We start from the raw sequence: 57,671 nt of genomic DNA on the forward strand, positions 1-57,671 counted from the left end.
TGAGATTTTGGCGGCGGGAACACGTGGTTTGCAAGTGCGACGCGCAGCCAATCAACGCTTTGCCGATTTGCTGCGGGCAACCGGCGTTGATTCACAGTATGATTCGCCGCAGAAACGCCAAATCACGCCAGCCTTGGCCATGGCGATTGTTGGCGGCATCAACGAATTAATTTTGCAAGCGATGGAGAGCGATCAGATTGATCAATTGTTGCTGATTGAGGAGCCAGCGACTGCCTTGTTGGAAGCAGTGCTGGCTCGCCCGATTGCTGAAGATTAAAACGTCAAGCTTGCGCTGTTGAGTTCGGGGTTGCTTGCACTGAGGCTAATTGGCTCGTCGCCGCCAGTGTGTTGCACCAGCACTTGGGCGAGTCCGTTGAAAGCGCGGCGTTGCCATGGTGCTGCTGGCTCGATAATTTGGACTACGCCAGGCTCGCGATTGGGGAAATCCCAAGGATTGGCTTTTTTGATCCAGCGCCCAGTTACCAGATAGCTATTTTGGCCTGGTCGCACCAGATCGTGGCTTAATTCGAGCACTTGGTCGCCTTGATCCAGCGTAATGTCGCTGGCAATCAGTTGGCCGTTGATATAAACGCTATAGTCGTGGGCCATACTTTTGCTGAACAAACGAATGCTGCTGGCCTCGCTGTAGCTTGGCAATTCAAAACTGCCATTGAAAACGATATAGGGTTGTGGATTGGCTTGTTGATCGTCGTTGTGGTGCAAAAATGCTGGTTGCCATGTTTGCGCTGCGGCTCCCCGCGCCAATTCCAAGCCAGCGCTGCGATCAGCGGCGGTTTGCTCGCCACTAATTTGAATTGAGCTGATTTGATAGTGTTGGTGATATTGCTCTGGCTCGTGGCTGCCTGGATCGCCATTGCCTACGCCCAACAATTTGGCCGAACCAGTTAATTGGAGATCAAGCAATTGGTTGGCGGTTGGTACAATTTGGCCGTGATCGTCGCAAACTTGCAGCGTAACGACCGCTAGATCGCCTGCTTGCTTAAGTTGCCCATAATCAAGGTTGAGCTGGATTTGGCTGGCTGCTTGGCTGGTGCGCAAGCTAGCGCTGATCACTTCAACGCCATCGCTATAGCCACGAGCCAGCAATTCGCCTGGCTGATAGGCAACTTCCCATTGTTGATGGCCGTTTGCGGGCATTGCACGGCGGCCAAGGCTTACGCCATTCAGCCATAGTTCAACTTCGCTGCAATTACTATAAATTGGAAAACTTTTGACTTGACCGAGATCGTTTGGCCAATCCCAGTGATAGCCAATGTGCAAGACTGGCTGCTGGCCCCACCACGCTTTGGTGTAGTAGGCAATATCTTTGGGAAAACCGCAGAGATCGAAAAAGCCAAATTGGCTGGCAACCGCTGGCCATTCAAACGGCGTTGGTTCGCCGCGATAATCGAAGCCCGTCCAGTAGAACAAGCCTGCCAAGAATGGGCGTTGGGCATAAAATTGCCAACTAAATTCGGTGTCGGCGTAGCCATCGCCGCTAGCACATGCTGCCAAATGGCCGCGACTAGCATCAGTTTGGTAGATGCCGCGTGTGCCGTAGGTGTTGCTTTCCTCGGTGCCAACGCCAGATTGCCACGGAAATTGGGCGTGATGTGCATCAATATCGCCATGCCAAATGTAGTTATAGCCCACCACATCAGTCACCGTGCCAATGCCCGTATCCCAGCCGCCGCTACAGGCAATCGTGAATAGGCGGGTATGATCGAATTGGCGGGCGAATGTTTGCATGGTGCTGGCGATGCGTGCGCCGATAATATTGCCTTCAATTGCCCATTCTTCGTTGCCCAATGACCACAAAATGACCGAGGGATGGTTGCGGTCGCGCTTGATGAGCTGCTCAACATGGCGCAAATGCTCAGGATTCGATCCCATCAAGCGGTTTTCATTCAAGACCAACATGCCCAAGCGATCGCAGGCTGCCAGAAATTCTGGGGTTGGCGGGTTGTGCGAGGTGCGAATGGCGTTGTGCTTGAATTCTTGCAAGCGTTTGATGCGATACTCTTGCAAACTATCGGGCAATGCCGTGCCAACGCCAGCGTGATCTTGGTGCTGATTGCTGCCAACCAATTTGACTGAGCGCCCATTCAAGAAAAAGCCCTGATCAGGATCGAAGCGAATGCTACGCACCCCAAAGCTGGTCTGATAGCTATCGACCGTTTGATCGGCGAGCTGCACGCTGGTATTGAGTCGATACAGATTTGGGTTGTTGAGATCCCACAGTTGCGGATTGCTCAGCTCGTGCTGGTGGGTGAATTCGGCGCTTTGGCCTGCTGCCAGTTGATAATTTGGGCTTTGGGTTTGCAGCACATTGCTTTCATCTGGCGCGATGATTGTTTCCAGCAAGCTGAATTCAACTGGTTGTTGGCTTTCGTTGATAATTGTGGTTTGAATGCTGATTGTTGCGCTTGCTTCGTGGACTTCGCTTGTGACGAAGGTGCCATAGCGAGCAACATGGAGTGGGGCGGTTTTGCTCAGCCACACGTGGCGATAGATACCAGCGCCTTCGTAAAACCAACCTTCCTCGGTTGTGGCATCGGCGCGCACGACGACCACATTTTGGCCGCCATAATTCAGATAATCGCTAATATCGTAACTAAAACTGGTGTAGCCGCTTGGCTCGTTACCAAGATAAAAGCCATTGACCCAAACCTTAGAATCGCGATGCACGCCATCGAATTCGAGGCTGATGCGTCGTCCAAGCTCTCCGGCGGCGATGCTGAAGCTTTTGCGATACCAGCCAACGCTGTTTTGGGGAAACGTGCGGCCAATCGCTTTGTAGCCATGGCTGTGGCTGGCATGTTGATCAAATGGCAGTTCGACGCACCAATCGTGGGGCAAATCGACTACACGCCAAGCACGATCGTCGAATTTGGGTGAGGCCGCGCCATCGCCATAGCCAGCTTTGGCCAAAAACGAAAAATGGCTGCTATCAAGTTGAAAATCTTGGGCGGGATCGAAGGCATGGCCGAGGGCAAAACGCCAGCCTTGATCGAACAGAATTCGTTCGCGGGGTGGATTGCTAATCATCGTTGATGCTCCATGCTGCTCTACATCGTTGTTTGCCAAGCAGCGCTTAGTTGCTCAAGGTTCGCGCCCCGCGTTTGGGCAAACGCAGACTAACACGACACTTTAACGAGCTAGTCTACAAGCATTTTTACTAAAGTTCTTCTAAAAAATTGCTTGGATTTCAAAATGGGCGAGGGATCGGTTGTCGGGGGCTGGGGATCGGTATCCTGTGCAGTACCAACCAGCTGTCGCCAACTCCAATGATGTTCCGCTAGCCACAAGCCAAAAGCCTTCGTGCCCTTCGCGCTCTTCGCGGTTCCCGAATCCCTCGCCTGATCCCCAACCCCCGACCCCCAACAACCGATCCCTAATCTCTCACTGCCAGCCAGCAAACAGGGCGACGCTGCCGATGCGTTTAATTTCGTAGCGCTGAAAGGCTTGTTGCAGCATTGTTTCGAGGTTTGCCAGCGTGTCGGTTTGGTTGGCAAAAATTTGGCGCTGGTTGTAAATGCCCATCAAACGGCGCGCAGTATTGCTATGAAACGGCTCGCTAGCACTCAAAATGGTTGCGCCAAACAACACACCATCAGCAGTTAAACGCTCGGCCAAGCGTTGCAATACCGCGCCTTTGATTTCAGGCGTGCCAGCGATACAATGCAAAATATAGCCCAAGCCAATCGATTCAAACTGCTCGCTGAGCGGTAATGGTTGCATAATCGAGGCACGCACACACTGTGGCTGCCATTGGCTGAGATTCGCGCTGGCTTGGATTAAGCACTCTGGATTCACATCAAGCAGCACCAGTTTCGCTAAACTGCGTTGGGCGAGGGTTTCGCGCAGCAATAATCCGCTGCCTGGCCCAATATCCAAATGTTGAGAGCGTAGATGCTGACGATACCACTGAATTAAATTGGGCTTAGGGCAGCGCCAAATAAAACTATCGGAAATGCCGTGCACCAGAAAATCGTAAAATTTCAAAATGTTATTGTTGTACACGCGGGCACTGGCTGGCAAATCGCTCATTGGTTGCTCCAAAACGCTAAACTTTCAATTGCATCTTAACTGATTTCTGCTAAAAAAGAACTAATATAACCCTTCCATGTGTGAGGAACACTATGCAACGCCGCTTTCAAAATCCAATTATGTCGGGCTTTTATCCTGATCCTGCAATCTGTCGAGTCGGTGAAGATTATTATCTGATTCATTCGACCTTTGAATATTTCCCCGGCGTGCCGATTCACCATAGCCGCGATTTGGTGCATTGGCAGCAAATTGGCCATATTTTAGATCGCCCTTCGCAACTCAACCTCGACGAAATTCATCCATCGGCTGGCATTTTTGCCCCAACAATTAGCCATCACGACGGCACGTTTTATATGATTACGACCTTGATTGCTGGAAAAGAGCGCCATGGCAACTTCATTGTGACCGCTCAATCGCCAGCTGGCCCATGGTCAGACCCCTATTGGCTTGATGCTGATGGAATCGATCCCTCGCTGTTTTTTGAAGATGGGCGGGTGTGGTATGTGGGCAATCGTGGCAAAGCCGAGCCAGATTATGTGGGCCAATGTGAGCTTTGGTTGCAAGAGCTTGATCTCAGCACCATGCAATTGATTGGCGAGCAGTATGTCTTGTGGCGTGGCGCGCTTAACGGTGTGGTTTGGACGGAAGGCCCGCATCTTTACAAAATTGATGGTTGGTATTATTTGCTGATTGCCGAAGCTGGCACGGAATATAATCATGCGGTGACCATCGCCCGCAGCCGCGAACTGACGATTGGCTATGAAGGCTATCGCGCCAATCCAATTTTGACCCATCGCCAACTTGGCCGCGATTATCCGATTATGGGCACTGGCCATGCCGATTTGGTGCAAACCCAAAACGGCGAATGGTGGATGGTGCTGTTGGCGATGCGCCCATATGGCGGCGAATTTTATAATCTTGGCCGCGAAACCTTCCTAACGCCAGTGCGCTGGGAAGAAGGCTGGCCATTGATCAGCCCGGGCACTGGTAAAGTTGAGTCGAGCTATCCTGCTCCCGATTTGCCGTTGCAACGTTGGCCAGTGCAAGCCGCATGCGATCATTTCGATGGCGCTGTGCTTGACATGCACTGGATGTTCTTGCGCACGCCGCGCTCAGAATGGTGGAGCCTGAGCGAGCGGCCAGGTTGGTTGCGCATGCAGTTGCGGCCTGAGCAAATTAACCAAATGGCCAACCCCAGTTTTGTTGGTCGCCGCCAGCAGCATATGAACTTTTTGGCCCAAACTGTGCTGGAATTTCAGCCGCAGCAAGCCCATGAAGTTGCAGGCATGGTCTTGATTCAAAATCATAAATATCAAGTGCAATTTGTGATCAACGGCGAGCAGCAAGCCAGCGTGATTGTTTGCCGCAATGGCGAAGAAGAAACCTTGGCCCAAGTACCAGTCAGCGGCCAGCGCCAGTATTTGCGGATTGTGGCCTATGGTCAAGAATATAGCTTCTTTGTGGCCGAGCAGCCCGATGCATGGCAACCAGTGCTGGAAAACCTCGATGGACGCTTCTTGAGCACGCCGATTGCTGGCGGTTTTGTGGGCACGGTGATTGGTCTTTACGCCAGCAGCCAAGGCCAAGCGAGCCAAACAGTGGCCGATTTCGATTGGTTTGAATATCGCGAAATAGCCGAATAACGGTTTTGGCTAATTTGTGCGTTTGGCAGGTGACGGTTTTTTAGTTAAAATACTCTCCCCAGTGGATGCTTGTACTGCTGCTGTGGGAGAAAGTAGCGTATCATGCCACGCAAACCAACTAAGCCCAATCGGCAGCCAGCCAGCCAGCAACGCCCTGCCAAACGCACCGATCGAAACGATCGCTCAAATAACTATGGTCGCAAACTTCCGGCTCAAGCCCAAAAGCCTGCACCAGTTGTTGAGCAAACAGTTTTGCCCGACATCGTTAAAGAAATTCGCCAATTGCGCTCGCGCGATGCCCGCGATCGGACTGGAACCTACTATATTGAAGGCGCACGGATTGTTGCCCAAGCGATTAATGCTGGCTTGCCAATTGAAATTGGGGCCATTTCGCTGGAGCTTCTTTCGCGTACCGAGCACTCCAACGAAACCGTCAGTGCCTTGCGCAAAGCTGCCAAACAAATGGTTGAGCTTTCGATTAGCGCTTTTTCGGGCATCTCATTCAAAGAAAATCTCCAAGGCATCGGGGCGGTTGTTAAGTTGGAGCAAGAACCATTAAGCAACGTACAATTGACTGATCGGCCTTGGGTTGCGTTGAACGGGGTTGGTAATCCTGGTAACTTGGGCGCAATTATGCGTACCTGTGATGCTGTTGGCTGCGAAGGGCTGATTTTGATTGGCGACACGACCGATCCCTATCATCCAGCGGCGATTCGCGCCAGCATGGGTTCGTTGTTCGCCTTGCGCATGGTGCGTACCAACTTCGAAGAATTTGGCCAATGGAAAAAGGCCAATGGCTATCATGTGATTGGCACTACGCCAGATGTTGAGCAAGAATATCACACCATCAGCTACCCAAGCCCGGCGATTTTGTTGATGGGCAGCGAGCGGCTTGGGTTATCGGTGCTTGAGCAAAGCATCTGCGATACCTTAGTGCGAATTCCGATGGCTGGCACCTGCGATTCGCTCAATTTGGGCGTTGCCACCAGCATTGTGCTGTATGAAATGTTTCGTCAAGAGCGCTTAGCCCAATAATTAATGACCTGCGTCATCAACCGACTGACTGAGCAAGCTTAGTTGGTCGGTTTTTTATGGGGCTAAAACTACAAACGGCCCAGTTGGGCCGCTTGTAGGAGAGAAGAGTGTGTGTGAGGAGGAAGGATTTGACTATAGTATGCCAGCGCGAGCTTACGGCCATCCTAACGAGAATCATTCGTAGGAGTCCTATTATGCAGCTACCTGCATGGCCTACATTGTAGCTGACTCATGGGCTAAACATGAAAGATTACTCTTTACAAATGCTCCTTTATAACTGTAAGATTGTGCCAACCAAAAAAGCTGATTAATTGTTGCACTGTGTTTCTTTTCATTATCCCATTTATCGTTGAAGATTGCCTGCCGATAGTAGAAAGGGTATTGGTATGACCCAACCAGAAGCAGTCGTTGTGTATATCAAGATTGGTGGAATTCAGGATTATATTTTTAGTAGCAACCGTCTGCGTGAGAATATTGGGGCTTCCTATTTGGTGAAACGTGCTACGAGTTGCCCCGACAATGGTCTCGAAGGCTGGATTGATCCGTCTGAAACTGAGGCTGAGGTAATTTTTGCTGGTGGTGGTAATGCCTGCATCCTATTCTATTCCATGAAGCAGGCCAAACTATGGGTACGCCAATATAGTTTGCGGGTGCTCCGAGAGGCCGCAGGTTTACGCTTTGCGATTGGGATGTCTGCTCAATTTGCCTATGACCCTGATCAGCATGATATTAAAATCTATATCAATCAGGCTCATTCTGATGTTAATCAAGCCCAGAATAGCTATACCACGATACCCGCGACTCTTGGCTTGGGTGTAACAGCTGCCTGCCGATCAACGGGGCTTGTGGCAACCCTGCAACGCAATCAGGTTGTTGGTGTTCCGCGTGATCCAGGTGATTATCCGATCTCGCGTGAGATTGTGGCTAAAACCAAGGTTGCCTCGAAAACGAGCGCTCAAATCGATCTGGCGATGAACGATCTATTACAACAAATAAACGCGTTTGAGGAAATTAATCAAAAGTACAGTATCCCGCGCGATTTTGATGATTTTGGCCGAACAACTGGTAAATATAGTTATTTAGCGGTGGTTCATGCTGATGGTAATGGTATTGGCAATCTGATACGAATATTAGCATACATTAGTACCTCAAATAAACACTATATTCAATTTTATCGTCAAGTTTCAGAACTAATTAATACGTTGGGTGCTGCGGCAATGAATGCAACCGTAGATTTTCTTGGTCAAAACATCGTAAATCCAGCATTCAAAGAATTAACCCATCATTTAGAGCGTGATCCAGATACGGGCAACCCCTTTTTTCCGCTACGCCCATTAGTCTATGGTGGCGATGATATTACCTTTGTCTGTGATGCACGAGTTGCTTTTCATGTTACTCCTGTGTTGCTCGAACAATTTACTCGGCAAAGCAAAGCATTGATTACGGAATTGAAACAGAATTTTCCTGAAGAAACAACATCGTTTCCTAATGAACTAAGTGCTTGTGCCGGAATTACGATTTTTCGCACCCATTATCCATTTGCCCGCGCTTATGATCTGGCTGAAGAATTGTGTAAATCGGCCAAAGATTTGAGCAGCAGCTTGACTGGTAAAAAACAAAGTGCTTTGGATTGGCAAATTGCTCCGAGTGGGCGTATTCACACCTTAGCGGAATTACGTCAGGTTGAATATGCTTTGAATGCGAGCGAAACATTAACCATCCGCCCAGTGATGCTTGATGGCGATCGCAGCTGGCGTTTATGGACGAATGTTAAGCGAGCAATTCAGAACTTTAACCGTCCTTGGCTGGAACGGCGCAATAAATTAATTGCCTTTCAAGATGTTAATCGTCAGGGCAAACAAGCGACTGAGCATTGGCAAGCCAATTTGCGTGAACCGCTCACGTTAACCCAATTTGCTGGTTTGCAACATCAGGATGCTTGGGCAACTGATGATGTGATTGAAGCAGGAACATTGCCCAAACAGCTTGCCCTCTATTTTGATGTCATTGAACTGATGGAGCATTATCCGCCATTGGCTGAAGTACAGGGGGTATAGCATGACCCTCTATTATCTTAAAATTGAATTGAAAAGTGATGCCACCTTTGGGCGTGGCGATGGAATTGCTGGATTGGTTGATGTTGAAGTTGAACAAGACAGCCTTGGTTTGCCCTATTTACGGGGGCGCAGCTTAAAGGGTTTATGGCGCGAAGAATGCGAAAACTTAATTGCTGTACATCCTTATGGCACTGCTTTAAAAGCTGAATGCGATACACTGTTTGGTGTTGGCGGGAGTACGACCGCAGCCTCAGGTTTATTGCAGGTAGGCGATGCTTTATTGCCCGATGCCGTTCGCGTCGTAGCCCAACAGGCGCAATTTAAACCCCATGAAATTCTAGCGAGCCTAACCGGCGTTCGCCGCCAAACAGCGATTGATGGTGTTGGCATTGCCGATGCACATAGTTTACGGGCGATGCGCGTGATTCTGCGGACTACTCCTTTTATTAGCATGATTACCTGCCCAACCTTAACCTCAGCCCAAGAAGCAGTGCTGGTAGCTGGCTGTTATGCGTTGCGTCATCTTGGCACAAGTCGTAACCGTGGTCGTGGCGAAGTTCAGTGCCGTTTGTTTGATCAGCAGGGCAGCCCATTGAATCCGCTAAGGTTGCGTCAATTTACGGAGAAACCTGCATGAATCCTTTGATAATTGATATAGTGACCAAGCAGCCAGTTTTAGTCAGTGCGCTTGATGGCGATCCTAACAGCGCTAATAGTTTTGGCTATATTCCTGGCGGCGTGTTACGTGGTGCGATCATCAGCCGCTATCTGCAACGCCAAGGCTCTGAACGGCAACTTGACCCACGAGAACAGCCAGCTCAACATTTATTCTTTAGTAATCAGGTGCGTTTTCTCCATGCCTACCCGGTTGATCCCGTAGACGAAACGCGCATGCTACCAACGATTCAGAAGCTCAAACCACCAACCAAGCAGGTTTCCAGCTCAGATGAGGAAAAGGCCAAAGAACCTAAATATGAATGGCTTGGGTCACAACATATTTTCGATACAGTTCGCCATTTGAATATTCATACCACCCGCAATCGAGCCAAAGGGCGGAGTTTGCGGGGCAGTGGGGCGGTGTATCGTTATGTCGCAATTGCGCCAAATCAGCGCTTTCGGGCAATTATTCTTGGTGATGAAGCTAGCCTCCATTGCTTCCAACAATTATTACTAGAAAACTCACAGCTGTGGTTGGGCAAAGCACGGAGCGCTGGTTATGGTGCGGTGCTGATTGAGCGAGTTGAACTTTTTGGTCGTGAAAATCATGCCACAGATTGGCAAGAATGGCCATATGAGCCAGCAAGCCAACTGCCGACTAGCGAAACTGTAACAATGACCCTTTTGAGCGATGCAATTATTCGCGATCAGTATGGGCAATATGCGCGAATTGGGGTTGAGCCAACTGCCCCTGAATTTGCGCCAGCTGCTTTGGCGGCTAGCTTTGGCCTGCACCAAGGGCGACTTAACCTTGCAAAATCAAAACTACGCTATACCGTGCTGGGAGGTTTTAACCGCACTTGGGGGTTGCCATTGCCCCAAACCTCGGCTTTGGCGGCTGGCAGTGTCTTGGTGTGGGAGCAGGCGCGGGCTGATTGGTCTGCCTTAATCGAGCACGGTATTGGCGAACGCCGCAATGAAGGCTTTGGCCGGATTAGCTTTGCTGATAATTTACAGAACCATGTGATTAAGCTGACTGCCACCGATTCTTTACGCGAGCCAAAGCCAGCATTATTGCTCCAACCAGCAATTAAGCAACCAACTACGCTTTTTGCTGCTGAGGCGGCCAAGCTGTTGCAACAGATGGGCGATCGCTTGTTGCGCCAGCGGCTTGATCAAGCCTTGATTGACATGATTGGCACGTATCAAATCAAGCAGCAATTAAACTCACGTAATAGCTTATTTGGGCGCGTCGAATTGTGGTGTCGTGAATTACTGGCGGAAATTCAAGCTTTGGCAATTAACCAAACAACTGAGGGCTCTGTCGAAGTTCTGCTTGATGCCCTGCATGCCAAGGTAAACCAAACAGCCCAAATTGCGCGTCAGCATCTGCGGGCAACCAGTTTGTCGAATAATCAATCGTTGGAGACCTTGCTCAAAACCAAGCAAGCAGAGCTGTTAACGCTGTGGCAGATTCCACCCTTACAGTTTGGCGATCAGCTTTTGCAGCTAACCCCACAACTGGCCGTGGAATACCATGCTCGCTTGATTATTGCGATTGTAACGATGGCTCGCAAACAGCCATTATTGAAAAAGCGAGGTTGAGATGGCTTTTGATTTTGCTGTGCCTGCCAATGCGCAATTACTCTATCAAGAGCGTGAAACACGCTATATCATTGCTCGAACGCTTATCCATGGGTGGCTTGAGTTGCAAGCACCAACCCTGATTAGCAATGGCGCTAGTGATCTTCCAACCGATATGGCCTTGTTGCGCGATTTAGTTGAGGCACGAGCGTTAATTCCAGGGAGTTCAATTGCAGGAGCACTTCGCGCCTATTTAAAGAACTTTGCCGATGAACGGGCCTTATTTGGCGATCGCTTAGATAGTGACGATAGCACGGGCGATCAAAGTGCGTTGTTGGTGAGCGATGCAATTAGTACCACGATTGTCTTATCGATGGTGCGTGATGGGGTGCAGATTGATGGCGCTACGCGTACTGCTAGTGATGGAGCCAAATACGATCTTGAGTTACTGCCTGCTGGCACATGTTTCGATTTGTATTTTGAGTTGCTGCATGAAGTGCCCTTCGATCAGCAGGCCAAATTTCCTAAGTGGCAAGAATCAACCGAGTATAATCAAAAGCGACTTGAATTGCTTGCACAAGCATTGTATGGCTTAGAGGCTGGCCAAATTGCCTTGGGCATGCGCAAACAACGTGGTTTAGGCCTCTGCAAAGTAACCAATTGGCAGATTTGGCATTATCGCTTAACTGAGCCTGATCAAATGTTGCAATGGTTGTTGTTTGATCGTGAGCAGCCGCCAGTTCCCTCCTATGCTGGGCCAAATATTGGCGAAGGCTTGGGCCTTAAGCTCGATCGCTTGCCCCCCAGCCAATGCCAAATCCAAGTTGAATTTGGGCTTGAACAATCGTTGCTGATTCGCTCGGCAAGGAGCAACCCCTATGCTCCTGATGACACCTACCTTGAAACGCGCTTAGCCGATGGCTCGCGCTACCCAGTTATTCCAGGCACTAGCTGGGCTGGAATTATGCGCCAGCGAGCGGCAAAGATTTTAGCAACCCTCAAAAATCAGGCCCAACAACCAACAGCGCCCGATGATCTGATTAAAGAATTATTTGGTTATGTAGCAACCGACGACCAAGCGCGTAATAGCAAGGCGCAAATGAGTCGGGTGCGGATTCACGATAGTTTAATCAAACAAGCGAGCACCGACTATATTCAAACCCGAATCGCCGTCGATCGCTTTACTGGTGGCCCATACCCTAGTGCCTTGTTGGCTGAACAACCAGTCTGGGGCTTGCAAGAAACCCAAATTACGCTCGATCTCACAATCAATAAGGCTACTGATCACGATATTGGCTTGCTTTTGTTGGTCATTAAAGATCTTTGGCTGGGCGATTTGACGGTTGGTGGCGAGCAAAGCATTGGCCGTGGCGTATTGGCGGGTCGCTCATTTAAGCTTTGGATTGGCAATGAGGCTTATCATTTTCACCAAGTTGATGGCCAATTAACCATTGATTCGCCGAGTGCTGACAGATTACAAATGTATGTTGATGTATTGAGGGGGGCTTAAATGTTGCAAACAATCGCAATTGAGCCAACTATTAATCTAATACCATGGTTGCAAACCCAAGCTCAAGCCTATCAATGTCAATGGATGCTAGCCCATAGCCTTGATTGTGTGATTTGGGGCAAATTTGACGATGGAGTGCTACATTTGGGCTGTGAGCCTCAAAAACTGAGCTTAGAAACCTTGCAACAATGTCGAATTTTTGGCCCTAAAGCTGAAGTATTACTTTGGAATAATGGCGGTAGCTGGCACGCCGCCCTGATAACCGACCCAGCTGATCCGCAAGAATATATTGATGAGCCGCAAATCCTGTGGGGAACTAAGGGCGATCCATCAACAACATTTAAGGGCTTTACTACATTAACTGATGGGATTCAAGCCATGCCCCATACGCTGCCCTTGGTATTTGAGCCTCAACAACGCTTTTTTGGAAAAGTTGCGCCTCAAGACCCCGACCACCGCCCTGCTCGTTTAGTGGTGCGGCATATTTTAGATTTTGATTCGCGAACCGGAGCCGCCTATGTTCGGGCCAGTCGTTTAGTCGAATTATTTGCCGAGGAGGTCTACCATGGCGAGCGTGCCTGAACATTTGAATGATTTCGCAGCACAACGTGAGGCGTTTGCGCCCTATAATTTTATCCCGCTGCCTGAAAAAGCTGTGCCTGCTGAAGTGGTTTCAGATGAACAGCGGGTTGTGACGATTGATCGACAAAATCGATCGAAGCTTGACCCTCAACCTGCTGAAGCTCAATATTTAGTTCGCCATGATCAATATTTTGCGGATCGGCATACGGGCACAATTAGTTGTACCCTCAAAACGGAGACTCCGCTCTATGTGCGCTGTGGCTTAACAGAGGCTGAATTTGAAGCCTCAATCAAAGAAGTTGAGTTGCAACAGCAATCAAATGAAGCTCGGACGACCCCAACCAAAAATAAACCCGATTTTTTTGCTTCACCAGGCCAACGGGCGGTCATTCCTGGCAGCAGTTTACGCGGCTTATTGCGCAGCCTAGTCGAAATTGTGAGCCATAGCAAAATCGATTTAGTGACGCGCAAGAACTTATTTTTCCGCAGCGTCGATAAGACCAATCTTGGCGAACACTACCGTAAGCGCATGACCAATCAGATTCGAGCTGGTTTTTTGCGTTTGCAGCGTGATGGTGGCGTGATCGAAGAAACCAAATTTTATAAAATTCCAATTAGCATTTTAGAGCAGCATATTCGGCAACGCTATACCAACTATCGCCGTACCAAACTTCCCAACGAGCGCCATCAATACCAAAAAATTTGGGTCAAGCCGCGGAATAACCATAAAATTGCTGAAATGAGTCTTAGTGAACGGCAGGGCGATGGTTGGCTACCTGCAACCTTGGTGATTACTGGTGATGTGCCTGGTAAAAAGCATGAATATGTCTTGATTCAGCAAATACCACAACAGACATTTCGGATAGAGAATGAACAATTACAACGGTTTCATGATGAAGATCAATTGAGCCAATGGCAAACTCAGGCATTTCCCCAACGCAATGGCCAACTTGCTAACGGTGACCCGATTTTCTTTATTGTTGATCCCTATAAACCGCAGCAAGTGAGCTTTTTTGGGCGGGCTGGAATGTTTCGTTTGCCCTATACCAATAGCCCGTATGATTTGATTCCACTGCACTTACGAACTGGTGGTGCTGATGCGCCACTAGTTGATTTGACAGAAGCTATGTTTGGTTTTGTGCATCGTGAACCCACCGACGATACTCCCCATATTACGAGTTATGCTAGCCGTCTGCGTTTTAGTGATGCCAAACTGGTTGATCAAGAAATCGCTGAGAGTCCATTATGGGATACTGAGACTACTCCGCGGATTTTAGCATCGCCAAAGCCGACAACCTTCCAGCATTATTTGACCCAAGAGGCAACCGAGCTTAAATCGTTGCGCCATTATGGCGATAATCGCACCGACACAACGATTCGCGGGCATAAACAATACTGGCATCATGGCCGATTTAACGCTGCTGATCGCCATGATCCTGAGGCAAGCGCTGATTCAACCCAGAGCACCCAGCTACGGCCAGTTAAAGCTGGGGTCGAATTCCAATTTCAAGTTACTTTTGAAAATCTCAGCGATGTGGAATTAGGAGCCTTGATTTATGTGCTGGAGTTGGCAGCAAGCCCTCACTATCGCCTAAAACTGGGTATGGGCAAACCCTATGGTTTTGGCTCGATAGCGATTAACTATCAAATTGCTATAACCGACCGCCAAGTACGATATAGCCGATTGTTTAACCAACCTAATAGCAATTGGCTTCGCGCTGAACTAGACCTTGTTGATGAGGAATTGCTAGCTAAACGTCAATCATTTTGTGCCTATATTCTGCAACAGAGTGGCGAGCAAGCGCGTGGGGTTAGCGAATTTAACCTGATCCCACGGATTCAGCAATTACTAGCGATGCTCGAATGGGATACAGCGCGATTTGAACAAACAGAGCCACGACCATGGCCTGAGGTTGTGCGCTATTTAGAGATTGAACGGAAGGTTAGTGCAACCTGGGTTGTTGGTGATCCTGTTCGCGCCTATGACGAAACGGTTAACGAATATCGTTTGCGGCCAGTCTTGCCAACTCCGCTACGGGTGATCAATCGCCGCTTAGTTGTACCGAGAAAGCCCGAAAAGCCACTTCAAGTTAATCAGACTGTCTCTGGAACGATTGTTGGTCGCGTTAATAAACAAATTTGGGATGTGCGACTAGACAATAAAAAAATAGTCTTTGCAAAAGTTATCGGCAATTCAATTAATCCCCAGCATCTCAATAATGGTAAACGAGTTGCTATCCGAATTATCTCGCTTGAAGATGATGCGGTGCAGGAAATTCGCAAAATTCAATAGTTGGGAGGCGGTGAATTTAGCGATTAAATTCACCGCTTATTTTACACGCCGCCAAAATATTGCAAGGCCAAGCGTAGGCGTTCTTCGGTGTCGGCGGGCGCATCTGCTGGCAGGGCATTGAGCGCTGCTTGGGCCTCGGTGCTGCTATAGCCAAGGCTGGTCAAAATATCGATCAATTCGGTATTGATCGCGAGTAAGCCGGGGTTAGTGCTGAGTTGATGGCTAATCGTGCTTACGCCAAATTTGCCCTTGAGTTCAAGCACTAAGCGGGCAGCGGTTTTTTTGCCAATGCCTGGCACCTTGGAGAGCATGATTGTATCTTCGCGGGCAATCGCCTGTTGCAATTCTTCGGGGCTGGCGGCAGAAAGCAGCGCCAAGGCTACCTTCGGGCCGATGCCACTCACACCGAGCAATAACTCGAATAAGGCCCGTTGGGCTGGCGAATTAAAGCCAAATAAGGCCAGCATATCTTCGCGCACATGCAAATGCGTATAGAGCTGTGCGCTATCACCGACAGCGCCAATCGTCGCTAAAACCGTGCGTGGGACAGCAATCGCCAAACCCACGCCATGCACGTCAATGATCACCTGATCCAGACCAATAAATTGCACAACACCCCGTACCGATGCGATCATCGCGATCTCCCTGCTAAGCTAGGCTTGGGCCTATTATACAGGTTTGGGCTTGCTTACGCGAAAAAGCGGCTGCTTTCTATTCCAACGCAGCCGCCTTGAAATTTAGCGAGTTACCGCTGGCAGATAGATTAGGTTTGTTAGCGGAATAACTGGCGTGCCAGTGGTTGCCGTTGGGCTTGGCGTTTCGCTTGTCATAACCGTTGCCGTCGGTGTTTGGGTTGGTGTCGCTGTCGCCGTGGTGGTTGGGCTTGGCGTAATACTTGGCGTTGGCGTGATTGTTGGCTCGTTGCCTTGATATTCGTATGGCCCCATATCAACCAGACCCTCGTTAATCCGTGGCAAATAATCGATGCTAAATGGGATTGGTTCAGCAATATTGCCATCGCCGTCAAGGTCTGTTTGGTCGGTTGGTAGCAAGCTTGTATTGCCAGCATTGCGGGCAGCTGAATTGGCTTGCAATTGCATATTATCGTCAAGCGTGCCAATCACATTATCAGCGCCATCAGCATCAACAAACTGCGGATCGGCACTGCTATTGCCAGTACCAACAAAGCCACCTTGTACAATCGAATAACTCACGGTGAGGTTGCGATTATTATTTGAGCCGTTGATTGGCGCGATGCCATTATTGCCCCAAACAATGCTGTTATGCAGATTCAGCGTGCCGCCCGCATTGGCAATCGCGCTCACGGTATTCTGCTGGGAAATATTACCAACAAATACGGTTGATCGTAGATTAACAATCCCAGCTTGTTGATTTTCAATCCCGCCGCCAGTGCTCAATACCCAATTGCCAGCAATGATGCTTTGATCAAGCGTTAGCGTGCTATCGAGATTGAGAATTCCGCCGCCAAACAGGGCAGCATTACTGATTAAAGCGCTATTTAAAATCGTTAAGTTACAGCGATCAGCTAATAGCCCACCACCCATATTCAGTGGGAATATTTGGCTAGTCGCTTGACCACCCCGAATTACAAAGCCATCGATTAAAATGGAATCTGGCTTGTTGATGCAATAAACTACGTGGTGGCTATTATCGCCGCGAGTTGCGTTATTTTGATTGGCTGCTCCAGCATCATTGCCAAGTAAATCGCCGCTTAAAATGCTTGGATGTTGCTGCGGGTTACGCTCTTGGCGGCTAGTTTCAGCGCCAGCAAAACCACCAAAGAGCTTAATTCCATTGGGAAGCGTGAAAGAAGCTGTGCGATTTGTCCCAGTTGTTGGGCGATAAATGCCGTGTTTAACCCAGATTTCCGTGCCCGATGCTGCGCTTTGCAGAGCTGCTTGGAGATCCTTGGCATTGGCCCAATCGTTGCCTGTTTGGTTGCCAGCACCGCCCGACACAACATATACAATGCCATCGGCCCGCGAGGCTTGCGGAGCCAAGCCAATTGCCAAACCTAAACCCACTATGCAGCCAAGGCCACGTAATTTCCATGTGTTCATCGAATTCCCTTTCTCAGACCTAAAATAGTACTGCCTACAACCAGCTTGATTGCAATTCAACAGAATTAGTTTGTGTGAGAGTAAGCGTAAGCATTATGAGGCTATGTTGAGGGGTTAGGCTGCTCTCATCAGCCCAATCAACGCCACGATTATAGCTGCTCTCAGGCAATTGAACAATCATTCGTTTGATGGATATGCTGCCCAACATAAAAAGCGGCATGCTTAACCAGCAATCGGTTAAGCATGCCGCTGATGAGCGGTTTTATTGGGCTAGGCGTTTGGCGTTGATTCGATCGCGGGCGGCGGCGACGATTTCAAATGAACGCTTGCGCGCTGCTTGGTCGTAAATATTGGCGCTGACCATAATTTCGTCGGCGGCAGTTTCTTTGATAATCTGGCTGAGTCGTTGCTCCAAGGTATCAACCGTGCCAATCGCGGTGTAGGCCAACATTGGGCTTTGGGCAAAGGCAAAATCAAGCGCTTGGCGTTTGGCTGGATCATTGGTTGGCGCTGGAATTGGCCGCGGTGTGCCCCGCTGAATATCTAAAAAGGCCTGTTGGATGCTGGTAAACAAATATTGGGCTTCAGCATCGGTTTCCGCGCCAATCACGTTGATTGCAACCATGCTATAGGGCTTGGCGAGTTGGGCCGATGGCTGAAAGTGTTGATGATACAACTGCAAGGCATCAAACAAATGGGTTGGCGCAAAATGAGCTGCGAAGGCAAATGGCAAGCCTAATTTGGCCGCCAACTGTGCGCTAAACGTGCTTGAGCCAAGCAACCACAACGGCACATGCAAGCCCGCCCCGGGAATTGCCCGCAAATATTGGCCGGGGCTAGGCTCGGCGAAATACGCTTGCAGTTCGCGCACATCATCGGGGAAGCGCTCGGCGCTGGCCATCATATCGCGGCGCAAGGCCATAGCCGTGCGGCCATCGGTGCCAGGTGCTCGGCCTAAACCTAAATCGATGCGCCCTGGGTAGATCGATTCAAGCGTGCCAAATTGTTCAGCAATCACTAATGGTGAGTGATTGGGCAACATCACCCCACCAGAACCAACCCGAATGCGCTTGGTGCCTGCGGCAACATGGCCAATAACCACCGCAGTAGCAGCGCTCGCAACATTGGCCATATTATGATGCTCGGCCAGCCAAAAGCGTTTAAAATCGAGCTGCTCTGCATGTTGCGCCAGCGCTAAACTATTTTTAAACGCATCAGCAGGCGTGCTGCCTTCGAAAACAGTGGCTAAATCGAGCACCGAAAATGCTATTTCTCTGGTTGTTTGTGCAGGGCTGGTTTGACCAACTGTGGCTTCCATGAGTACTCCATCACATGCTAAAAACGCTGAAATGCTGTTGGTCAGCGTTATGCTAGCAGTATTGTACCCCCAGTTTGCGTGATTAATCTAGTAATTGCTAGCTTAATCTAACAGGATTCATGCACGTGAGCCGTTTTCGGTTGGTGGAAATTGCTGGGCATGATTGGCTAATTGGAGATAGATCAAGGCGGCCCGCACCCAATTATCAACCCCTAATTTGGTATAAATACGGTGTAAGCTGGTTTCCACGCTGCCGGTGGTTAAATTTAAGGCAAGCGCAATCGCTTTATTGGGCTGGCCTTGAATGAGAAGCTGCATAATGCGATGTTCGCTTGCTGAAAGTGGTCGTTTTTGCTTGCTCATAGCCTAAAATCTCCTTGAATTAATTACTGTGTAGTCTAGCGATGGCAAGGTATTTTGTGCAAGCCCCAGAAACTGGCTAGCAACGCCTTGAAACGCGCGTCTCTAGCGTACATATGTAGCTGAAACTCCCACGAATTCATGGCGCTCTATCCTTTTAAAAAGGAGCGTTAACCGCGCTCTTTAAGCACCAAAACCCCCTCGTTCAACTAGAACGAAGGGGTTGAAGAGGGTTAGCATTAATTCTTAGTTGTAGGCGGCGATCTCCCATAGCGAGTAGCCCCATTCGGTGGCACGTTGGGTCGCGTACACCCGCAAATAGCGTCCGCTGCCGCTGACATTCAGCGTATCAGTGCCGCCATCACCATTGCTGACCGTGCTCAGCGTGCGCCATGTGCTGGCATCATCGGAAACTTGCACTTGATAGGCGCGGGCATAGGCTGCTTCCCAATTCAGCACAACTCTGCTCAGGCTTTTGCTGCTACCCAAATCAACTTGAATCCATTGCGGATCGCTGTAGCTGCTGGCCCAGCGCGTGTTGCTATTGCCGTCGATGGCGTTCGCTCCGCCCAGCGCGCTGGTTTCTGCTGAAGAAACTTGGACTGGTCGCCCAAGTGCCAGATTTTGGCTGGTCGTGCTGCCGCTACAACTTTGGCCATTGACAATACAGTTGCTTGGATTGACCCATGCGCCGCTGTAGCTGCCACTAAAGCCAAATTCGCGGGTTTGGCCGACCTCAATTCGTTGGTTCCAGCCTACGTTGCCAGCGGTGTAGCGGTTGCCATTCTTCGCTTGGGTCGCATCCCACCAGCTGGCAATTGTGGCGTTGCTTGGCAAATCGAAGCCGAGCGTCCAACCATCGACGGCACTGCTGCCATTGTTGGTAATGCGATACACGCCAACGTAGCCATTGCCCCAATCCGAGGTTTTGACAAATGTTGCTTGCAAGCCGTTGCCGGTTGTCGGTTGGTTGTTGGTCGTGACGCTAAGGCTGTTGCTGTTGGCCGAGCGATTGCCCGCCGCATCACGCGCTTTGACCGCAAAGCTATAGGCGGTGCTGGGATTCAACCCATTGATTGTGATATTGGTGCTGCTGGTGCTGGCAACAGGATTGCTGCCGCCATTTTGATAAATATCATAGCCAACTACGCCAACATTATCGGTTGCAGCATTCCAATTCAAATTCACGCTGTTATGGGTTTTGCTTGCTGATTGCAAATTGCTTGGCGCGCTTGGCGCAACCGTATCACTTGGAATGTCGCCTTGGGGCGTGAAGCGCAACCAATCGACATCAAGCGAACGGGTGGCGCGTGGTGGGTTGGTGGCGTTGGCGCAGCATTCTGGAGTCCAGTTGGGGTGATGCCACAAGTTGACCATAAATGCTGCTGGATTTTGTGGAATTCGCGCACTTGGCCCGCGATAATCCCAGAGCACAATTTTTTGGCCATTGCTGGGATTAACAACCCACAAGGTCACATTGCTTGCTGTCCAATTGAAGCCATATTCGTAGAAAGCGGTGGCCGAATTGTAGCCTGGAATCGCCTGCACCGTGGCTGGCTGATTTTCGCCTTGGCTGTTCGATAAATCGGTATAACTCCCGCCGAAGGTTGTGGCATAGCGGGTATATTCAACTGTGCCAGTGGCCAAATTGATCTTGCGATAGACTCGACGGCTAATTGCGGTTGGGTCGTTATAATCAGTCCAAATCGTGATCAAAATTGATTGCGGCTCGGCACATAGCCATTCAATATCGATTTCGCTGTTATCAGGCAAGCCATTGCCATTGCTATCGCTGCCATCATTGAAATAGGTAAAAAAGCCATTGATTACGCCTTCGTCGCTGGCGCAATTGGCGGTTTTCATGCGGCCTTCGTAGGTGCCATAATGGTACATTTGGCGTGAAACCAAGTTCGAGCCTTGGCCCGGATACGCACCTTGGTTCGCGCCAATCGAGAGCCGCAAAATTTTGCCATCTTGGGCTTGGCTATCGCTCACGTTGGCCGTGCCAGTCGCCGTGCTCGAGTTGGTATACCAGCTAAACATACTCGAATTGCTGATTGGTTGGCTGAAGTGCTCGGTGCTGCTGGCTGCACTGGTGACGAGCGGTAAAAAGACCAAAAACGCGACAATGAGTTTGAGCATTGGTTTATAAACTTTCATCGTGTACCCCGTACTAGATTGTGCCACTTTCTATGGGCCTCGGTTTGCGCTGCGCATGGCCTCCTTCGTTGACTAGCAGCTGTATTAGACCAAACGCCACGAGCCAACAGAAGGATAAAAAGCGGGGCAAAAGCGGGGTATTTTTAAAGAAATTTAAGAATTAAGCCTGAGCTAAAAGCGTTTCAATCAGGGTTGCCAAACCTAAACTTTGGCTATCGAACCAGATTTGTTGCCATTGAGCTGAGCTTATTTGTTGCTGACAATGGATGATTTGCGGCTGTAAGCGTTGTTGTTCAGCTTCGAATAACGGCAAAGCCAATTCAGCACGCAATTGCTGGGCTTTGCTCCACGCTTGAATTGCCAATTCGGCCTGACCTTGCATGCTTAATAATTCACCAAAGCGTTCCAAATTCCATGCCAAGCCATCATAATCGTGCAGGCTCCAACGAATGTTTAGGCTGGCTTGGATTGCGGTCAGTGCGCTAGCAATTTGGCCTTGCTGGAGCAAAACCGGCGTGAGCGCATTCAAGGCCGAAGCGATGCCACGTTGATCATCAAGGCTGCGCCAAATTGCCAAGGCTTGTTCGTGGGCTTGTTGGGCCTTGGCAAAGTTGCTTTGATAGAGCGCAATCACGCCGAGATAATTCAGGCTAAATGCGAGGCTCGGCAAAATGTGCTGCTGCTGCCAATAATCCAAACTTTGCTGCAAAAGCTGTTGCGCAAGGCTGAATTGACCTTGGCGCACTAAAACCATCGCTTGGCAATCGTGCATTGCAAACACCGCTTCTTGGTCGCCAAGCTGCTCGTAGAGGCTACAGGCGCTGCGATAATGCTCAAGCGCTTGGGCATAATGGCCTTGCTCCATGGCAATTTCGCCCAATTTTGCCAGATTTTCGGCAATCGCCGCTGGTTGTTGTAATGCTTGGCGTTGGGCCAACGCTTCTTGATACCAGGCTTGGCCAGCGCGATATTGGCTTTGCAAAAAGGCCGCAATATAGCCCTGCATTTCGTTGCAACGGGCGTGAATCGTTGGCGTGAGCGGCTGAGTGCTTAGCCAATCAAGCCAGCGTTGCAGCTCCTCGCTCGTTCCATAACGATACCAAAATTCAGCCAATGGCACGATACAGGTGCTGGCTGCTGGCCAGTTTTGCGTGCGCATTGCCCAATTAATTGTTGCCCGAATATTCTCGCGCTCGGCCAAAAGGGCCTGGCGCATCTCCAACACCTGCTCGCTCAGCGATTCACAATACATAACATAATATTCAAGATGGCGTTGGGCAAGCGTGTTTAATTCGCCATGGTCGCTCAATTCTTGCGCCGCAAATTCCTGAATCAAGCTGAGCATGCGAAAGCGCTGTGGCTGCTCTGGTTCAGCCTGCATCGCTAACAAACTATGATCAATCAACCCCGCCAATTGATCGAGCAGATCAAGCTGTTGTAGATTGGGTACGATTGCCTGAATCGCATCAAGCGTACAGCCAGCCTGAAAAATTGCCAATTGGCGCAGCAGTTGCTGTTGTTGCGGCGAAATTTGTTGGTAGCTCCAATTAATCGCGTTGTGCATGCTTTGGTGGCGAGCTGGCGCAGTTGGATCATTGGTCGTCAACAGGGCCAAGGGCGGTTGCAAATAGGCCAACAAGGCTTCTGGCGTGAGCAAGCGCGTGCGTGCTGCCGCCAATTCCAAGGCCAAGGGCAAGCCATCGACCTGCCAACAAATGTGCTTAATGGCCTCGGCGTTGGCACTGGTTAGGGTAAATTGCGGGTTCAAGCTTTGGGCGCGTTGCACGAATAATTGCACCGCTGGATTGGTTTTGAGTTCGTTGAGTGTGGCGCTGACGGTTGGCAAACGTAACGGCGCAAGCGGCACTGCATATTCGCCAGCGCAGTGTAATAAGGCGCGACTAGTCAACAGTAATTTGAGGCCAGTCGTGTGATCGAGCAACCAGCGCAAGGCTTCGGTAGCGCTCAGCAATTGCTCAAGATTATCGAGAATCAATAAGATTCGCGCGTGCTGAAAATGCAGCTGCATTTGACGTTGCCAGCTATATTTGCTGCTTGGCAAATTGAGGGCTTGGCTCAGGGCTAAACCAAGCTCGGCGACGCTAGTAGCTTGAGCCAAATCGACAAAATAGACTCCATCAGGAAACTGCTTTGGGCTTTGTTGGGCAATTTGCAAGGCTAGTCGGGTTTTGCCCACGCCGCCCGGCCCTGTCAACGTAATCATGCGAATATGCTCAGCGTTGAGATAGCTTTGCAGCGTTGCAACTTCGCTTTGGCGATTGATTAATTTGCTGGCAGTTAAGGGCAAGCCGCTTGGCGGTTGCTTGGCTTCAGCAGTGCCAACCATGCGCGCTTGAGCACAAAAAAGCTGGCTTTGCGCACTTGATAGCTGCAACATTGTGGCTAAACGGGCAGCCAAACTGCGTGATGGACGCTGGCGATTGGCCTCCATTTTGCGAATACTCTCGACCGCGCAGCCAACTTCCTCGGCCAAAGCAGCTTGGGTGAGTTGGCGTTGGTGACGATATTCGCGCAATTGTTGGCCAAATGATCGTGGTTCTGGCATAAACGCGAGCGACTCCTTGTGAGCGATGGCAGGTTGCTTGGCGCTGAAATCGGGTTAACAGTCGATGCGCCAGTTGCTAGCCCTACGGTACACTAGCCAAGCAAATCAGGCAATGGCCTTGCGTGCTATTCATTTCAATCAGCTTGCAGCCGCATAGCACGCAAGGGCCAGCACAAACCGCCGTTGGGTTTGCTACAAACGCTCGTAGCTTTGGATGAAAATTGGCTAAATTTAGGCCCAATTTTCTTAACCCAAATTTGATATTTAAGCGTCAAAATTCAGGTACACTACAACAGTGCCTTGGGTACTAGCTCGATGACCCAAAAGGACTACTCTCTAGGATGACTTTTATCGAGCACTTATGATGAATACTAACCAGCAATGCATCGACGGCTGCTGCGGAGAAACGGTTATTGTATTCGTTTTGGAGCAAGCCCATGTATCCGGTTGTTCGACCGAGCGCTTCGCCTATCGTCGTAGCCAGCCGTGCGAAAGTGATGGTAATCGAAGATAACGTTGACAGCATGAATTTAACCTTACGGATTCTGCGCGAGCAGATTGGGGTTGCTTACTGCAATGCGCGACCTTCTGGCGATGCCTTCTTTAGCTGGCTTAACTCGCCGCAGGTGCGCCAAAACCCAATTTTGAGTTTTCTCGATTTGATTTTGCTTGATATTCGAATTCCCCGCGAAAACGGCCATATTGTGTTTCAGAAACTGCGGGCCTTGCCTGAACTCAAGCGCACCAAAGTTGTGGCCATGACGGCCAATGGCTCACGCGAAGAGGCTGAGCGGGCACGAGTTTCTGGCTTTCATGGCTTTATCGCCAAGCCAATTTCGGTCAAAACCTTTCCCGATCAAATTGCCCGCGTGCTTAGCGGCGAGTTGGTGTGGGATATTGGCTAAAACTGAATGCAAAACCTTGGTTAAGGGCTGGCAGTGTGGCGCTGTCGGCCTTTTTTTGTGCTATTCGGTCACGCAGAGTTCATGCTATACTGACGCTGTTAATCAGCGTTTTGCCGGCTCAAGGAGGTGCTGCACGTATGCCCGAACAATTAAAGCATGAACTCTCGTTATGCCATCGAGAGCTACGGGCGATTTACGATCTCGATGCTCTCCGCGACACAACTGATTCGACCGAAACGTTTTTAAATGGCTGCGCTACGATTATTCGCGGCGTGCTCCAGCCCGATTTATTGCAATTAGTTACCCTCGATTTGGAAGATTGCCCAGCCCAAAATATTACGATTGAACGCTGGCGACCGAATAACGCAGCTGGCTTGATGTTGGCCTTGACCAATGCCTTGGCTGGCGGCGAAACCACTAGTTTGCAAGAGGGCGAGGCCGAAATTATTGTGCGTTCGCTCTCGGTCAAAGGCGATCGGCTCGGCGTGTTGGTACTTGGCTCTTCAGACCACCATTGGTCAGTTGATGATCGGCGCTTGATCGATGCTATGTGTTCGCAAATCGATTCGGCCATGGCTGGCCTGCGCTTGTTCCAACAGGTGCAATCGCGCAACCGCGAACTAGAAACGATCTATCGCTTGGATCGTTTGATCGATGCCACGCCTGATTTTGACCAAGGCTTAGGTGCTGCTTTGGGCTTGCTCTCCGAGACGATTGGCGCAACATGGAGCTTTATTATGCTCTATACCGCTGAGGAACATGAGCTAGAGTTTCGCGCCGCCTCGCACGATGATTTGGCCGACCCCAGTTCGCAAGTTTCGCAGGTACTGCGCGATTTGGCGCGCAACACGGTTGATCAAGGCAAAATGGTGCGCCGCGAACAGATCGATCAAATAATTGGCTCGTATATTGGCGTGCCCTTGATTTTGAAAAATCAAATTATTGGCGTGTTTGGCGGAGCTAATCCTCCAGGGATGCGGGGGTTTAGCATTCACGAAGTTAAAATGTTGAACGCAATTGCCTCGCAAATGGATACGGCGCTGTTTGAAGACCGCCAACAACGCCATATTCGCGAAACGTTTGCGCGCTATGTTAGCCCCGATGTGGTCGATTTGATGTTGCGCACGCCTGGCAACGATTATATGAATGTGCATCGCCAACAATTATCGATGCTTTTTTCGGATATGCGTGGCTTTACCACGGTTTCCGAGCAATTGCCTGCCGATGTGGTGGCGCGCATGCTCAACGAACATCTTTCAGCGATGACCACGATTATTCGCAACGCTGGCGGCACGGTCGATAAATTCGTCGGCGATGAAATTGTGGCCTTTTTTGGCGCACCCTTGCCCTACGAGCAACACCCCTTGTTGGCCGTCCAAACCGCCTTGTTGATGCAAACGCGGCATAATCAATTGATGGACGAATGGCAGAGCCAAGGCTTGCCAGCGGTGGCAATTGGCATTGGGATTGCCACGGGCGAGGTGGTCGTGGGCAACATTGGTTCAGCCCAAATGATGAACTACACCGCGATTGGCCCAGATATGAATTTGGCTGCCCGCCTGTGTAGTGCTGCCTTAGCAAATCAGATTTTGGTTAGCCAAGCAACCTATGATGCAGTGCAACAGCATGTGCAGGCCGTGCCAGTTGCGCCATTGAGCTTGCGCCATATCTCGCAGTTGGTGCAGGCCTATAGTATTGAAGCAGTGTTGAGCAATAACGTTTAGTTTAGTAGAGGACAACGATGTCTGAGCTTTTTGAAGTCAGCGAAGTTCAAAATTATGGTGGTTTTTTCGGCGGCGATACCGTAACGCTTGATGTGATGGCGATTGCTGACCATAACGATTGGCGGCCACTGGTGATTGATGCCAAAGCCTTGCAAAATATTCCAGAGCGGCATAATTTGTTGGCCGGAATGGTATTGACTCTCGAATTTAGCGGCGAACGGGTTGATCGGGCGGTGTTGATTGCGGCGCGAGACTACGATGAATTACGGGCGGCACTTGGCGTTGCCCAATTGCCAGCCACGAGCGATGAGCCAATTAAATTGAGTGGGTGTTGCAGCCAATGCCAGCGCTGGCTACCAGCCCAACATCTGCATGCTCAAGGCTGTGTGGTGTGTACGCCAGCCTAAATTTGCCTGCTGATCTGCTACAATAGAGCTACTGAATTTGTTTATTTGTACGTGAGGAATGGTATGAAACAGCTTTCGCATGCGGCAACGGCAGTGGCTTGTGCCAACATTGCGTTTATCAAGTATTGGGGCCAGCGCGACGCGCATCTGACTCTTCCAACCAATGGCTCGATCTCCATGAATCTTGATGGCTGTCTAACCGAGACAACCGTACAATGTTTGCCCGAAGCCGTGGAAGATAGTGTTTGGCTAGCCCTAAGCGGCGGCGAAGAAATTCAGGCCAAAGGTCGCCAGTTTGAGCGCGTTATCCAACAGATTGAGCGTTTGCGCCAATTAGCGGGGGTTAGTGAGCGGGTCGAAGTGCGCTCGCGCAATAATTTTCCTTCTGATGCTGGCATTGCCTCATCTGCTGCTGCCTTTGCTGCCTTGACTCGGGCTGCGGCCTCGGCTTTTCGCTTAGAGCTTGACGAAGCAGAATTATCGCGTCTAACGCGGCTTTCTGGCTCTGGCTCGGCCTGCCGTTCGATTCCTGCTGGCTTTGTTGAATGGTTTGATGATGGCACGCATGCTGGCTCGTATGCAGCCCAAATTGCGCCACCAGAGCACTGGAATTTAGTTGATATTGTGGCTGTGATTAGCACTGAAGCCAAGCATGTGGCCTCGACCAGCGGCCATAGTGTTGCCACCACCAGCCCCTATTTTCCGGTGCGTTTGAAAGGCATTGAGCAACGCTTGGCCGATGTGCGTCAAGGCATTCTCGAGCGCGATATTCAGCGCTTGGGCCAAGCCTCGGAAGCAGATGCCATGTCGATGCACGTAATTGCGATGACCGCTCAACCAGCAACAATGTATTGGTTGCCTGGCACGTTGGCGGTGATGCAGGCAGTGCAGCGTTGGCGGGTGCAAGATAATTTGCAAAGCTACTGGACGATTGATGCAGGCCCGAATGTGCATGTGATTTGCGAAGCCAAGGATGCGCCTGAAGTCGAAGCGCGGCTCTGCGAGTTGGATGCTGTCCAGTGGACAATCGTTAATGGTGCTGGCCCCGAAGCGCGATTAGTTGGATAGGAATAAGCCTATGTTGCGCCGATTACGAATCTATCTCTTGATCGTTGGCTTGTTGGCGATGACAGTCAGTGCTGGCTCAGCAGAAACTGCTGCAGGCCAGCCGCGCTATTTCGCGGAAACTGGCCATACGTTAGCCTACAATTTTCGGCTGTTTTGGGAACGTAACGGCGGCTTGGCGATCTTTGGCTATCCGATTACCGAAGTGTTTGTTGAGGCTGGCCGTCCGGTGCAATACTTTGAGCGGGCACGCCTAGAGTGGCATGCAACCATTGGCTGGACTTTAGCCGGCCATCTTGGGCGCTGGGCTGCCGAAGGTTCTGCCGACCAGCCAGCCTTCAAACCGCGCAGCGAGGCCGCTTACCCTGGCCAAATGTTCTTCCCCGAATCAAAGCATACCTTGGGTGGGCTATTTCGCCAGTATTGGGAGCGCAACGGTGGCTTGCAAGCCTTTGGCTATCCGCTATCGGAAGAATTTTTAGAGCGCAACCAACAAGATGGCCAGGTTTATACGGTGCAATATTTTGAGCGCACGCGCTTTGAATATCATCCAGAGCTACCAGCAGCCTATCAAGTATCGTTGGGCCATTTAGGCCGCCAATATTTGGATACGACTAATACTGCACCTGAATGGGCCAAACGCAAGGTTAATAATGCAGATGCTGCTTGGCAAGCTTTACGCCCAACGCGTATTACGCTGCCACGAATTGGCCTTGATAGCCCAATTATCGAAGCTGGCTTTTCGCTTGGGACATGGGATGTGCCAACTGACGCAGCGGCGCATTATTGGCCAGTGGCAGGCTTTCCAACAACGGCTGGGAATATAGTCCTAGCAGGGCACGTCGGCTATCGTGGTATTATCTTCAGTCAGCTACCCAACGCAGTTGTCGGCGATAGCTTGCTATTAACTGTCGATGGCACAGAGCGGCGCTACCAAGTGACTGAGATTCGTACTGTGACCCCCGATCAGACGTGGGTGATGGACCCAACTACTGAAGAAACGGTTACGTTGATCACCTGTGTGCCAATTGGTGTCTATTCGCATCGCTTGATTGTGCGTGCGAAGCCCCAACCGTAGGAGTTGTATGTCAGCAACTGTTCAACAATTAATTCAACAAGGCATTCAAGCTGCACGAACTGGCAACCATGCAGAGGCCCGACTGATTCTGCGCCAAGCGCTGAGCGCTGATGCAAGTAACGAGCAAGCGTGGCTTTGGCTGAGCGCAGTTGAAGCAACGAATAGTGAGAAAATCGCTGCCCTGCACCAGGTTTTGGCGATTAATCCAGCCAATGCTGCGGCCAAACGTGGCCTTGAGATGCTTAAGCCAGCCCAAATTGATTTTGCCAATTTAGGCCAGATGAGCACCGCTGCTCCAGCGAAAGCCAGTTTTTCGCCGCCACCAGCCCGCGCCGCAGGCAACAGCAGTTTATTGCAACCACGGCCTAGTTTCGAGCCCAGCCCAGCTGCGCCTGCAACCAACCAAAGCCTGAATGCAGCGACTCCTCCTATGCCAACGCCTACTGCGCAATCACAAACAGTAGCGGTAGCAGAGCCAGTTTCAGCCGAAGTCAAGCCAATGTCAGAGCCAGAAAATGCAGTCAATTATGCTAATGATTTGGTTGGGTCGTTGCGCCCTGCAATTGCCAAAGGTTCCAAAAAACGCTCAGTGTTGCCGACCAGAAGTGAATTGATCATTTCCGCTATTCTTCTTGTATTGCTGGTTGGTGGCTTTAATCTGGTGCGTTCGGCCTTGGCTGGTCGGCTTTCTAGCTCGCGCGATAGCAATAATGTTACTGCGAGCGAGCGGGCAACTAGTGAAGCCTTGCTTGGCTGGAATACTGGTCGACCAACGCCTGTCGTCGAGGTTGTGATTGATCCTGCTCAGCCTAGCCCAGTTCAACCGGTTCAGCCAGTGGCCAGCGGCAGCGTTCACCAGTCGCGCAGTTATTTCTTAACAATTGGCGAGACAAGTGTTGCTGCTGATGGCAAGCAGGTACTGGTTAATGTGACGCTCCAAAATCCGACAAACCGACCAGTGAGCTTTCGGGCTGCCGATTTTACCATCCAAACCAATGTTGGTGCGTTGCCAATTACGGCCCAATCTACCATCCTGAGCACGCTTACAATTCCTGGCAACAATACAATTGCCGGAACCTTAGTAGCCCAAGCCAATAATGGCGGGATTAAATCGGTCCAGTTGGTTTGGCGACCAACCAGCGGCGGCATTTCTAAAACTATTACATTACGCTAACTCAATCGCAAGAATGCCATGGTTGCTTGCTCTCGCCGAGCGCAGCCATGGCGTTGCTATGTAAGGAACTTGGATGTTTGATCAGTTTGTACCCTATTATGATGCAGATTATGGTGATTTTCAGGATGATATAGTGTTCTACCGCGAGCATGCGCGCATGGCTGGCGGCAGCATTTTAGAGCTGATGTGCGGCACTGGGCGGGTGGCAATTCCGCTAGCCCAAGCCAAGCTGCATGTGGTCGGCATTGATATTGCTCCTGCGATGATTGAACGGGCGAATGCTGCAGCTGAAACTGCTGGTGTTGGCACGCACTTGCATTTTGCAGTGGCCGATGTGACCGATTTTCAGCTTGATCAGCAATTTGGCATGGCCTTTGTGGCGATTAATTCGTTTATGCATTTGGAAACAACCCAGGCTCAGCTGGCTGCATTGCATGCAATTAAGCGCCATTTAAAGCCGAATGGCCTATTGCTGCTCGATTTGTTTAATCCTGAGCCAAGCCAACTAAGTGCTGTTGATGGCCTGATGGTGCTTGATAAAAGTTTTCGCGCTAGTAATGGCAATTTGGTCCAGAAATTTGTCTATCGCAGCGTTGATTTAGCGGCACAGCACCAGCACGTTCAATTCTGTTACGATGAAATTCAGCCTGATGGCCAAGTGCGGCGCTGCGTCTTACCATTCGGCATGCGTTGGCTCTATCGCTACGAAGCTGAGCATTTGCTGGCCCGCTGTGGCTTTGAATTGCAGGCAGTGTATGGCTCGTACGAGCTTGATCCCTATACAAGTGAATCAGAACGAATGTTGATTGTGGCACGAGGAATTTCCCAATGAGCATGCTTGATCCCTATGAGGTTGAACGGCTCGAACGTTCGCGTAAACGGGCAACCCGCTTGTTGACGTTAGTAATGGGTTTTGCAACCCTGTTTTGCGGCGCGTTATTTGTCTATATCATTAGCCCACCAGCCCGCACCTATACGCTTGGCCCAGTGAGCCAATTTCCGCTTGGCCAGACAGTTCAGGTTTCGGTTAAACAATTAGTTGCCTCGGAAACAATCGCTAGTCGACCTGAAGTCAGCGATGATCCGGTGTTGGTGACGCGGCTGAGTGCCGACCAATGGCGCGCGTTTCTGGCGTGGGATAGCCTGAGCGGTTGTATTGTGATTTACGAACAATCCAACCAAACCTATCGTGACCAATGCTCAGATCGGGTGTATGATGAACAGGGCTTCTTGATTAGCGATAATCGCCGCTTGCGCTTGGGCCAACTACCGGTCAACGTAGTTGACGAACAAGTTCAAATTCGTGATGAACTTTTGCCCGATCCTCGTCAGCAATAGCGTGACAATAGTCTATAATTGTTTGTGGGGATAGAGGTTGATTGGCTGTTGAATTTTGCAAAGAAGGAGGGCATGTGCAGCGCTTTGCACGATCTGCCCCATTGGTGGTGGAAGAATTTGCAGACCCAGGCATCGATCACCGCGAAGGCCCACCATTAAGCATCGGTAGTGCCTTTTTAATGTTGGGAATGGTTGCTGGGGATGAGTGTCCGCCGGAAATTCTGAATCTGCTCGATCAAATTAGTGCTGACAAATGGTATCATGGCCAACTTTTTGAAACCATGTTGACCTATTTTGAGGATCGTGACCCAGCCTTATTGATGGAAATTGGGCGCGGGATTTACTACTCGTTGGCGGCACAGTTTCGCGAAATGGGTTTGAAAACACCAACTGCGATGTTGGTGGCAATGCCCGATGTTTGGCATACGGCCACTCGTGGCGCGAGTGGCGAATGGCGCACAACGATTGTCGCGCCGTATCATGCCCGAGTCGAATTACAACAACCCTATAACTGTATGTTCGAACAAGCGGCGATGGAAGGGGTTTTGCAAGGTTTGGGCGCACGTGAGGTTCAGATCACGCATGGCCCATGCATGCGCAATGGTGCTGCTGCTTGTGTGTTTACCATTCGCTGGACGGAAGTTTAACTAACGGCCCTTGGTTCTCTGTTTGATGCTTGCCTGTTATGCCACGGCATAACCACCTTGCTCGCTCCTCATCGAACAGTTTAACCAAGGGCTGATTTTTAAGCTTGCAAGATTTTTGCAAATAACGCGACGTTGGCTTGGCGTGGGCTTGGGTCGTAGATTGCAAAATCAATTTGGGCAAACGGCCATGGCTGTTGGCCAATAACTTCTTTGAATAGGCGTGCGATCAGTGCTGGATCGTTGCCAAACACACCACAACCCCACGCCCCCAAAATCAAGCGTTCGATTGGTTGGCTGGCGCAAAACGCCAATAGCCGCTGCATACGTTGGCGCATGGCTGGCTCGACCTCGGCGCTTTGGCCTGTGCGGTTTTGACGAATTGCCCCAGCATTCACCGCCGCCATGGTAATTACATCGACCAAATACGCTTGATCGAGCCAATTGCCAGCGTCATCGCAGACCACCGGAACCTGCGGCGACCAAATCAGCGCATCGGAATAGAGCAAGTCGTTTTGCTGTTTATGGTAGCGGTAAAACTCACTACACTTGGTTAAACAAGGATACAACCCCGACGAACGGGCGATGCTTTCCTCTTGCGCTTGGCTGCCCCCTAAAAAACCACCACCTGGATTTTTGGCCGAAGCAAAATTTAATATTCCTACCCGCTGGCTTGCTTGGGCAGTGCGTTGAGCCGCTTCCAAGGTTGTGGCTGCATAGATGTTGATGCTTGGTTGTTGGCGAGCGTTGTTGCTTGCAGCCAATACGGTATCAGGCCAAACAATCGTGCTGGCTTGCTCGGCGGCCTGCTGCACTTCAGCAATGTTGACCCATTGATCAGCCTGATTGAAATAACCGCCAGCGCTCAAACAATCGAGCGTGCGTTGGGCGATGCTTTTGCGTTCTTCTCGTTTCATCGTAACCGTGCGGTTGCCTCCCAAAAACTGCCAACTTGCTGATAGCCAAGCGGCTCATAGATTTGGCGCGTTGCAAAATCGTTGCTTTTTACATCGTGAATGATATTGGTACAGCCTTGATCAAACAAACTTTGAGTCAGATGGGCAATGATTGTGCGCACATAGCCGTTGCCACGCAAGGCTGGGTCGGTGTAAACGTTGCCAATCGTTGCCAAGTGATCGCGGCTATTGACCAAGTGCGTTCCGCCGACCGCCACTAGTGCTCCATGGCGACGCACGCCATAGTATAACCCGCCATGCAACTGATCAGGGCTAAACGTCGGCACATCGTTCATGGTGTAGAACGCCGAAAGCTCGCCAAGATGCTGATCTTCGAGTTGCTCAAGCTGCGTGCCATTCGGCAGATCGCTGAGCTGGCCAGCCTCGATTGCAATCCGAATAATTGCTTGTTCGTTGCTGAAGCGGTAGCGCTGGCCTAACACTTGGCGATAGTGCTCGTTCATATTGGCCACAATACAGGCTTTGGGCCATTCGGTTTTGGCGGCCATGATTGCGTTAATGCCTTGAGCCGCGCCATAGGGAATTAAGGCCGTAAACGTGCTCGTGCGATACCACAGCAAAATTGCCCATTGGTTGCCATGCTCAGCAAGGCTAAATTGCGAGCGTTCGCGAAAGGGTGGTTGCAAATCGCCCAATGCATAGGCTGATTCAAGCCGATTTTGGCCTAGTAAGTCGTGCAATGTTTGGTCGGATGGAGTGAAATCAACCTGCCACGTCATGGAAACGTCCTGTCTTTGGGTTTGATGAAGGTATGCCGCTGCTTAAATTATAGACCTTGATCAAGCGATTACAAGATTAACACTTTGCCAACGCAGCGTCACTACTGTGTTAATGGAGCAGTGCTATGCTTTTTCTAGCAGTTTTTTTTAGTGGAGGTTCACATTCGATGGCTAAGTTTCTTGTGGTTCGCCAATTACCGCGCCTCCACACCCAACGAAGCGCCTTTGAACGCGATTGGCAAACCCCATGGCCGCGAACCAGTAGCGCCCGCGCGTTGATCTGGCGACCGCAAGCAGATGTCCATGAGTACGCCGAGCAATTTGTGATCAAGGTCGAACTGGCAGGCATGCGCGATGCAGCAATTGAAGTAACGCTTCACGATGGCGTGTTATATGTTAGCGGCCAACGCGAAGAGCATTGCCCAAGCCAAGGTGTCCACATCCATGAATTGGGAATTAATTATGGCCATTTTGAGCTAGAGTTCGCGATTCGTGCCCCGATCGACGAGGCCGCAATTAGCGCTCGCTACGACGATGGCATGTTGATTATCACGTTGCCCAAAAGCAACCCAGCCCAAGCTGAACCACGGCGGATCACGATTGAACAAACCAACGTCTAACTCGCATTGGTGCTAAAAAGGGGTTTTTGTATGTCAGATTTTGAACGAACGACCACAATTCCAGATGAAATCGCGATTTTGCCATTATTGGGAACGGTTGCCTATCCTCAAACCATCGTGCCATTGGCCGTTGGTCAGCCAGAGTCGATTCGTTTGATCGATGATCTGATGGCTGGGCAACGGATTGTTGGCTTGATGGCGCTAAAAAACGAAGATGAACGGCCCAGCCCAGTTACGCCTGAAGATTTTTATCAACTTGGCAGCGCTGCGGTTGTGCATAAATTGATGAAATTGCCCGATGGCACCTTGCGCGTGGCGATGCAAGTGCTTGAGCGGATTGAGATTGTTGAAATTACCCAAACCGAGCCATATTACCGAGCCAAAATTCGGGTTGTGCCCGACCAAACGATCGAGAGCGAAGAGCTTGAAGTTATTGCCTTGATGCGCTCGATTGGCACGATTGCCAGCCAAATTGCGCCCTTGATTCCGCAATTTCCAACCGAGTTGTTGAATTCGGTCTTGAGCGAAGAAGATCCCCGCCGTTTGGCCTATTTGGTGGCTTCGTATGCCCGCATGAGCGTGACTGATCGCCAAGCGGTCTTGAGCGAGCCAAGCATCAAGCAAAAATTGCTCAAATTAAACGAAGTGCTCACCCGCGAGTTGAATGTGCTGCAAATTGGCCAGCAAATTCAATCGCAGGTCCAAGATGAGCTTGGCAAATCGCAGCGCGAATATGTGTTGCGCGAACAACTCAAAGCAATTCGCAAAGAGCTGGGCGAAACCAACGAACAAGAAGTTGAAGTTGATCGTTTGGCCGAGCAAATCGAGGCTGCTGGCATGAGCGCCGAAGCCCACGAGCAAGCCATGCGCGAGCTTGATCGGCTGCGCCAAATGCCTGCTGCTGCTGCCGAATATAGCGTCATTCGCAGCTATTTGGAAACGCTGATTGCCTTGCCATGGCAAAAACGCAGCGACGACACGATTGATGTGGCGCAAGCTGCCGAAATTCTCGATGCCGACCATTATGGCTTGGCGGAAATCAAAGAGCGAATTTTGGATTATCTGGCGGTGCGCGAGTTGCGGCGCAAACGTTCGCCAGAGCGCGATCCAGGCCGTGGGGCAATTCTCTGTTTTGTTGGCCCTCCAGGCGTGGGCAAAACCAGCCTTGGCCGTTCGATTGCCAAAGCTATGAATCGCGAGTTTGTGCGTTTGTCGTTGGGCGGCGTGCACGACGAGGCCGAAATTCGCGGCCATCGCCGCACCTACATCGGCGCAATGCCTGGCAGTCTAATTCAAGCGATTCGGCGGAGCGGAGTCAACAATCCGGTTGTGCTGCTCGACGAAATGGATAAGCTCAGCTCAGATCATCGCGGCGACCCAACCTCGGCCATGCTCGAGGTGCTTGATCCTGCCCAAAACGCCAATTTCCGCGACCACTATTTGGATGTGGCTTGGGATTTGTCGCCAGTGATGTTTATTGCAACCGCCAATACCTTGCAAACCATTCCTGGGCCATTGCGCGATCGCTTGGAAATTATTCAGCTTGGCAGCTATACGACCCGTGAAAAGTACGAAATTGCTCAGCGCTATTTGGTGCCAGAGCAACGCGAGCAACATAGCCTTGAGTCAAGCGAAGTCGACATTCAACCAGATGCCTTGTTGGTGGCGATTGAAGAATATACCCGCGAAGCTGGCGTGCGCAATTTGGAGCAACACATTGGCACGGTGATGCGCAAAGCAGCGCGTCAAGTTGCGCTTGGTTCGGCCACGCCAATCGTGGTTAATCCAGCCAAAACCCGTGAATATTTGGGCAAGCAACGCTACTTCTCGGAAATTCACGAGCGCACCGATCGGCCTGGCATTGTCACAGGCTTGGTTTGGACTCCAGTTGGCGGCGATATTATCTTTATCGAGGCCACCAAAATGACTGGACGCGGCAACTTTGCCCTGAGTGGTCAGTTGGGCGATGTGATGAAAGAATCGGCGCGAGCTGCATTAAGTTGGGTGCGGGCTGAAGGCGAAAGCTACGGCATCGACCCACATTTTGCTCAACATTTCGATTTACACGTGCACGTACCAGCGGGCGCGCAACCAAAAGATGGTCCATCGGCGGGGATTGCCATGGCCACGGCTTTGGTTTCGTTGCTGACCGGACGAGCCTTGCGCGACGATGTGGCCATGACCGGCGAAATTACCTTGCGCGGCAAAGTGCTGCCAATCGGCGGCGTGCGCGAAAAAGTGCTGGCAGCCCATCGGGCAGGCATTCGAACGATCATTCTGCCACAGCGGAATATCGCTGATTTGGATGAAATTCCAGCAGAAGTGTTGGCCGAAATGGAATTTCATGGAGTTGAGCATGTTGGCCAAGTGATTGAGCTGGCCTTGCGCAAAGAGCCGAGCGAAGCACCAGTGAGTGTGCCAGAATCGGCAGTCATGGAAAACTTAATCCAATCAGATGTCGAAGTTTTGGTTCATTAAACGCAAACAGCGCCGTTGGAATTGCTCCAACGGCGCTGTTTCGTTAATCAGCTGAATTATGGTTTAGTTGGTTCGCTCGCAGCTTTTTGATGGCGTTGCATCGCGGCGATAGCTTCTTCTTCGCTGGCGAAGATGTCGGCATATTGGGCGAGGCCGACCATGCGGAAAATCTTTTGGAAGTGAGGGCTAAGGCCACTAATGGCCAGCTTTTGGGCTTGGCGATTGACCTCAGTGACCACCCCAATTAAAATAGCAATCCCCGCGCTGTTGATATAATCGCTTTGGCGCGAGTTGATAATAATATACTTAGCGCCATCTTTGCTAACGCCTTCGTATGCCCCCGTAATGGCCTCTTCGGCAAATGTGGTGACATCGCCTTCGAGATCAATAATCCAAATCCCGTCACGTTGACGGGTGGTAACTTTCAATTCATCATCAATCATAGGTCCAAAACTCCTTGACCAAGGATCGCGCTAGGCTGTGGCTGATCCATGCCGTCGTGGTGGATTATACATCGCTAATCGAAAACGATTGCCTTGTCCGGGCCGTGACGGTAGAAAGCCGCACTCATCAACAAGTTGTTCAATGAGCATTAAGCCCATCCCTCGCGCCGATGCCAGCCCAGCAAGTTTTTGCTCGATGGTTGCTGTTTCGATCTCTTGGGAGGGGTGAAAACGAAGACCTTCATCGCTAATAACCAACACCAGCCGATTGCGTGAAATCGTGCAGGTGATATGGATGCGGCGTTGGGTTTGGCGCTGATTGCCATGTTCGATGGCATTGATACAGGCCTCGCTCAGTGCCGTGCGTAAATCCTCAACGCGCGTTGGGTCAAACCCCATATTCCGTGCGAGCGTACCAATTGCTTCACGGGCGATTTTTTCATAGCCAAGCTGGCTGGGAAATATCAGTTCGATGGTGGCTTGGGTTTGCGCCATGTTCTTCAACTCAACGATCTAGGTGGATAACCATCCGTAATTTATTGCCGCCTGATGGTGCGACCGAAAACTGGACCTCATCCATCAGTTCTTTAATTAACCAGATTCCCCAACCACCTTTATCGTCGCTATGCAATACCTGGTGAATGTCGGGTGTACGCTCAGTGATGGTCTGATCAAGAATTTTACGCCCTTGATCTGCCACATCAACAATCAACCCGTCATCGCTGCCAGTAAAGACCACCACGACTTTCATTGCTGAATCGTGTTGATTGCCATGTTCAATTGCATTCGTTACTGCTTCGCTTACGGCAGTGCGCAGCGAATCAACGCGATCATGAGAGAAGCCCATCCGTTTCGCCATTGCACTGGCGGTATCCATGGCGACTTTCTCGTACCCCAGCCGACTCGGCAAGTGGAGTTCAATCACCCGTTCTTCATCGCCACTAGGGGCCATGTATTGTGGATTGGACATTTGGAAACCTCACGTCGCTCGCAATGACGATGCTAGCCCTCAATATACCATAGGCGAATAAGCCTATGCAAGCTTGATTTTGCCGCACGCTGCTGGCTATTGCGCTGTGCTGGCGGTTGAGCGAAGGCTATGCTTCTGCCGAGTATAACAAAGGTTGCTAGCTGCTTCAAGACCTACACTTCTAATTATCGTTGCTAGTTATTAATCCGATGTTCTTCAACTTGGCTATTCAGGCTTTGACCTGCAATTTCAACATAAATTTGTTGTTCAGTCAGCGAAATGCCTAAATCACAGCGGCGTTCGATCAAATTGGCAACGTTTTCAATAAAACGCCGATCAAAGGCATAGACCGGAATTTGCTCTGCTTGATAGATGCTTTTGCCGCTGAAATTGCCCAGCACTTGGGCAACATCGCGATGGGTGTAGACCGCCGCACGCCCAGCTCGTTTGCTGCCGCGATGTAAGCGTTCTGCATCAGGCGCGCCAACTTCAAACCACCCAGTCACTTGCCCCGTCAAATCGCGAATCCAGACCGCTGGTTCGTCGCCAGCAGCCACGCCTTGAGTAAAGGCAATGCCATCCGTGTATTCTAAGCAATAGGCCAAAATACGCATCAACATATATTCTGCTGATTCAGATGGTTGGCGGGCTACCCGCAGTTCTAATTGCTCGTAGACGTTGCGGTCCACATTGGCCAAATCAACATTAATCGTATAAATGGTTGCACTGAGTGCCATGAATGCTCCTAATTAAGTAATTTTTGATAAATTGCTAGTTCGAATGGGTTGCCATTGCTGTTGACCCCATGATACTGCTTGAGCAAGCGAAACTCGCTGGGATTTTCCAACAAACTGCGGGGGGTTTGCCATTGCAGTGTCCACGCAAAGCGCGAATCCCAAACCACAATGCTGCCAATTGGCGCTTGGGCAACTGCGCTGGGCGTAATCGGCTGATACTGCGCCGGATCATAGGGATCGATGCCTGTGCCATAGGCAAACCATGGAATCGCGGCCAAAACCAGCTGCTGGCGATGCTCGCTTTGCTTAAACCATGCCGTGCTGTTCAGCACTTGCTGGTCGCTATCCTGCATGATAAAGGGCTGGACGCGAATGAATAATCCCAATAAGCCGATGATCACGCTTGCACCAACTAAGCGCTGATACCACACGGTTTTGAGCATTGGCAGCATGAGCAAGGCCACCAAACCAATGCTAAGCAACGCGTCGTAGAGCACAATCCCCCGAGTTTGCCAGCGAATCCAAGCCATACCCAACAGGCCAATCATCACCAAACCTAAGGCTGCGCGCACAGCCCAGCGTTGCCAATTGATGTTCATTGGTTGACGTAATGCATGCAAGCCGTAAGCGCTAAATGTGCCGATAATCGGCGCTAAAATGGCTAAATGGCGGTCGTAGCCAGCAATTTGGGTTGCGGGAATCTTCCAATAACTGAGCGCCAGAATTGCGATATAGCCAACCGTCCACGAGTGCAGGGCGTTCCAGCGCATGCGCAAAAAGCCATACACCGCTAGCGCAAATGGCACGCTGCCAAAGGCCACTGGCAAGCGCGTGATGTAATGCCACCACGGGCCAGTGCCATAAAATGCCACGCTATCGCCTTTTTGAAACAACACCCGATCAAGCGGAAACAGCAGGTTGGTCCAATCGTTGAGCCGCAATGCCCAAAAGCCATTCCAAATCAGCATTGGTAAGGCCATCAGGCCAAGCTGCCAGTAGCGCCGTTCTTTGATCAGGCTGAAGGCGAAGAAGATTAATAGTGGTAGCGTTTCATAACGCGCCAATGGAATCAAGCCAGCGAACAAGGCCATTAAATTCCAGTGTTGGCGGCGTTGGGCCAGCAAGGCTGCTGCTAAGTAGGCTGCGCAGGGCAACTCGGTTAATGCGGCAAAGCTTAGGCGGGCGAATTCTGGCTGAATGCCGGTGAAAATTGCCGCCAACCAATACCATTCGACCGCAAATTCTGCCGCCAAATAGGCAGCTAAACCACAGATCAACGCCGCCAGAATGGCGCTTTGCATGTGTACTGCGGTCAAGCCAAACTGGCTGATCAGCGCATAGGGAATCGTAAAGCCAGGCCGACCCCAGACATCAAGCAACAACTCAGGGTGTTTGAGGCTCCAGCGGGCAATCAAAAAATGCTGAATCGAATCGTCGCTGTAGGTGCCACTAGAGCGCAATCCATAGCTAACAAAAATTAATAGCAACAGGCCACAGCTTAGCCAGAACCATTTGCTTGAACGGCGCAAAAATCCCACCACACATTCCTCGTTGGCTCATTCGAACGTCTGGCAGTATACCACTGGTCGTGAGCTGGGGATCGGTTGTTGGGGGCTGGGGATTGGGAAACGAAACCGCGAAGAGCGCGAAGGACACGAAGATAGGGCTATTGGCTATGGGCTTTGGGCTATGGGACTAGGCCGACCAACGGATCCCCAGCCCCTGACCCCGCGATTTTGACTTTTGACTTCTGACTTTTGACTTCTGACTTCGGTCGCAAGAAAGTCTAGTCATCAAGATTCTCGAACTCTGCTGCATGCTCGATTAACATATCGATAACTTATTGATGCGGTTTGAAATGATCGCTCCAGGTTTGACTAAAATGGGTTAATCGTTTAGCCTCGCCCAGCCCACAGCCAAGGCAATCGAGTAAAACAATCATTGAATTGGGCTTTGAACAGCCTTCTTTGCGCAAAAAGCCTAAAATATCCTCGACTTCTGTCAAACCTTGGGCTTTTACCTTTGCGCTAAATTCCTGAATGATAGCATTCGTCTTTTCATTGCCGTACATATGGCGCTCCAGTGTTAATCGCAGTTTGTGAAGCTTATCGTACACTATATGAGGGATCAGGGGCTAGGCGGCAGGTGAAAAACGAAACCGCGAAGAGCACGAAGGGGGAAATAGGCATATATCAACAATCCTACACGTAAATATTTGGGGGTGCAGGGGGCTGAAAACCCCTTGCGTTTCCCTCCGGCGGAGGGACGGAAGGGAGGCGAAATGATGGGTCAGCAATCAGCGATTAGAGATAAGGTGTCAGCGCTCAATAAAGTGGAAACACAAACCGTAAACATTATCTACTTTGATGAAAGTTTATATTAGATTTCAGTCTGCTATAAAGAATAAATGATTATCAATAATTGCTGCGAAGCGCTAATCTCAACCATGGCTTGAAAGTGCTATAATTGCAGGCGACACTTGTTTGGAGCGAGAAACCCCATGCCCAATTTAGGAGCGCATGTTTCAACCGTTGGTGGTTTGCACACAGCCTTTGAGCGCGCGCATGCCACAACATGTCATGTGATTCAAATTTTTACCAAAAGCCAACGCCAATGGAATGCCAAGCCATTAAGTGCCGCTGATTGTGCTACGTTTCAAGCAGCGCATCGTGATGCTGGCACGCCACCCTTGATTGCCCACGATTCATACTTGATCAATTTGGGCAGTCCCGACGATAGCTTATGGGAAAAATCGATCGCGGCCTTTCGGGTTGAGCTAGAGCGTTGCCAGCAGTTGGGGGTTGGCGCGTTGGTCACCCACCCAGGCGCTCATGTTGGCTCAGGCGAGGCCGCAGGCTTGGAGCGGGTTGGCGCTGCATTGCGGCGTTTGCTGGCCGAAAATGCTGGCGATACCGACATTTTGCTCGAGATTACCGCTGGCCAAGGCACAGCCTTGGGGCATAGCTTTGAGCATTTGTCCCGCTTGATCGAGCTGTGCGATGGCCATCCACGGCTTGGAATTTGCTTTGATACCTGCCATGGCTTAGCTGCTGGCTACGATTTTCGCACTGCCGAAGGCTACCAAAGCACGTTTGAGCATTTTGATCGTTTAATCGGCATCGATCGCTTGCGGGCCTTCCATCTCAACGATTCCAAGAACGATCTTGGTAGCCGCGTTGACCGTCATACCCATATTGGTGAGGGATTTGTGGGCTTGGCTGGTTTTGAGTTGATTCTGAACGATCCTCGCTTTCAAACGATTCCGATGGCTTTAGAGACCCCGAAAGAACCAGATGAAAGCGCAGATATTCGCAATTTAGCAACGCTGCGTGGTTTGCGCCGCTCAGTTGTTAGCTCAGCACCACAAAGCGAGGTATAAATGGGAAACCAACCAAAAAGCAAACGCAGGTTGTGGGTGTCGTTGTTGTTGGGCTTGGCCGCTGTAGTGGTGATTGTGCGGCGCAAGCTGCAACCAATCGATTCGGCTCCAATTTTGCCACCGCCACCGCCGCCACCATCAGATCCGCCGCGGATCGTCTTGCCAACCGATATTTTAACCACGGAAGTTGCGACCAGCGCTCCCGAAGTGGAAGCCGATCCGGTTGCCGTCGAGCCAGAACCAGTTGCTGATGAAGCGCCATTGTTGGAACGCGAAGTTGGCGGCAATGACTCAGCGAGTGCAGAAGGCGAAGCTCCAGCTGCCGAAGTTGAAGCTGAAACCGAAGCTCTAGCCGAGGATGACGACGACGATGATGAGTTGCGCAGCTACTGCGTCTCATGTCGCGCCAAGCAGCCAATGATCGATGCCCATGAAGAGTTGACCGAAAATGGCCGCCGTGCCTTGCGCGGAACCTGTGAAGTCTGTGGCGCTGGGATGTTCCGATTCTTGCCCAACAAAGATTAATCGTTCAATGAATGTTGGCAACCCCCAGTCAGTTTCAAAATGCTGGGGGTTGTTAATTTTAGCCCTTGGTTTCTGGCTCAAATTCAATATAATCAACTAAGGTGGTCGATGGCAGAATCTCTTCGCCCTCTAAATGGAATACAATCGCTTCTTGCAACAGTTGTTTAACTTCTTCTGGCGTTTCACCGGTGGCAACACAACCTAAAACATCGAGAATATAGCCCGAATAGTTATTTGGAGCTTTTTCAATTACAATTGCATAGCGCATCATTGCCCTCCTTTGTTGAAGTTGATTGCGCTAGTATAGCAAATTAATCAAGCTTTGGCTGCTAATTATTGCTAGGGAGAGAAGATGAATTATGTACGGATTGCACCATTATCCATGGTCTTAGGTTTGACGCTTGTGCTTGCTGCCTGCGGCGCTGCCGCACCCTCAGCTGCATGTTATGCACTTGCCGATTTAGAAAAAATGCCAGAATCCCACTTTCTACAAACCGATACTGTGCGCTTGCATTATGAGGCAACTAATGGTGAAAACCATCAAGAAAGCCCCTATTATGGGGTTGTTCGCGTTGTGATGGGCAGTATGCAGACGAAACAAGCCTTCTTCCAGACCTATACCACCTATCTTCAACAGCAAGGATGGACGCAAAGGGATACATATCATGCAGAAGATCATATGTGGGAGAAAGATGCATTGACTTTAGAGCTTAGTAGTGTTGATCCCAATAACAGTCGCGGTATCCCAGCCGAATCGAAACAAGTCCATCGCACATGGTATGTGCTCTTGCTTGGAGAATTCAAAGGAAGTGAATGCTCAACCACCGCAGTACCGAAATAATGCGCTGATCTAAAAGCCCTAAAACTCCAAACGGCCCAGTTGGGCCGCTTGAAGAAGAGAAGAGTGTGTGTGAGGAGGAAGGATTTGTTCATAGTATCGCCTTCGTAGCTTACCGAGAACCTAACGATTGCTCACACCCATAGTCCTATATTCCTGCCTGCCATGGGGGTTAGATTTTGCTAACAACATCCCCTTGGCGAATTGTGCCTGGCTGTACAACCCGCGCGTTGATGCCACGCAAGTGTAGTTCTTTGCCAACCGCCGAATTGACAAACTTGATCGCATCTTGGCCATAGCGCTCGGCAAATTTTTTGCAGCCATTATGTGGTTGGTCAGTTACCTCGATAATTGTATCGCCAATTGCCAAGCGTGTGCCTGCTGGCAAATTCTCGTCGCTCAAATCGAGATCAATAAATAATTGATCGCCAGCCAATTGCCAACGCTCTTGATCTGGCGAGAGCAGGCCAATCGAGCGCACATTGATAATATTCAGCTGCATATCGGGGTGCGAGCTACCATCTTCGGTGCGCGAACTGCCACGGGTTTTCCAATTGTCGCCAACTAAGCCTTCGACCAAATCAAGCTGGCCTTGATCGAGCACTTCGCGTTGCTCGCTGGCAGGTCGACGAACGATTAATTGCAAAACCCCTTGATTCTTGGGCGCTTGGCGAATATGGTCTAAGCCAGCTTCAAGCGTCTCCATTGGAACATATTCAAGATCGATCATGCTACCTACCTCAGCCTAAACAAAAAAACGAGCCTCCTGTTGGAGACTCGCTGCGCCAACTGTGGCGCTTTATTATGCCATAGCCATGGCTGTGATGCTAGCGGAATTTGAGCAAATTGCCCAATTTGATTCCGTGGGCTTGCAAGCGTTTGCCAACATTGCCCAAAACCCAGGCAATGGGGGCGATTGCGGCCAAGGCTAAGCCAAGCCACAAGCTAATCGACCAAGTTTCAAGCAGCGCTGCCCGCCAAACGAGGAGCGCGCCAAGTGCCGAAAGGCCAGTCCAAATGCCGAGTAACCAGAGCATGCTTGCTCGGCCTTGGATCGCCCCGCGCAATGTTGCCACTGCAACCCAGCCGAATCCGAGTAAAGCCAAAAATCCCAGCCACGCCAATAACGTCCAAATCATACATCCTCCAATGCCAAGCAAATGCAATCCGAGGATACTACGCTGCTCGCGCTCCGAGGTTCCAACCCAATTTAGTGATTAAGTGCTACAACCTTACCCGTAATCAGATATTCGATCTGTTCGGCCAAGTTGGTAACCCGATCGCCGAGCCGTTCGAGATTATGCGCCAAGGTCAGCAGATGAATTGCTGCGGCAGCAAGATCAGGGCTGCTGGTTGAAATGTTAACTGTGGCTTCGAACATCTCACGATACAATTGATCGATCACATCGTCGAGCGTCGTTACGCGATCGGCAAAGCTGCGATCGTTTTTGCGCAAAGCTTCGAGGCCAGCATGCAAAATTTCGCTGGTGCGCTGGCTCAATTCATTAATTAAGCGCGGAATTGGCTGCGGCATTTCGGCAACGCTCACAAAATTGGGCGTGGCAGCAATTCGTTCCTGCAATTTGCAGATTGTTGCCGCATAATCACCCATGCGTTCTAGCTCTGGCAGAAGGCTGAGAACCACACTCACCAAGCGCAAATCACGGGCTAATGGCTGTTGGGTTGCGATGATCAACAGGGCTTGATCATGCAACCGCTGAACCTCGTGATTGATTGTTTGGTCGTTTTGCACAACCTTGCGCACCGTCGCTTGATCGTAAAGTTTGATCGATTGAAGCGCTTTAGATAAGGCTGCTTCGACCATGGTGCCAACGCGAAAAACCCCATCGTGCAACTCGGTGAGTTGTTCATCAAAAACTTGACGGTGAGACACGCCCATTGAAAACCTCCAACAGAGAATTTGCCAACCTGTTCCTCAATTACGCCCGTTGTTCATTCAGGTCGGCCATTTGCCCTGTTGCCATAAAGACAACCCGTTCACCGATATTGGTGGCACGGTCGGCGATGCGTTCGAGATTATGCACAACGTACAATAAACGGGTTGCTTGTTCAACAGTGCTAGCATCAGCAATCATAACTTCGAGAATTTCGCGTTGAACGCGATCGGTTTGGTTGTCGATTTCGTCATCAGCAGCACTGAGCGTTTTGGCCAGCTTAACGTCAATCCGCGTATAGCATTCCAAGGCGGTGCGCAGCATCGTTTGCGCTTTGCTGGTCATCGATGGCACTTCAGCTTGTGGCTTGAGCGCTGGAGTTTGGCCTTGCCGAATCGCAATTTTGGCAATCCCTTCAGCATAATCGCCAACGCGTTCAAGCTCACTCGCAATCGTAATAATCGCACTGACTAAACGTAAATCACGCGCGACTAATGGTTGTTGGGTTGCAAACAGCAAGAGGGCTTTTTCTTCCAAAGCATATTGGGCCTTGTCAATTAAATCATCGTTGCGAATAACAGCCTGGGCCATGGCCTCGTCATGGTTGGTTAATGCCTGAATTGACTGGCCAATGGCGGTTTCGACCAATGCTCCCATGCGTAAGAGATCATCATTTAATGACCGAAGTTGCTGCTCGTAATGTTCCCGTGACATACCATCCTCCGATGCGCTAGGAAGGCTACGCCTGCTGGATAAAGTAGCTGAAATGTCGAATAAGCTTCCCGTGAATAGCCTGCGATTATACCACGCTTTTGGCTTTTTTTTCGATTGAATTAGCTTGATTATGCAGTCAGCGATTAATCACTCTTGGGCAAGTTGTAGGCCAGCCGAAAGCCCAATAAATGGGTCGAGCGTTCAGGTGGCAAGCGAAAACGGCAGGTATTACGGGCAAAATGGCCAGGGTTACCCCAGCAGCCACCGCGCATAATCCGCCGCCGATCGGCTTCTGGAGCAGGTTGTAGCGCTTCGCGACCATCGTCAGCAATATAGGGATACGATTTTTGCAGCGAACTTGTCCATTCCCAAATATTGCCTGCTAAATCGTAGACCCCAAATGGACTTGCTGCTTGTGGATAACTGCCAACCGGCGCTAAGCCGCCGCGCAGGCTTTCTTTAATATTCATCAATGTTGGGTCAAAATCATCGCCCCATGGATAGATGCGCGTATCATCGCCACGTGCCGCTCGCTCCCACTCTGCTTCGCTTGGCAAACGCAAGGCTAGCCCAACTTCGCCGCTCAGCCAGCCACAAAAGGCCATTGCTTCATCCCATGTTACATCGACCACTGGATAGGTGGCAAGCTCGGCGGGCGGTTGCTGGCCATGCCAAACAATTGGCGCACGCTGGCCCGACTGCTTGATCCATTGAGCATACAGTTCATTGGTAACTGGCACTTGGGCCAGCGCAAAAGCGGCAATTTCAACCGGATGTTGCGGTGCTTCTTCAGCATACGATTCACGCGTGCCACCGAAACGCCGTGCTAAATCGCTAAGTTGCTCGTTGGGCGTGCCCATTTGCACAATGCCACGCGGAATTGTGCAAAAATGGGGCAAAAGATCACGAATTTGCTTCAATTGGGCTTCCTTCATGCCAAAAAATGCCAATCTGTGGCTCTAAAGATACCAGACTTTTAATTGTGCTTGGGAGGTGCGCCGATGTTGCAACAGATTCGTTGGCAATGGCTACTGGGAATTGTTGTGGCTGGATTTTTGGGCTGGAATCTTTGGCAATCAACTGCCAGCGCTGGCTCGGAGGGCGAGGAGGCATTGAGTTTATGGCCAACCAGTGCTCCAACTGAAGTACCAACGCTTGAGCCAATTACGCCGACTTTGGCATTAACCCCAACGCTTACCTTGCCCGAAGTAACGCCTACGCTTGCCGTATTGGGAGCATATATTAGTGGCGCGGTCGCCAAACCTGGGGTTTATGAGTTGCCCATTGGCGCGCGGCTTGATGATTTGGTGCAGGCTGCTGGCGGCTTGCAAGCCAACGCCGATTCACAGGCACTTAATTTGGCAGCCTATTTGCAGGATGCTCAACATGTGCATGTGCCAATTGTTGGCGAAACGCCTGCGCCGACCAGTGAGCCAACAGCTGAGCCACGGGTGGCAGTGCCAGCGCAAGCGCCAACCAGTGTTGCGCGGCAACCTACATTAATCAATATCAACACGGCCAGCGCGACAGAGCTAGAAAGTTTGCCCAAAATTGGCCAAGCGATTGCCGAACGGATTGTGGCCTATCGCGAGGAACATGGCGCGTTTGCCACGATTGAGGCGATTCAAGAGGTCAAAGGGATTGGGGCTAGCACCTTTGCGGAAATCGAAAGCCTGATTACGGTGGAATAAACGTTGCTTGCCGATAGTTAAGCATACCATCAGCAAGCAAGCTTGGTTAAATGCTAGGCTATGCTTGCTGGCTCAAGCTTGATCGCCTGATATTGAGGACGCAAACGGATGATAACAACTAACAAGCTTATTGCAACGAGGGTTGGTAAACGAATGCCTAATTCGCCTTCAAGCAATATCGTACCCATAAAGCTAAGCCATGGCAGTGCTAAACAATATTTTGGCAGCCAGGTTGGTTGTTGGCGCTGTTGATAGAGTTGGAACAGCAACAGCACTGGCGTGACATATAGCATGGTATCGTGACCATACATATGCAAGGAAAATAATGCACCAAACGTTACGGCCAAACTATAATTCCACGCTTGTTGTTGGGGATGTTTGGGCGAGCGCCAGACGAACCATGTATAGACGATTGCGGCTAAACCAAGGCCAATTTGTGCAATAGTGTTGATCAATTGTTTGTTTTCGTTGCCAAACCACAAGGTTAAGGTTCCGCGTAAAGTAAGGGTTTTACTTGGTTTAAGCCCATTTTGGTCGAAGAAATTTAAGGTCTTGCTGCCAATATCTAAATAATTGGGCCACATATCCCAGCCCCAGATTAGGCTGCTTAGCCCAACAAAGCTGGCACAAATGAGCGCAAACCAGAATAAGGCACGCCAATATCGCTGGAGCACCAACCATAAACCAATGAATAGGATAAATTGAAATTTGAAGGTCGCGATAAACAGCCAAAATGCTGCCTTAAACCATTGTTCGCGTTGGGTCGAACGATAGACTTGGTAGGTCGCCAAGAGCATCAAGAACGAAAATGTGCCTAAGAAAAGGACAGTTGAGATGGTGTGAAACCCAAAAATCGCACTAATTGCGAGCCATTTATTAGCCGATTCAGTGTTGCCAAGGTCTTGGAATACAAGCCAAAGAATATAGGCTAAAAGGCAGAGATTAATCGCATACCACACGAAAAACGACACCGTATAGGGCAGCCAGGTCAATGGAATCATAAAAATTGCTGTATGTGGTGGGTTGACATAAATGAGTAAATTGCTGACATCGCCTGGTTTAAACCCGCGATATGGCTGCTGCACATCGGTTTGGGTTTTCATATCATAGAGTAAATCGGCCTGATCTGTTTTAACAATTTCGCCAGCGGTGTAAAAACTCGCATAATCAGAGATGTCAGGGGTGAATCCCCATACAAAGCCAGTTAATATTAAACACAAGCCGATAATAATATTGGTTAAAGTGAGTATTGAACGATAGTCACGCATGATCGATGCTCCATGTCTCAATCGCTTGATAGCGGCTACCTTGGGGTTGCGGAACGCTTCGGATAAGCTGACAGGTGGAATAGGCCGCCGAACGGGCTGGCCATTGACTTGCTTGGAGTTGGCTCGCAATAGCTTCAAGCTGCTGCTTGGTTAATCGATCGTTGACGTAGCCCAAGGTAATGTGCGGATGCCATGGCCGATCTTCGGCAACAATCCCAATTTGGCTGCTGCACGCAACAATCGCTTGTTGCAGCTGGAGCAGCTGCGCAGGCCATTGTTCAAAGCCAGCCCAAACGACGCGAGGCTGGCTTGCAGCTGGAAAATAGCCCCACATATTGCAACTAAGAATTGGGGCAGTTTGGGTTGTGAGCGCTACACGTAGGCTTTTTTGCAAGTTTGGCAATTGATCGACTGGTACATTGCCCAAAAATTGCAAAGTTAGATGGAGGTTTTCGGGCTTGCTCCAGCGAATTGGTAGCTGCAAATGTCGTAGTTCCGTTTGGATCGCCAATAATTGAGCATGGCAATCGGCGGGCAGATCGAGGGCAACAAAACAACGCCAGTGCTCGCTCATGCTTCGTCCTTGCGATTAAAGGAATTGCACAAAAGTCAGGCCGCGCACTGCTTCAATAATTGGATCGAGCACCAGCGGCGGATACAAGCCAATTACCAAACAAATGCCAAGCAAGGCCACGGCGACGGTGGTTGCGCCCAAGGGTTCAGTGCGCTGTGGCGGCGGTGGCGGTAAGCCCAAACCGCGAAAATCGGTTAAATCTTCTTCTGGCAAGGATGCTGGAGCACGACCCAAGAAATGATCGCGCAGAACTAAGGCAAAGGCATATGCGCCTAACATCGTGGCAATCAGCAATGCTACAAGATAGCCGCGGCCCTCTTCAGCAGCGCCTTGGTAGAGTAGCGTTCTGCTGGCAAAGCCATTGAATGGCGGAATGCCGAGCAAGGCCAAAACACCACAGATAAAAACGCCACTGGCCCAAGGTCGCCGCCGCAACCAGCCATCGCCAGCAGCTGCGCGGGTTGGTTCAGGCCGTTCAAGCAATGCCACTGCTGTCCACAACACCACGCTCAAGACCAATTGATTGAAGGCTTGGAAGAGCGCGCCGGTTAAGCCAGTGGTTGATGAAACCACCCCAAACAGCATCATGCCGCTATCGGAAATTAACAACATTGCCAAGAAGCGGCGTAATGATGGCCGTTCGTGGATTGCCAACAAACTGCCACCGATGGCCGAGCCAAGCGCCACAAAGCGCACCAAGCGCAATCGCCCAGGATCAAGCGTCAACAAGCCAGGCGCAAGCAAAAACTGGAATGCCGAAACCAAAAATAGTAGCGCCGCCAAATTGATCATGCCAATCAGAATGCCGACCAACGGTGGCGAATCTTCGAGCAAATCGGGCAGCCAACTGTGAAATGGAATAATCGCCAAGCGTAAGCTAATGCCCACAACCAACAGGGCCAACAATGGCCGTGCTAATGAGGTCGTGCTTAGGCGATCGGGGGTGTTTTCGAGGTCGGCCAGCACAAAACACAAGGCCAACAAAACGCCAGCCAGCAGCATCATCACCAAGTAGCGCAACCCGCTGCCAATCGCCCGACCGCGTAGCAAAGTTGTCGTGCCAATTGGTAAATCGACTTGAGCCAAGATAATTGCCAAGCCCGTGGCCAGCAGCAAGAGCGTAATTAAAAATGGCGATTGAACATCAATTGTTAATGCAGCATTGATCAAACTAAAAATAATCAAGCCAATAACGACGAAATTTTCGCCGTGGGCTACCCGCGTCGCCACAATAAAGGTTATACAAAAGCTGCCAGCAACGGCAAGCAAAAATAAGCGATTGATCGCCCGCACCGTCATGCTTACGCCAACGATGCTAATTGGCTGATCAACTGGCACTTGCCAAATGACCCAACCAAGCAACATGGTCGTGCCAATCGCCAAAATTTGCACTAACCCTTGTTGTTGGCGCAGGGCAAAACAGACCGCCGCCATGACCAATGGCAAGCAAAACATCAGCAAGAAGGTCATTTCAGGCGCTCCGTTTCACTCAGATTCAAGGTTTTAAAGCGGCCATAGAGCAAACCGCTGAGATAGGCGATGGCCAAGGCCAAGAGCAAGGTAACCAAACTCAAGGTTCCCAAGGCCAAAATGTTAATCCGATTGGCCAAGGTGGTGTAGAGCAAGTCTAAGCCGCTCAGACAGAGCAACAAGCCCAGCCCAAGCTTCAAAATATCGGTGGCCAGCACGAGGCTAATCAAGCCAATAAACACCTGCCAATACCACATAAAATCGATTGCACGCGCCAAACCAAGCTGATCGGGATACATTTCGACCGCCAATGGCAACACGCGGGGCAAGAAAAAGCTGGCCAAGCCAACCAAGAGCGTAGCCCAAATTGGCACAATATAATCGCCAAATTTGCGATTTTCTTGGCTGCTGGCGCGTTGGGCAACCCGCGCAGCGCGGCGAAGCTCAGCCAACGAAAATTCATCGAGATCTTCAAGGCCATATTCGCGCGAGAAGGTCAGCGCCGTAATGCCCAGAATAATCGCCACGCCAATGCCGGTAATCAACTTAATAAAGACCAGTGAGCTAAACTGCCGTCCAGCAATCACCAAATCTGGCACGATAAATTGCTGTTGGGCAATCAACAGCCCTTGGGCAATATAATTAACCAAAACTGCAATCAGGCTAAAACGCCAATCACGCATAATCGCGATGACTGCGCCGCTGGCCACCAGCAACGTCATTAAAATCCAGATGGTGATTGTCATAGGCTGTTTATGCTCGTCGGATCAAGCCGAGCGAGCTTCCTCTATTGAATTAATAACAAAACAATCGTAATCGCTGCGATCAGGATGCCGGTCAGATAGTAGCGTCCGCTAAAGAGTTGCAAAACCCATGCGACGCGGCTACTGAGGCCTTGCAAGATGCCATGACTTTGGCGCAAAGCTGGGCGAGGATTGCCTAGCAAGGCAAGGCCACTGAGCATGCGGCTACTCGCTGCTGGCAAATGCGCCGTGCCATCATCGCGATCTGGCTGTTCGCCGCCTGTCCAAGGCATAATTGCTTGGCGATGGCTGCGAAAACAACCAAAGAGCAGAATGATAAAACCAAGCGCTAAGCTTACCCGCAAGCCCACGCTCATGCTGCCAAGATCATCCATTGGGCTGGGCACTGCTTGCAGGGTACGCAAGGCTGGTTGCAACACCCAAACCAAGATTTCAGGAGCCAAACTTAAGCCGATCAAGGGCAAACTAAGCCCAAGCAAGAGGCCATCGTTAGCGCGGCCTGCATCGACTGGGGTTACTGGGCGCTGTGGATCGACCCGCCAAAACAGCGCATTCGAGCCAATAAACGAGAGCAAGAGCAAGCCACTGCTGACGAAAAAGACACCCATGCTCCAACCGCCAGCGCCGGTATAATCCATCAGCCAACGCCGCGCCCAAAAGCTAGGCAAGGCAGGCAAGCCAACTGCCGCTGCGGTGGCCAAGGCATAGGCCAAGCCAGCAGCGCGCAATGGTGCTCCAAGCGCCGGTTGTTTGGCGATCAAGTCGCTGCCGCTGCGACGTTCCAACGTGCCTAAAGCCATCGCACCCAGCATGGTTGCCACCAATGTTGTGACGGTAATCGTAAGCGTTGCCATCACAACAGCGGTATTATGTTCGCCGCCAAGCGGCAGATTTGGCTTGTAGCGACCCAAGGCCATTGCCACATTGCCCCATTGAGCAACTGCCTGCCAACCAACCAGCGGGCCAAAGCGAGTTGCGCGCAACGCATAGGCTGCCCCAACAATACTCGCTAGCGCTCCAACGTAGCTTAAGCCCATAAACCAGGTTTCTGGCCATGTGCCAAGGTTCAGCCCAAAGAAGCGCAAGAAGGTGTAGACCGCTAAAATAGGCACGCCAGCACTGATGATCAAGCCATGCAAAGCTGGGGTTGTATCTTCGTCGTCGCTGAGCACGCGGCCAAATGGCGGGAAGCCAAGCGCAATGCCAACCCCAACTGCGAGCGGCAACCAGGTGCGTAAATATTGGCCAACGCCAATATCGGCCATCACAAATGAGCCATCAAGCACATCTTCGGGGCGCACCGATTGACTGAGGATTGCCACCAAAATTGCAAAGCCACTCATGCCGCTCATGCCCAAGGCCGAGGGCGTGCGCTGATCGTTGCTGCCAACAACTTGGCGTGCCAGCGTACTGCCCAATAAGGCAAGCCCCCAGCCAAACGCGAGCAATAGCAAATCGCCAGCCAAAATGCCGAGCAAACTGCCAAAGACCATAATCGCAATGCCCGCCCAAAGCCGCCCATAGCCAACCAAGCCCCGACCGAGGGCTAGCGCCAAGTGGGCAAAGCCAATGCTAGTGAGCAATAAGGTGATGCCTGCAAAAAGCAAACTCAAGCCATCAAGGTGCAAGGTCAACAGCGAGCGCATCAGAGGGTTGGGGCCAACTCCATAGCTGGTAAGCCATGCTCGTTGCCCAACATCACGTGGCAAATCGCCTTGGGCGAGCCACCAAATGATTGCCAGTGCTCCAAGCGCTAAGCCGCTGGCAATTAAGCCTAACAAGCGCGTGCGCAAACGCTGGCCAGTTAACCAACTGACCAATGCGATGATCATCAGCAGCCCAAAGGGCGCAAGGGTGAGTAGTGTTTGTCCGTTCATGCGTTATTCTTCGCTACAGGCAGTGCATGCACTAGCCGAGGCGATAATTAAGGGTGCGTCGTCGATATTCATTCCAGCCAAAATTGTCCGCGCAATCAAGCGATCGAATTGACGTGGTGCATCGATCTTGACGCTGGTTAATTTGACTCCATTGCTTTGAATGCTATAGCGCAGCGTGCCCCGAGCTGATTCAACATTCGCCGTCACGCTACCTTGCGGCACACTATCGGGTGCGTTGCCAGCCCAATCGCCGCTCGGTAAATTGGCGAGCACCCGAATTGCCAATTTGAGGCTTTCAAAGGCTTCAAGCGCAAAAATAACCAAGCGCGCATAAACATCGCCGCGTTCTTGGGTGACGCGGCTTGGTGGAAATTGAGCATACGCACCATAAGCGCGATCAATCCGCGCATCAAAGCCAATGCCAGCTGCCCGCGCCATGGGGCCGCGCACGCCAAATTGTTCTGCTGCTTCGCGACTCAGCACGCCAATGCCAACACAACGCCGCAAAACCCCGCGATGATCGATAAAGCGATCAACGAAGCGATACATGAGTCGTTCGAGGCGGCGAAATTGCAGTGCCATCGATTCTTGCTCGGTGCTGCTGAGATCTTGGCGCACTCCGCCTGGCACAATATAGTTGGGCGGCGAGCTACTGCCACATAAATGCTGCATGACCTCAAATAAGCCATGATGCAATTTTTGCACATGTTCAGCATCGCGCTGCAAGCCCAAAATCGTCAGCACATCTTTCATGGTGCTAAGATGGACGGTTGCGCGTTCGACTTCGCAGGCGAGCAGCCGTAACGCCGCAGCCCGTTCAGAAGCGTTAATTTTGAGTAATTGTTCGAGCGCCAAGCAAAATCCCAGCGAGTGGGCATGGCTATCGGCGGCACAAATATGGCTCACAAGGTGCAATCCCTGAGGAATGGTGGTGCGCGTCAAACGCTCGCTAATGCCGCGATTGGTGTAGCCATCGCGAAATTCAACATCAGCAATCTGTTCGCCCTCAACCCGTAAGACCATGCGCATCGGGGTTTGCCAGTTGGGGTGAAACGGGCCAAGCGGTAAAACGTAGCTCAAACTCAATGCCTCACACAGATCACGAACCATCAACCCTGCCGATTATAGCATAGGCTTCTCGATACTGTGGAATGGCTTGAAAAAGCGCGCAGTTTTTGGTTTGGTGATGTGTTTAATGTTCCCTCACCCCAACCTCGCTCCCATTCCGCTGGGAGCGGAGCTTTAACGCTCTAGTTTTGCTGCAATCCGTCGGTGCACAAGGGGATATTTTAAGATCCCCTCACCCCAACCCCTCTCCCGTGTGCGGGCGAGGGGCTTTAATGCTCTGGTGCTCCCTAATTCCTTGGTGAAAAACGGTCGGCTTCCCTCGCCCGCGTTTTCGTGGGAGCGGGGGCTGCTTACAAGGGTTGGTGTTAAGATCCCCTCACCCCAACCCCTCTCCCGTGCGCGGGGCTTTAATTCCATGGTTTTTTGCGGAATTCGTGGTAAAAATGGTGGCTCCCCCTCGCCCGCGTTTTCGTGGGAGCGAGGGCGGCTTACAAGGGGATATTTTAAGATCCCCTCTCCCGTGCGCGGGGCTTTAATTCCATGGTTTTTTGCGGAATTCGTGGTAAAAATGGCGGCTCCCCCTCGCCCACGCACGGGCGAGGGGCTTTAATGCTCTGGTGCTCCCTAATTCCTTGGTGAAAAACGGTCGGCTCCCCCTCGCCCGCGTTTTCGTGGGAGAGGGGGCTGGGGGGTGAGGGAATGCTCCATACCACCATCAATTGTTAAAAACCTACTCTTGAAAGGAGAGAGGCTGGGGGTGAGGGAACGCTTCACTAGTTCAGATTAAATCCGCTGGAGTTGTTGCAGTTGATGCCAGCCATTCCAGCCGTCGGCCATCTCAAGCATTGGCTGGCTAAAATGAGGTTTGAGCACGCTCATGGCAATCGGCGAACGCCCACCAGCCTGACAATGCACAATCAAGGGTTGATTTTGGGGAATTTCGGCCATGCGCTTGCTCAATTCATTTAATGGAATATTAACCGCCTTGGCTCCATGGCCATTGGCATATTCCTCTGGCGTGCGCACATCGAGCACAAATACCCGTTCAAGCTGATCGACGAGGCTGGCTGCTGGCAAGCGTTGATAGCTCTGGCTGGGGTGGGTTGCGAGCCATTCGGCTAAAACATCTGGCGCAATATAGCCAACAATTTGATCAATCCCGATCATGCTGAGGTCGGTTTGGGCTGTTTTCGCTTCTGCTTCTGTGCCGATCAAGATGAGCTTGCTCTCAACTGGCACAAACCAACCAGCCCAGCGATTGAGCATCGCTCCGCTGCTGAGGCTGAGCGCGCCTGGAATGCTGGCTTTGGCAAAATCATTGCCTGAGCGTAAATCAACGATCAGGGCGGAATCTTGGTTGATTTCGCTAATGCTCAAGGCTGGCAAGGTTTGGGGCCGTGGCTCTGTGCCATCACGATTGATGCGCTTCATTGCTGCAAAATAGGGTGGTGGCGTTGGCTGGCCATCAAGCACCGTCGCCACAAATTCATGCTCATTCTGCTGTTTCAAGGCCCAATTGACCTGCTTTTCGTAGCCTAAGGTGCTTTGCGGCACGGCTCCCAAGGCTTTGCCGCACGGGCTGCCAGCACCATGGCCCGGCCAAACTTGCAGAAAATCGGGCAACTGTTTGATTCGTTGCAATGATGTGAACAAATCGTGGGCCGCAGCTTGGCTGGCTCCTTGAACACCAGCCGATTTTTCGAGCAAATCGGGGCGGCCAACATCGCCAACAAACAACAGGTCGCCAGTGAAAATGCCCATTGGCTGATCACTGACTGGCGTATCGGTCAGCAGAAAAATCACATGTTCTGGGGTATGCCCAGGTGTGTGCAATACCTCAAGCTTGAGATTGCCAACCATCCAGCTATCGCCATCGTTAATTAATTGAATGTTGGGGTCGTTGTTGGCATAGGCATACTGCCATTCTGCTGGGCCTGCCGCCGAAAGATAGAGGGTTGCGCCCGTTATTTGGGCTAGTTCGCGGCTGCCTGAGACAAAATCGGCGTGAATATGGGTTTCGGTAATCGCCGTGATGCGTAGGCCAGCAGCCTTGGCAGCATTCAAATACACAGCACTATCACGGTTGGGATCGATGATTAAACCTTCGCCAGTTTTTTGGCAACCAACTAAATAACTTGCCTGAGCCAATCCATCGTGATATAAGCGTTGAAAAAACATTGCCAATCCTCCATTGCTAGTAACTATTGCTGCGGTTCTAGCTCTTGTGGTTTGGAAGCCTAAAAAACAGTGGTTGAAGCCAAAATCCAAGTGATTGTGGGACGGGATATTGGCGATAATTGCAGGTAAAAACATCAGCGCAGAGGGAGATTGGGGCGGTGGCTAGGCAGAACACCCTCGGCGTTGAAAGTGCTTTTGGTTTTTGATGTGGGTCATCACAAGCCATCCATACTTGCTGGCAACACTATGCACTGT

The 57,671-nt window shown here is 50.8% G+C and carries 53 protein-coding genes (1 of these 53 only partly in view); 24 read left to right on the plus strand and 29 right to left on the minus strand.

What is annotated here, in order from left to right:
* Positions 1 to 277, plus strand: the 3' portion of a protein-coding gene (locus C5S61_RS25020; protein ID WP_110520047.1) for a TetR/AcrR family transcriptional regulator. Its footprint begins 326 nt before the window's first position; 277 of the gene's 603 nt are visible here — the last part of the coding sequence; its start codon lies off the left edge, out of view; its stop codon occupies positions 275 to 277.
* Here C5S61_RS25020 and galA read toward each other — a convergent pair.
* Together galA and C5S61_RS25030 are read right to left on the minus strand one after the other, a co-directional pair.
* Positions 274 to 3,048 carry a beta-galactosidase GalA gene (gene galA, locus C5S61_RS25025; protein WP_110520049.1) on the minus strand — a complete coding sequence of 925 codons (2,775 nt, stop codon included), beginning with the start codon at positions 3,046 to 3,048 and terminating at the stop codon, positions 274 to 276. The genes C5S61_RS25020 and galA overlap by 4 nt on opposite strands.
* A gap of 354 nt (positions 3,049 to 3,402) precedes the next feature.
* Positions 3,403 to 4,050, minus strand: coding sequence for a class I SAM-dependent methyltransferase (locus tag C5S61_RS25030; protein WP_110520051.1), 648 nt, complete (start codon positions 4,048 to 4,050; stop codon positions 3,403 to 3,405).
* A gap of 92 nt (positions 4,051 to 4,142) precedes the next feature.
* Here C5S61_RS25030 and C5S61_RS25035 point away from each other — a divergent pair, with 92 nt between their 5' ends.
* The 8 genes from C5S61_RS25035 to C5S61_RS25070 all read left to right on the plus strand — a co-directional run bounded on the left by C5S61_RS25035 (position 4,143) and on the right by C5S61_RS25070 (position 15,411).
* Positions 4,143 to 5,693, plus strand: a complete 1,551-nt coding sequence (locus tag C5S61_RS25035) for a glycoside hydrolase family 43 protein (RefSeq protein WP_110520054.1) — start codon at positions 4,143 to 4,145, stop codon at positions 5,691 to 5,693.
* Between the two features lie 102 nt (positions 5,694 to 5,795).
* Complete coding sequence (locus tag C5S61_RS25040) at positions 5,796 to 6,728, plus strand: TrmH family RNA methyltransferase (RefSeq protein ID WP_110520056.1); 933 nt, start codon at positions 5,796 to 5,798, stop codon at positions 6,726 to 6,728.
* 386 nt (positions 6,729 to 7,114) lie between these two features.
* Complete coding sequence (locus tag C5S61_RS25045) at positions 7,115 to 8,785, plus strand: Cas10/Cmr2 second palm domain-containing protein (RefSeq protein WP_110520058.1); 1,671 nt, start codon at positions 7,115 to 7,117, stop codon at positions 8,783 to 8,785.
* 1 nt (position 8,786) lies between these two features.
* Complete coding sequence (locus C5S61_RS25050) at positions 8,787 to 9,422, plus strand: RAMP superfamily CRISPR-associated protein (protein ID WP_110520060.1); 636 nt, start codon at positions 8,787 to 8,789, stop codon at positions 9,420 to 9,422.
* Positions 9,419 to 11,047 (plus strand): hypothetical protein, encoded by a 1,629-nt coding sequence (locus C5S61_RS25055; RefSeq protein WP_110520062.1) that lies wholly within the window; start codon positions 9,419 to 9,421, stop codon positions 11,045 to 11,047. Before C5S61_RS25050 ends, C5S61_RS25055 begins: the two co-directional genes overlap by 4 nt.
* A gap of 1 nt (position 11,048) precedes the next feature.
* Positions 11,049 to 12,536, plus strand: coding sequence for an RAMP superfamily CRISPR-associated protein (locus C5S61_RS25060; protein ID WP_110520064.1), 1,488 nt, complete (start codon positions 11,049 to 11,051; stop codon positions 12,534 to 12,536).
* On the plus strand, positions 12,537 to 13,118 hold the full coding sequence (gene csx19, locus C5S61_RS25065) for a type III-D CRISPR-associated protein Csx19 (RefSeq protein ID WP_110520066.1): 582 nt from the start codon (positions 12,537 to 12,539) through the stop codon (positions 13,116 to 13,118).
* Positions 13,102 to 15,411, plus strand: coding sequence for a TIGR03986 family type III CRISPR-associated RAMP protein (locus tag C5S61_RS25070; protein ID WP_110520068.1), 2,310 nt, complete (start codon positions 13,102 to 13,104; stop codon positions 15,409 to 15,411). The genes csx19 and C5S61_RS25070 overlap by 17 nt, the downstream gene beginning before the upstream one ends.
* A 41-nt stretch (positions 15,412 to 15,452) precedes the next feature.
* On the opposite strand, the gene ruvA is transcribed toward C5S61_RS25070, so the two are convergent.
* The 6 genes from ruvA to C5S61_RS25100 form a co-directional block, all read right to left on the minus strand.
* The gene (gene ruvA, locus C5S61_RS25075; protein ID WP_110520070.1) at positions 15,453 to 16,046 is read right to left on the minus strand and encodes a Holliday junction branch migration protein RuvA; all 594 of its coding nucleotides are present in this window, start codon (positions 16,044 to 16,046) and stop codon (positions 15,453 to 15,455) included.
* Positions 16,047 to 16,148: 102 nt separating this feature from the next.
* Positions 16,149 to 17,492, minus strand: a complete 1,344-nt coding sequence (locus tag C5S61_RS25080) for a hypothetical protein (RefSeq protein ID WP_110520072.1) — start codon at positions 17,490 to 17,492, stop codon at positions 16,149 to 16,151.
* A gap of 262 nt (positions 17,493 to 17,754) precedes the next feature.
* A complete protein-coding gene (locus C5S61_RS25085; protein ID WP_110520074.1) occupies positions 17,755 to 18,810 on the minus strand; it encodes an LLM class flavin-dependent oxidoreductase in 1,056 nt (351 codons plus the stop codon).
* Between the two features lie 117 nt (positions 18,811 to 18,927).
* On the minus strand, positions 18,928 to 19,173 hold the full coding sequence (locus tag C5S61_RS25090; protein WP_110520077.1) for a helix-turn-helix domain-containing protein: 246 nt from the start codon (positions 19,171 to 19,173) through the stop codon (positions 18,928 to 18,930).
* A 243-nt stretch (positions 19,174 to 19,416) separates the two neighbouring features.
* On the minus strand, positions 19,417 to 21,330 hold the full coding sequence (locus tag C5S61_RS25095; RefSeq protein WP_110520079.1) for a cellulose binding domain-containing protein: 1,914 nt from the start codon (positions 21,328 to 21,330) through the stop codon (positions 19,417 to 19,419).
* Between the two features lie 160 nt (positions 21,331 to 21,490).
* The gene (locus C5S61_RS25100; RefSeq protein WP_110520081.1) at positions 21,491 to 23,896 is read right to left on the minus strand and encodes an ATP-binding protein; all 2,406 of its coding nucleotides are present in this window, start codon (positions 23,894 to 23,896) and stop codon (positions 21,491 to 21,493) included.
* 437 nt (positions 23,897 to 24,333) lie between these two features.
* On the opposite strand from C5S61_RS25100, the gene C5S61_RS25105 reads away from it, so the two are divergent.
* The 9 genes from C5S61_RS25105 to C5S61_RS25145 all read left to right on the plus strand — a co-directional run bounded on the left by C5S61_RS25105 (position 24,334) and on the right by C5S61_RS25145 (position 32,234).
* Complete coding sequence (locus C5S61_RS25105) at positions 24,334 to 24,801, plus strand: response regulator (protein WP_110520083.1); 468 nt, start codon at positions 24,334 to 24,336, stop codon at positions 24,799 to 24,801.
* A 137-nt stretch (positions 24,802 to 24,938) separates the two neighbouring features.
* Positions 24,939 to 26,525 (plus strand): adenylate/guanylate cyclase domain-containing protein, encoded by a 1,587-nt coding sequence (locus C5S61_RS25110; protein ID WP_110520085.1) that lies wholly within the window; start codon positions 24,939 to 24,941, stop codon positions 26,523 to 26,525.
* Between the two features lie 17 nt (positions 26,526 to 26,542).
* A complete protein-coding gene (locus C5S61_RS25115; protein ID WP_110520087.1) occupies positions 26,543 to 26,932 on the plus strand; it encodes a hypothetical protein in 390 nt (129 codons plus the stop codon).
* 63 nt (positions 26,933 to 26,995) lie between these two features.
* Positions 26,996 to 28,000, plus strand: coding sequence for a diphosphomevalonate decarboxylase (gene mvaD, locus C5S61_RS25120; RefSeq protein WP_110520089.1), 1,005 nt, complete (start codon positions 26,996 to 26,998; stop codon positions 27,998 to 28,000).
* A gap of 10 nt (positions 28,001 to 28,010) precedes the next feature.
* Complete coding sequence (locus C5S61_RS25125; RefSeq protein WP_110520091.1) at positions 28,011 to 29,075, plus strand: sortase; 1,065 nt, start codon at positions 28,011 to 28,013, stop codon at positions 29,073 to 29,075.
* 7 nt (positions 29,076 to 29,082) lie between these two features.
* A complete protein-coding gene (locus C5S61_RS25130; protein ID WP_110520093.1) occupies positions 29,083 to 30,249 on the plus strand; it encodes a tetratricopeptide repeat protein in 1,167 nt (388 codons plus the stop codon).
* A 73-nt stretch (positions 30,250 to 30,322) separates the two neighbouring features.
* Positions 30,323 to 31,081, plus strand: coding sequence for a class I SAM-dependent methyltransferase (locus C5S61_RS25135; RefSeq protein WP_110520095.1), 759 nt, complete (start codon positions 30,323 to 30,325; stop codon positions 31,079 to 31,081).
* On the plus strand, positions 31,078 to 31,587 hold the full coding sequence (locus tag C5S61_RS25140; protein WP_110520097.1) for a hypothetical protein: 510 nt from the start codon (positions 31,078 to 31,080) through the stop codon (positions 31,585 to 31,587). Before C5S61_RS25135 ends, C5S61_RS25140 begins: the two co-directional genes overlap by 4 nt.
* 74 nt (positions 31,588 to 31,661) lie before the next feature.
* Entirely contained in the window at positions 31,662 to 32,234 is a 573-nt protein-coding gene (locus tag C5S61_RS25145) for a hypothetical protein (RefSeq protein ID WP_110520099.1), read from the plus strand.
* Between the two features lie 98 nt (positions 32,235 to 32,332).
* Here the strand turns inward: C5S61_RS25145 and C5S61_RS25150 are convergent, their stop codons facing one another.
* Together C5S61_RS25150 and C5S61_RS25155 are read right to left on the minus strand one after the other, a co-directional pair.
* Positions 32,333 to 33,148: a TIGR02452 family protein gene (locus C5S61_RS25150; protein WP_110520101.1), complete on the minus strand. Its 816-nt coding sequence runs from the start codon at positions 33,146 to 33,148 to the stop codon at positions 32,333 to 32,335.
* Positions 33,145 to 33,927, minus strand: a complete 783-nt coding sequence (locus C5S61_RS25155; RefSeq protein WP_110520103.1) for a GNAT family N-acetyltransferase — start codon at positions 33,925 to 33,927, stop codon at positions 33,145 to 33,147. Before C5S61_RS25155 ends, C5S61_RS25150 begins: the two co-directional genes overlap by 4 nt.
* A gap of 167 nt (positions 33,928 to 34,094) precedes the next feature.
* Between C5S61_RS25155 and C5S61_RS25160 the strand changes: the two genes are divergently transcribed.
* Entirely contained in the window at positions 34,095 to 34,547 is a 453-nt protein-coding gene (locus tag C5S61_RS25160; RefSeq protein WP_164689780.1) for an Hsp20/alpha crystallin family protein, read from the plus strand.
* Positions 34,548 to 34,577: 30 nt separating this feature from the next.
* The gene (lon, locus tag C5S61_RS25165; RefSeq protein ID WP_110520107.1) at positions 34,578 to 37,025 is read left to right on the plus strand and encodes an endopeptidase La; all 2,448 of its coding nucleotides are present in this window, start codon (positions 34,578 to 34,580) and stop codon (positions 37,023 to 37,025) included.
* A 56-nt stretch (positions 37,026 to 37,081) separates the two neighbouring features.
* On the opposite strand, the gene C5S61_RS25170 is transcribed toward lon, so the two are convergent.
* The 6 genes from C5S61_RS25170 to C5S61_RS25195 form a co-directional block, all read right to left on the minus strand.
* Positions 37,082 to 37,468 (minus strand): STAS domain-containing protein, encoded by a 387-nt coding sequence (locus C5S61_RS25170; RefSeq protein WP_110520109.1) that lies wholly within the window; start codon positions 37,466 to 37,468, stop codon positions 37,082 to 37,084.
* A 30-nt stretch (positions 37,469 to 37,498) separates the two neighbouring features.
* Complete coding sequence (locus tag C5S61_RS25175; RefSeq protein ID WP_054534363.1) at positions 37,499 to 37,963, minus strand: ATP-binding protein; 465 nt, start codon at positions 37,961 to 37,963, stop codon at positions 37,499 to 37,501.
* Between the two features lie 10 nt (positions 37,964 to 37,973).
* Positions 37,974 to 38,438 carry an ATP-binding protein gene (locus C5S61_RS25180; protein ID WP_083469822.1) on the minus strand — a complete coding sequence of 155 codons (465 nt, stop codon included), beginning with the start codon at positions 38,436 to 38,438 and terminating at the stop codon, positions 37,974 to 37,976.
* Between the two features lie 194 nt (positions 38,439 to 38,632).
* A complete protein-coding gene (locus C5S61_RS25185; RefSeq protein WP_110520111.1) occupies positions 38,633 to 39,175 on the minus strand; it encodes a YaeQ family protein in 543 nt (180 codons plus the stop codon).
* An 8-nt stretch (positions 39,176 to 39,183) separates the two neighbouring features.
* Entirely contained in the window at positions 39,184 to 40,716 is a 1,533-nt protein-coding gene (locus C5S61_RS25190) for a hypothetical protein (RefSeq protein WP_124033507.1), read from the minus strand.
* Positions 40,717 to 41,015: 299 nt separating this feature from the next.
* Positions 41,016 to 41,246 carry a hypothetical protein gene (locus C5S61_RS25195; RefSeq protein WP_110520114.1) on the minus strand — a complete coding sequence of 77 codons (231 nt, stop codon included), beginning with the start codon at positions 41,244 to 41,246 and terminating at the stop codon, positions 41,016 to 41,018.
* A 429-nt stretch (positions 41,247 to 41,675) separates the two neighbouring features.
* Here C5S61_RS25195 and C5S61_RS25200 point away from each other — a divergent pair, with 429 nt between their 5' ends.
* A complete protein-coding gene (locus C5S61_RS25200) occupies positions 41,676 to 42,554 on the plus strand; it encodes a deoxyribonuclease IV (RefSeq protein WP_110520116.1) in 879 nt (292 codons plus the stop codon).
* The gene (locus C5S61_RS25205) at positions 42,555 to 43,079 is read left to right on the plus strand and encodes a DUF5679 domain-containing protein (protein ID WP_110520118.1); all 525 of its coding nucleotides are present in this window, start codon (positions 42,555 to 42,557) and stop codon (positions 43,077 to 43,079) included.
* 58 nt (positions 43,080 to 43,137) lie between these two features.
* Here C5S61_RS25205 and C5S61_RS25210 read toward each other — a convergent pair whose 3' ends face one another.
* Complete coding sequence (locus C5S61_RS25210) at positions 43,138 to 43,347, minus strand: type II toxin-antitoxin system HicB family antitoxin (protein WP_110520120.1); 210 nt, start codon at positions 43,345 to 43,347, stop codon at positions 43,138 to 43,140.
* 84 nt (positions 43,348 to 43,431) lie between these two features.
* Here C5S61_RS25210 and C5S61_RS25215 point away from each other — a divergent pair, with 84 nt between their 5' ends.
* Positions 43,432 to 43,920: a hypothetical protein gene (locus C5S61_RS25215; protein ID WP_110520122.1), complete on the plus strand. Its 489-nt coding sequence runs from the start codon at positions 43,432 to 43,434 to the stop codon at positions 43,918 to 43,920.
* 169 nt (positions 43,921 to 44,089) lie between these two features.
* Here C5S61_RS25215 and C5S61_RS25220 read toward each other — a convergent pair whose 3' ends face one another.
* The 5 genes from C5S61_RS25220 to C5S61_RS25240 form a co-directional block, all read right to left on the minus strand.
* Positions 44,090 to 44,647 (minus strand): MOSC domain-containing protein, encoded by a 558-nt coding sequence (locus tag C5S61_RS25220; RefSeq protein ID WP_110520124.1) that lies wholly within the window; start codon positions 44,645 to 44,647, stop codon positions 44,090 to 44,092.
* A gap of 97 nt (positions 44,648 to 44,744) precedes the next feature.
* Positions 44,745 to 45,056: a hypothetical protein gene (locus tag C5S61_RS25225; protein WP_110520126.1), complete on the minus strand. Its 312-nt coding sequence runs from the start codon at positions 45,054 to 45,056 to the stop codon at positions 44,745 to 44,747.
* 71 nt (positions 45,057 to 45,127) lie between these two features.
* Positions 45,128 to 45,817, minus strand: a complete 690-nt coding sequence (gene phoU / locus C5S61_RS25230; protein WP_110520128.1) for a phosphate signaling complex protein PhoU — start codon at positions 45,815 to 45,817, stop codon at positions 45,128 to 45,130.
* Positions 45,818 to 45,857: 40 nt separating this feature from the next.
* Positions 45,858 to 46,526: a phosphate signaling complex protein PhoU gene (gene phoU, locus C5S61_RS25235; RefSeq protein ID WP_110520130.1), complete on the minus strand. Its 669-nt coding sequence runs from the start codon at positions 46,524 to 46,526 to the stop codon at positions 45,858 to 45,860.
* A gap of 143 nt (positions 46,527 to 46,669) precedes the next feature.
* Entirely contained in the window at positions 46,670 to 47,446 is a 777-nt protein-coding gene (locus C5S61_RS25240; RefSeq protein ID WP_164689781.1) for a formylglycine-generating enzyme family protein, read from the minus strand.
* 81 nt (positions 47,447 to 47,527) lie between these two features.
* Here C5S61_RS25240 and C5S61_RS25245 point away from each other — a divergent pair, with 81 nt between their 5' ends.
* Entirely contained in the window at positions 47,528 to 48,217 is a 690-nt protein-coding gene (locus C5S61_RS25245) for a ComEA family DNA-binding protein (protein ID WP_110520134.1), read from the plus strand.
* A gap of 53 nt (positions 48,218 to 48,270) precedes the next feature.
* On the opposite strand, the gene C5S61_RS25250 is transcribed toward C5S61_RS25245, so the two are convergent.
* The 7 genes from C5S61_RS25250 to C5S61_RS25280 form a co-directional block, all read right to left on the minus strand.
* Complete coding sequence (locus tag C5S61_RS25250) at positions 48,271 to 49,485, minus strand: glycosyltransferase family 87 protein (RefSeq protein ID WP_110520136.1); 1,215 nt, start codon at positions 49,483 to 49,485, stop codon at positions 48,271 to 48,273.
* Complete coding sequence (gene thpR / locus C5S61_RS25255) at positions 49,478 to 50,059, minus strand: RNA 2',3'-cyclic phosphodiesterase (protein WP_110520138.1); 582 nt, start codon at positions 50,057 to 50,059, stop codon at positions 49,478 to 49,480. The genes C5S61_RS25250 and thpR overlap by 8 nt, the downstream gene beginning before the upstream one ends.
* Before the next feature lie 15 nt (positions 50,060 to 50,074).
* Positions 50,075 to 51,529: a proton-conducting transporter transmembrane domain-containing protein gene (locus tag C5S61_RS25260; protein WP_110520140.1), complete on the minus strand. Its 1,455-nt coding sequence runs from the start codon at positions 51,527 to 51,529 to the stop codon at positions 50,075 to 50,077.
* Positions 51,526 to 52,275 (minus strand): hypothetical protein, encoded by a 750-nt coding sequence (locus C5S61_RS25265; RefSeq protein ID WP_110520142.1) that lies wholly within the window; start codon positions 52,273 to 52,275, stop codon positions 51,526 to 51,528. The genes C5S61_RS25260 and C5S61_RS25265 overlap by 4 nt, the downstream gene beginning before the upstream one ends.
* A gap of 41 nt (positions 52,276 to 52,316) precedes the next feature.
* Positions 52,317 to 54,170, minus strand: a complete 1,854-nt coding sequence (locus C5S61_RS25270; protein ID WP_110520144.1) for a hypothetical protein — start codon at positions 54,168 to 54,170, stop codon at positions 52,317 to 52,319.
* 3 nt (positions 54,171 to 54,173) lie between these two features.
* On the minus strand, positions 54,174 to 55,250 hold the full coding sequence (locus C5S61_RS25275) for a hydrogenase large subunit (protein ID WP_164689782.1): 1,077 nt from the start codon (positions 55,248 to 55,250) through the stop codon (positions 54,174 to 54,176).
* A gap of 771 nt (positions 55,251 to 56,021) precedes the next feature.
* Positions 56,022 to 57,416 (minus strand): MBL fold metallo-hydrolase, encoded by a 1,395-nt coding sequence (locus C5S61_RS25280; RefSeq protein ID WP_110520148.1) that lies wholly within the window; start codon positions 57,414 to 57,416, stop codon positions 56,022 to 56,024.
* Positions 57,417 to 57,671 lie beyond the last annotated feature (255 nt).

The sequence above is a fragment of the Herpetosiphon llansteffanensis genome, from assembly GCF_003205875.1.
Classification (GTDB): Bacteria; Chloroflexota; Chloroflexia; order Chloroflexales; family Herpetosiphonaceae; genus Herpetosiphon; species Herpetosiphon llansteffanensis.

Coding starts and splice junctions, on each gene's coding strand:
- galA (WP_110520049.1), bottom strand. CDS start 3,048: ATGATTAGCAATCCACCCCGCGAACGAATTCTGTTCGATCAAGGCTGG.
- C5S61_RS25030 (WP_110520051.1), bottom strand. CDS start 4,050: ATGAGCGATTTGCCAGCCAGTGCCCGCGTGTACAACAATAACATTTTG.
- C5S61_RS25035 (WP_110520054.1), top strand. CDS start 4,143: ATGCAACGCCGCTTTCAAAATCCAATTATGTCGGGCTTTTATCCTGAT.
- C5S61_RS25040 (WP_110520056.1), top strand. CDS start 5,796: ATGCCACGCAAACCAACTAAGCCCAATCGGCAGCCAGCCAGCCAGCAA.
- C5S61_RS25045 (WP_110520058.1), top strand. CDS start 7,115: ATGACCCAACCAGAAGCAGTCGTTGTGTATATCAAGATTGGTGGAATT.
- C5S61_RS25050 (WP_110520060.1), top strand. CDS start 8,787: ATGACCCTCTATTATCTTAAAATTGAATTGAAAAGTGATGCCACCTTT.
- C5S61_RS25055 (WP_110520062.1), top strand. CDS start 9,419: ATGAATCCTTTGATAATTGATATAGTGACCAAGCAGCCAGTTTTAGTC.
- C5S61_RS25060 (WP_110520064.1), top strand. CDS start 11,049: ATGGCTTTTGATTTTGCTGTGCCTGCCAATGCGCAATTACTCTATCAA.
- csx19 (WP_110520066.1), top strand. CDS start 12,537: ATGTTGCAAACAATCGCAATTGAGCCAACTATTAATCTAATACCATGG.
- C5S61_RS25070 (WP_110520068.1), top strand. CDS start 13,102: ATGGCGAGCGTGCCTGAACATTTGAATGATTTCGCAGCACAACGTGAG.
- ruvA (WP_110520070.1), bottom strand. CDS start 16,046: ATGATCGCATCGGTACGGGGTGTTGTGCAATTTATTGGTCTGGATCAG.
- C5S61_RS25080 (WP_110520072.1), bottom strand. CDS start 17,492: ATGAACACATGGAAATTACGTGGCCTTGGCTGCATAGTGGGTTTAGGT.
- C5S61_RS25085 (WP_110520074.1), bottom strand. CDS start 18,810: ATGGAAGCCACAGTTGGTCAAACCAGCCCTGCACAAACAACCAGAGAA.
- C5S61_RS25090 (WP_110520077.1), bottom strand. CDS start 19,173: ATGAGCAAGCAAAAACGACCACTTTCAGCAAGCGAACATCGCATTATG.
- C5S61_RS25095 (WP_110520079.1), bottom strand. CDS start 21,330: ATGAAAGTTTATAAACCAATGCTCAAACTCATTGTCGCGTTTTTGGTC.
- C5S61_RS25100 (WP_110520081.1), bottom strand. CDS start 23,896: ATGCCAGAACCACGATCATTTGGCCAACAATTGCGCGAATATCGTCAC.
- C5S61_RS25105 (WP_110520083.1), top strand. CDS start 24,334: ATGTATCCGGTTGTTCGACCGAGCGCTTCGCCTATCGTCGTAGCCAGC.
- C5S61_RS25110 (WP_110520085.1), top strand. CDS start 24,939: ATGCCCGAACAATTAAAGCATGAACTCTCGTTATGCCATCGAGAGCTA.
- C5S61_RS25115 (WP_110520087.1), top strand. CDS start 26,543: ATGTCTGAGCTTTTTGAAGTCAGCGAAGTTCAAAATTATGGTGGTTTT.
- mvaD (WP_110520089.1), top strand. CDS start 26,996: ATGAAACAGCTTTCGCATGCGGCAACGGCAGTGGCTTGTGCCAACATT.
- C5S61_RS25125 (WP_110520091.1), top strand. CDS start 28,011: ATGTTGCGCCGATTACGAATCTATCTCTTGATCGTTGGCTTGTTGGCG.
- C5S61_RS25130 (WP_110520093.1), top strand. CDS start 29,083: ATGTCAGCAACTGTTCAACAATTAATTCAACAAGGCATTCAAGCTGCA.
- C5S61_RS25135 (WP_110520095.1), top strand. CDS start 30,323: ATGTTTGATCAGTTTGTACCCTATTATGATGCAGATTATGGTGATTTT.
- C5S61_RS25140 (WP_110520097.1), top strand. CDS start 31,078: ATGAGCATGCTTGATCCCTATGAGGTTGAACGGCTCGAACGTTCGCGT.
- C5S61_RS25150 (WP_110520101.1), bottom strand. CDS start 33,148: ATGAAACGAGAAGAACGCAAAAGCATCGCCCAACGCACGCTCGATTGT.
- C5S61_RS25155 (WP_110520103.1), bottom strand. CDS start 33,927: ATGACGTGGCAGGTTGATTTCACTCCATCCGACCAAACATTGCACGAC.
- C5S61_RS25160 (WP_164689780.1), top strand. CDS start 34,095: ATGGCTAAGTTTCTTGTGGTTCGCCAATTACCGCGCCTCCACACCCAA.
- lon (WP_110520107.1), top strand. CDS start 34,578: ATGTCAGATTTTGAACGAACGACCACAATTCCAGATGAAATCGCGATT.
- C5S61_RS25170 (WP_110520109.1), bottom strand. CDS start 37,468: ATGATTGATGATGAATTGAAAGTTACCACCCGTCAACGTGACGGGATT.
- C5S61_RS25175 (WP_054534363.1), bottom strand. CDS start 37,963: ATGGCGCAAACCCAAGCCACCATCGAACTGATATTTCCCAGCCAGCTT.
- C5S61_RS25180 (WP_083469822.1), bottom strand. CDS start 38,438: ATGTCCAATCCACAATACATGGCCCCTAGTGGCGATGAAGAACGGGTG.
- C5S61_RS25185 (WP_110520111.1), bottom strand. CDS start 39,175: ATGGCACTCAGTGCAACCATTTATACGATTAATGTTGATTTGGCCAAT.
- C5S61_RS25195 (WP_110520114.1), bottom strand. CDS start 41,246: ATGTACGGCAATGAAAAGACGAATGCTATCATTCAGGAATTTAGCGCA.
- C5S61_RS25200 (WP_110520116.1), top strand. CDS start 41,676: ATGCCCAATTTAGGAGCGCATGTTTCAACCGTTGGTGGTTTGCACACA.
- C5S61_RS25205 (WP_110520118.1), top strand. CDS start 42,555: ATGGGAAACCAACCAAAAAGCAAACGCAGGTTGTGGGTGTCGTTGTTG.
- C5S61_RS25210 (WP_110520120.1), bottom strand. CDS start 43,347: ATGCGCTATGCAATTGTAATTGAAAAAGCTCCAAATAACTATTCGGGC.
- C5S61_RS25215 (WP_110520122.1), top strand. CDS start 43,432: ATGAATTATGTACGGATTGCACCATTATCCATGGTCTTAGGTTTGACG.
- C5S61_RS25220 (WP_110520124.1), bottom strand. CDS start 44,647: ATGATCGATCTTGAATATGTTCCAATGGAGACGCTTGAAGCTGGCTTA.
- C5S61_RS25225 (WP_110520126.1), bottom strand. CDS start 45,056: ATGATTTGGACGTTATTGGCGTGGCTGGGATTTTTGGCTTTACTCGGA.
- phoU (WP_110520128.1), bottom strand. CDS start 45,817: ATGGGCGTGTCTCACCGTCAAGTTTTTGATGAACAACTCACCGAGTTG.
- phoU (WP_110520130.1), bottom strand. CDS start 46,526: ATGTCACGGGAACATTACGAGCAGCAACTTCGGTCATTAAATGATGAT.
- C5S61_RS25245 (WP_110520134.1), top strand. CDS start 47,528: ATGTTGCAACAGATTCGTTGGCAATGGCTACTGGGAATTGTTGTGGCT.
- C5S61_RS25250 (WP_110520136.1), bottom strand. CDS start 49,485: ATGCGTGACTATCGTTCAATACTCACTTTAACCAATATTATTATCGGC.
- thpR (WP_110520138.1), bottom strand. CDS start 50,059: ATGAGCGAGCACTGGCGTTGTTTTGTTGCCCTCGATCTGCCCGCCGAT.
- C5S61_RS25260 (WP_110520140.1), bottom strand. CDS start 51,529: ATGACCTTCTTGCTGATGTTTTGCTTGCCATTGGTCATGGCGGCGGTC.
- C5S61_RS25265 (WP_110520142.1), bottom strand. CDS start 52,275: ATGACAATCACCATCTGGATTTTAATGACGTTGCTGGTGGCCAGCGGC.
- C5S61_RS25270 (WP_110520144.1), bottom strand. CDS start 54,170: ATGAACGGACAAACACTACTCACCCTTGCGCCCTTTGGGCTGCTGATG.
- C5S61_RS25280 (WP_110520148.1), bottom strand. CDS start 57,416: ATGTTTTTTCAACGCTTATATCACGATGGATTGGCTCAGGCAAGTTAT.